The sequence below is a fragment of the Methylobacterium crusticola genome (assembly GCF_003574465.1).
GTDB classification, from domain to species: Bacteria; Pseudomonadota; Alphaproteobacteria; order Rhizobiales; family Beijerinckiaceae; genus Methylobacterium; species Methylobacterium crusticola.
Genome location: NZ_QOWC01000036.1, coordinates 1 through 47,876, shown reverse-complemented (window position 1 = coordinate 47,876; position 47,876 = coordinate 1). Strand labels below are relative to the sequence as shown.

Sequence of the window (47,876 nt, the reverse complement as noted above, 5' to 3'; positions counted from 1 at the left end):
ACAAGAACATCGCCGGCTGACGGCGCGCCCGGTCCGCGGCGGCTCCCTGGGGTTCGCCCCGGGAAGCCGCCGGGGCCGGCCCACGCCCCGCCGCGCCCCCGCGGCGCGCACGTCGCGGCCGGTCCGCCGCCGCGGCCGGTCCGCCGCCGCGCGCGCCGGAGCGGCACCCGATCGCATCGCCGTCGGGTGCCGCTCTCGGGGTTCGTGACCCGCGCCCTCGCGCCGAACCGGCGTCGACGTCGCCCGGCAGCGCTCCGGCCTGCGCGCCGGCGCCTCGCCGCTGCACCCGGCGCGGGGGTGCTGTTCCACACAGCCGCCGGCACCGCGCTGCGGCATTGATTCGGGGAACGACGCGACAGGGTGGGTGCGATGCGGATCCCCGGAAAGTGGTTGGTGCTCGGCGCCGTCTCGGCCGGTCTCGTCGCGACCGCCGGCATCACCGCGTTGACCCCGTCGCACGGCACGGCGCCAGCCGGCCGGGCGCCCGCCCTCGAATCCCCCGGAGCCCTGCTCCCCCCGGGCCCCGCGGCCGCGGAGGCTCCGCCCTGCACCCAGGCAGCGTGGTCGCAGGGTGGCGGGGCCTGCACCAGCGCCGCCACCGCCCCGGTGCGCGTCATCCGCAGCGACGTCCCCTACCAGGCCGGCGTCGAGAACCCGGTGCGCCATCCCGTGCCGGCCGAGGCGGCGGCCAGGCCCGCCAAGCCCGTCCAGACGGCGGAGGCGGCGCGGCCGGTGCCGACCCTGAACCTGGCGGCCGAGGAGCCCCGGCTCGATCCCGCCCCCGCGACCGGGCGCGGCGACGCCGCCCCGAAGCCCAGGAAGGCGCGCCCGCGCGCGGTCGCGCAAGCGCGCTCCTGCGGCGGGTATCCCTGCGGCCCGCGCGGCCGGATCGACCGCCACGCGCAACCCGACCTGCCGCCTTTCCTGGCCGAGCTCGCCACGGCGTTCGGCGTGCGGGTCTACCGGTAGGGCCGCGCCGGTTCCGGTCGGCACGCGAAGGCGGCCCTCGCGCGCCGTCCGATCCCCCGTCGGCGGCCCACCGGCCCCACCGCGTCCCTGACCCCGCCGGAGCCCCCGAAGCATCGCCCGCGACCTCGCCCCCTCGAGGCCGGAGGGCGCTCCCGCCCGCGACCGCCGGGACGACGCGCCGGGGCGCCGCGGCGCGCCCTTCGGCCCGCGGGCGGGCGCGCCCTTCGGCCCGCGGGCCGACGCGCACGGCCGGCGCGATCCGCATGAAAGACGAACTTAGATGACGAAAGATATTTCATCTGTTGCCGACTGGTCACGACGGCACCGAAACGTCTAGGGCAGATTTTAACTATCGTAATGTAAGAACAAAGGGCTTGTGCGAACAGGCGTCATGCTGCCATTCACCGTTCAGAAACACGGCCGTCCGGCGCAAAGCCTGGCGACAGGCCAGGTTCGCAGTGAGTCGCTTGATGCACCCCACCGTTTCACGACGCCCCGCCCAACGCCCCCGCACGGAGAGGGGGCGGCTCACCTCGGCGATGATGACGGGGTTGATCCTCGGCTGCGGCGGGGCCGCCGCGCCATCGGTGGCGCAGGACGCCGCCGAGGTCGCGCTCGAGACCATCGAGGTGGAGGGCGGGAGCCGGCGCGAGAACGCCGCCGGCACGGTCCCGGGCGGGCCGCGCGGCCCGGTTCCCGGCTACGTGGCCTCGCGCAGCGTCGTCGGCACCAAGACCGACACGCCGATCCTCGAGACCGCGCAGTCGATCTCGGTCATCGGCCGCGACCAGATCGCGGACCAGAACGCCCTCACGATCAACCAGGCGCTGCGCTACACGCCGGGCGTCACCACGGAGCAGCGGGGCGGCGCCGGAGCGACCCGCCTCGAGCAGTTCTCGATCCGCGGCTTCACCGCGCCGCTGTTCCTCGACGGCCTGCGCCTGCCCGGCAGCCGCGACGCCTTCCCGTCCGTCGATCCCTACCGGCTGGAGCGCATCGACATCATCAAGGGGCCGGCCTCGGTCCTGTACGGGCAGTCCGGGCCCGGCGGCATCGTCAACCTCGTCTCCAAGGTCCCGCACTTCGTCCGTCACGGCGAGGTCTTCGTCCAGGGCGGCGGCTTCAGCGAGGTGCGCGGCGGCTTCGACGTCGGCGGGCCGATCACCTCCGAGACCACGGTGCCGGGGACCGAGCAGTTCGCCTACCGGGTCATCGGGCTCGGCTGGAACGGCGACGGACCGGCCGTGACCACGCGGGTCGAGCGCGCCTTCATCGCCCCGAGCCTCACCTGGCGCCCCTCCGCCGACACCTCGCTCACCGTGCTCGGCCTCTACCAGCGCGACCCGTTCTCCGGCTTCTACGGCAGCTTTCCGGCCTTCGGCACGGTGTTCCCGCGCAATTTCGGCAACGGCGTCGTCGGGCGGCTGCCGGTCGGCTTCTACGACGGCGACCGCAACTTCGAGCAGTCGGACCGCACCCAGGCCTCCGTCACCTACCTCTTCGACCACCGCTTCGACGACGCCTTCCGCTTCCACTCGGCCGGGCGCTACCTGCGCACGGAGGGCGACTACCGCAGCGTCTACACCTCGTTCAGCTCCACGACGCCGCTGTTTCCGGCGACGACGCTGACGGCCGGGCCGCTGATCAGCCGCTCGCGGATCGCCAACCAGGTCGGCATCGACGCCTACACCATCGACAACTACTTCGAGGCCAAGTTCGATACCGGCATCTTCGCCCACACGGCGCTCCTCGGCGTCGACCACCAGACGATCCAGACCCGGACCCTCGCGTCCCCGTTCCCGGCCGCGCCCAGCCTCAACGCGCTGGCGCCGAACTACGACATGGCCATCCCGGTGCCGGCCTTCACGTCGGACGCCCGCGTCACCGCCGAGCAGACCGGCGTCTACCTCCAGGACCAGGTCAAGTTCGACCGCCTTGTCCTGACGCTCGGCGGGCGCTACGACGTGGCCCGCCAGACCGGTCCGACGCGCACGCTCGCGACCGGCGCCGTCGCCTTCCAGGACGTGCCCGCCGACGCCATGACCTACCGGGCGAGCCTGCTCTACCTCTTCGAGGCCGGCGTCGCGCCCTACGTCTCCTACAGCGAGGCCTTCGAGCCGATCACCAGCGGGCGCATCTACGATCCGGCCTTCGGCACGACGGGGCGCGTCCCGGACCCGATCTCGAGCCGCCAGTACGAGGCCGGCATCAAGTACCAGCCTCCCGGCACCGACATCCTGCTCACCGCGGCGGCCTTCGACATCAAGCGCTCCAACTCGCTGACGCCGGACCCCGAGAGGAGCACCTTCAGCCTCCAGACCGGCGAGGTCGGCGTGCAGGGCGTCGAGTTCGAGGCCAAGGCGAACCTCGCCGAGGGGCTGAACCTCGTCGGCGGCGTCTCGTTCCTCGACATCCGCAACACCCGCGACACGAACACGACCTACAACCAGGTCACCGGCCAGTCCGTGCCGATCGTCGGGCTGCGCCCGGTCCAGGTGCCGGACAGGACCGCCTCGCTGTTCCTCGACTACCGCTTTCAGGACGGCCCGCTGCTCGGCCTCAGCCTCGGCGGCGGCGTGCGCTACCTCGGCGGGTCGTGGGGCGACCCCGCCAACACCTTCCGGGTCCCCGAGAGCGTGCTGGTCGACGCCGTGGCGCGCTACGATTTCAAGTACCTCGACCCCAAGCTCGCGGGGTTCGACCTCCAGATCAACGCGCAGAACCTCCTCGACGAGCGCTACGTGACCGGCTGCTTCTCGTACGCGAGCTGCTTCTACGGCCTGCCGCGCACGGTCTACGCGGCCCTGCGCTACCGCTGGTGAGGGTGCGGGGCATGAGCCATCGGCGGGCCGCGCGGGCGGACATCCTCGGGCGCGCCGCCGTCGCGGGGCGCGTCGTCCTGGCGGCCGGCGGGGGCTACGGGATCGCCGCCCTCGCGACGGCGCTCCTGTCGCTGACGCTGCCGCTTCCCCGGTCGGAGGCGGTCACGGCGGCGACGCTCCTCAGCGTCGCGGTCATGGTCGGGGTGGTGGTGGCGGTCTTCGCGGCGCGCTCGCTCCTGCGGGCCCTCGTGGGCGTCGGGGCGGCCGGCCTCGTCCTCGGCGGCGCCCTCTGGCTCGTCGCGGGCGCGATCCCGCCGGGGCCCGCGGCATGAGGAACGGCCTCCGGCAATCCATGGCCTGGCTGCACACCTGGTCCGGCCTCGTCGTCGGCTGGGTCCTGTTCGCGGTCTTCCTCACCGGCACGGCGAGCTACTACAAGCCCGAGATCTCCCGCTGGATGCAGCCGGAACTGCGGCGCGAGGCCTCCCTCGGCCCGGACGTCCTCGCGCGGGCGGCCGACCTCGCGGTCGCCCACCTGCAGGCGCACGCCGCCGGGGCGCGGACCTGGTTCATCACCCTGCCGCAGCCCGACCGGCCGCTGCTGGAGCTGTTCTGGCGGACGCGGCCCGGCACGCCCCCCGGCCGGGCCGTGCTCGACCCGCGCACCGGGGAGCCGGCGGCGCTGCGCGAGACGAAGGGCGGCGAGTTCCTCTACCGGTTCCACTTCGAATTGAACCTGCCGCCGCTCTGGGGCCGCTGGATCGTCGGGGGCTGCGCGATGATCATGCTGGTGGCGCTGGTGAGCGGCGTCGTCACCCACCGGCGCATCTTCGCGGACTTCTTCACCCTGCGGCGGGACAAGTCGGCCCAGCGCGGCTGGCTCGATGCCCACAACGTCACCGGCGTGCTGGCGCTGCCCTTCCACCTGATGATCACCTACACGGGCGTCGTGACGCTCGCCCTGATGTACATGCCCTGGGGCGTCACGGCGGCCTACCGGGGCGACGCCCAGGCCTACTTCGCCGAGACCGGGCAGATCACGCAGCCGCGCCCGCCCGCCGGCCGGCCCGGCACGCTCGCGCCCGTCGGCCCGATGGTGCGGCAGGCGGCCGCCACCATCCCCGGGCCGCTCGAGCGGCTGACGGTCGCCAACCCGCGGGACGCGAACGCCACGGTGGTGGCGGTGTTCGAGGAGCCGCACGGCCTCTCGCACGAGCACCCGCAGGTCGCCTTCGACGGCGCGACCGGCGCGGTCGTGGAGGTCCGCCAGGGCGGCCTGCGGCCCGCCGCCAAGACCTTCACCACGATGGTGGGGCTGCACGAGGCCCACTTCGCCGGGGCCGCCCTGCGCGTGCTGTTCTTCCTCTGCGGGCTGATGGGCACCGCCATGGTGGCGACCGGCCTCGTGCTCTGGACGGTGGCGCGGCTGCCGAGATCCGGGCAGGCGCCGGGGCCGGGCTGGCGGCTGGTCCACGGCCTGAACGTCGGCACGGTCGCCGGCCTGCCGGCGGCCGTCGCGGCCTACTTCCTGGCGAACAGGCTCCTGCCCCCCGACCTCGCCGGCCGGGCCGAGTGGGAGGTGTGGGCGTTCTTCAGCACCTGGCTCGCCACCACCCTGGCGGCGTTCCTGCCGCCGCCGCGCCAGGCCTGGAGCGGGGCGCTGGTGCTGGCGGCGGCTCTCTACCTCGCCGTGCCGGTGGCCGACGTCCTGACGGCCGCGGCCGCGTGGGACGACCCCGCCTGGTTCCTGGGGTTCGACGCCGCGATCATCGCCCTCGCGGCCTGCCTCGCGATCATCGCCCGCAAGGTCGCCCGCTACGAGGCGCCGCGCCGGGCCCGCCGGGACGCGGCGGGCCGGCCGGCCCCCGGGGCGCCGCCGGCCGCGCCCGAGCCCGCGCTCCACGCCGCCCCGGGGCCGCGCGGGGAGGGGGCGGATGCCCGGCTCGGCCGCGCATGAATGCCGGTGCGCTCCTGCTGAACCTCGGCCTGAGCTTCCTCGGGCTCGGCGCGCTCTGCCTCAGCCTCGCCCGGCATCACGGCGCCGTCCTGCGGTCCAGCCCGCGCCCCGCGCGGGTTCTCGCCCTGCGGGCCGCCGGATGGAGCCTGATCGGCCTCTCGCTCGCGGCGGCGATCCGGCTCGAGGGCGGGAGCTTCGGTCCGGTCCAGTGGCTCGGCTCCCTCGTCGGGGCCGGGCTCGTCCTGATCGCGGCGCTCTCCTACCGGCCGCGCGCGCTGCCCTGGATGCTGCTCCTCGCGGCCGCCGCGTCGCTCGCCGCTCCGGCGCTCGCGATGTCCCGCCCGGCCTTCTGACGCCGACGGCCTCGGGCGCCCCCGGGATGAGCGCTCCGGCCCGCGCCCCGGGGGAGGCCCCCGCCTGCGCCGGTCCGACCCGCGGCGCCTTCCGCTCGCGCGCGCGATGGCGTATGGGCGCGGACACCTCCCGGGCTCGCGCGGACGCATGATACGCCTCGACAAAATCAGCAAGCAGAACGGCAAGCAGATCCTCTTCATCGAGGCGTCCGCCGCCCTCCAGAGAGGGGAGAAGGTCGGGCTCGTGGGGCCGAACGGCGCCGGCAAGACGACGCTGTTCCGGATGATCACCGGCGAGGAGCCGCCCGACGAGGGCCAGGTCGCGGTCGATCGGGGCACGTCCATCGGCTACTTCAGCCAGGACGTGGGCGAGATGTCCGGCCGCAGCGTCGTCGCCGAGGTCATGGACGGCGCCGGGGCCGTGAGCGCGGTGGCGGCCGAGCTGCGGGCGCTGGAGAACGCCCTCGCGGATCCGGAGCAGGCGCACGCGCTCGACGCCCTCGTCGGGCGCTACGGCGAGGTGCAGACCCGCTTCGAGGAACTCGGCGGCTACGCGCTCGAGGGCCGGACGCAGGAGGTCCTGGCCGGCCTCGGCTTCGACCAGGAGATGATGGAGGCGGATGTCGGCGCCCTCTCGGGCGGCTGGAAGATGCGGGTCGCGCTCGCCCGCATCCTCCTGATGAGCCCGGACGCCATGCTGCTCGACGAGCCGAGCAACCACCTCGACCTCGAGAGCCTGATCTGGCTCGAGGCCTTCCTGAAAGGGTACGAGGGCGCGCTGCTGATGACCTCGCACGACCGCGAGTTCATGAACCGGATCGTCGGCAGAATCGTCGAGATCGACGGCGGCACGCTGACGACCTTCTCGGGCGACTACGCCTTCTACGAGCAGCAGCGGGCGCTGAACGAGGCCCAGCAGCAGGCGCAGTTCGAGCGCCAGCAGGCGATGCTCGCCAAGGAGATCAAGTTCATCGAGCGCTTCAAGGCACGTGCCTCGCACGCGGCCCAGGTCCAGAGCCGGGTGAAGAAGCTCGACAAGATCGAGCGCGTGGAGCCGCCGCGGCGGCGCCAGTCGGTGGCCTTCGAGTTCCAGCCGGCGCCCCGCTCCGGCGACGACGTCGTGAGCCTGCGCAACGTGCACAAGCGCTACGGCAGCCGGACCATCTACGGCGGGCTCGACTTCATGGTGCGCCGCAAGGAGCGCTGGTGCGTGATGGGCATCAACGGCGCCGGCAAGTCCACGCTCCTGAAGCTGGTGACGGGCGCGACCCAGCCGGACGACGGCACGGTGGCGCTCGGCGGGAGCGTGAAGCTCGGCTACTTCGCCCAGCACGCCATGGACCTGCTCGACGGCGAGCGGACGATCTTCCAGTCCCTGGAGGACGCCTTCCCGCAGGCCGGGCAGGGCTCGCTGCGCGCCCTGGCGGGCTGCTTCGGCTTCTCCGGCGACGACGTCGAGAAGCGGTGCCGCGTGCTCTCGGGGGGCGAGAAGGCCCGGCTGGTGATGGCGAAGATGCTCTTCGATCCGCCGAACTTCCTCGTCCTGGACGAACCGACGAACCACCTCGACATGGGCACGAAGGAGATGCTGATCCTGGCCCTGTCGCAGTACGAGGGCACGATGCTGTTCGTGTCGCACGACCGGCGCTTCCTCGCCGCCCTGTCGAACCGCGTGCTCGAACTCACCCCCGAGGGCATCCACCAGTACGGCGGCGGCTACACGGAATACGTGGCGCGGACCGGCCAGGAGGCGCCCGGCCTGCGGAGCTGAGCTGAGCGGACGGCCGACGCGGCCGGCCCCCCCCCGGTGCCCCGGGTGTCGCGCCGCCGCGCTCATTGGCCCTCGCGCCGGACCGGGTCGCGGCGGAGCGTCCGGGACCCCGCCGGGGGCCGCTCAGCAGTTGAGCCGTCGACCCTCGCGGCGGCCGAACGTGCGGTAATGCACGAAGCCGGATTCCATCTGGCCGCGGTCGACCGCGCGGCGCACGTCGGGATTGCAGCGCAGGTACTCGCGCTCGTCGAACCCCGCCTCGCGCCCGCGGGACCCGGAGCCGCGCTCCCTGTACCCGGGGTCGCGCTCGCCGTATCCTGGGCCCCGGTCGCCGTAACCGGGCCCGCGCTCGCCGTATCCGGGCCCCCGCTCGCCGTAGCCGGGGCCGCGCTCGCCGTAATCGTAATCCGGGCCACCGCGCGGTTGAGCCGAGGCGGGGGCCGTCGCGCCCGCCAGGCTCAGAGCTACGGCCGCCATCGCACAAAGCGCCTTCATGTCGCGTGGTCTCCTCATCGGCAGCTAAGAACGCCCCGGGAGGGGATTGGTTCGATGGTCCGCGCCGCCCGCGCACGGAACGGGCCGCCCGGCCGCGGCGGGACGCGGCCCGGGACGCCCCTGAAGCCTCGCGGCCGGGGGGCGGGCCTTGGGGCCCCTACGCCTCGTCGTCCAGCTCGCTCAGGGCGTCGGCCAGGCTCTCCGCCGTCTCCAGGGAGAGCCCGGTCTGGAGCCTGCCGTTGACGCGGGCGGGCTCCCCCGTCTCCATGTCGTAGACGGTCCAGCCGCCCTGCTCGCCGCGGACGGCGAATTGCGGATGGGTGGCCTGGAAAACATTGCTCATGGGGTCTCCCGACCGGGTCTCGCGGGGGTCGTCGGCCGGTCCTGGCGCACCAACGTCCCGGGCCGGGCTCCAGGTCCCCGCGAGGGAGCCGATGCGGTGCGGGGAATCGTCCGGCCGGCCCCCGACCCGGCCCGTGGCGCGGGCCTCGGCCGCGCGGACCGCCGTCGCGGCGGCGCGCGTCGGGCCGCTACGATCTGCCGCCAGCCCGCCGCGGCGATCGCGCGTGGCGGCGGACCCCCGCCGTGCTAGAACGGATCACGAACACGTGGCCCCGCCCCGGGCCGGGCGGCTGGACGCGCCGGGCGCAGCCCGGGGGTCGAGGAGGTCGCGACGGGGCGCGCCGGAGCGGTCCCGCGCGATCGAGGAGAACGGAATGGCATTCAAGGTGAAATCGGCCTCGGAGACAAAGGCCGCCGACCTCGCATCCGCGCTCATCCGCATCGCCGATCGGGACAGCGCACCGATCACCATCGGGGTCGAGCCGTTGCGGCGCATGAACCCGCGGCTCACGCCCCTGGCGATCGGTCAGGTGTTCCGCAAGCACCGCGACAGTCTCGACGCCGCCCTGGCGGAGCGCGGCTACGCCCTCATCGACTATGCCGACCAGGGTCCCGGTCGCGGAATGGAGTTCGAGATCGGCCTCGCCTGAGGACGAGCCCGGGTCGTTCCCGACCGCGCGGGTCCGCGTCCGCCGGGGCCGCTTCCCTTTCCCGCTTCCCCTCGGCCCGCAATTTCCGTACAACGGATATTATGCGGATGCCGAGTCCCGTCGCACGAAACAGGCGAGGTCGCCCGGCCACGGGCACGGCCCCGCATTTCGCCGTGCGCCTGCCGCGCGAGGTGATCGCCGCGATGGATCGGCTTGCAACCGCCGAGAGCCGGCCACGCTCGGAGATCGCCAGAGAGGCTCTCACCGAGCACCTGAGGGCGAAGGGGTACCTGACATGAGCGTCGTCGCGCGCAATCGCAGCAGGCTGTGCATGGCCGCCGGCCTGCTGGCGTTGGTGGCTCACGCGGGGGCGGCGGAGGCCGGGTGCACGCGCCGCATCTACAATCGATCGGCGCTGACGCTGGTCGGCAGCCAGGATGGCGGGCCGGCCTTCGTGCTGCCGCCCGGCCGGTCGATGCCGATCCGCCTGACGCGTCCGGGCACGTTCGACCTCGGCGTCTCGTGCGCCCCGCTCGGGCAGTTCGGCTACGAGGGCCGGACGGGCTCGTATGCAGCCCAGGCTCAGCTGTCGTACCAGGCCGTCATCGATCGATGCTACATCAAGGTCGGCGACCAGTTGCTGAGGCCGGAATTCGGGCCCGGGTCGCTGGGGATGCAGAGCACGGCGCCCTTCACGGTCAACAATCCGAGGCAGGGCGACATCGTCCTGGGTCCCTCCGCGGGCCTGTGCGCGCCCCAGGCATTCTGACCCCCTCGGTCCCGCGCCCCGCATCGGGGGCGGGATCCCGACTGCATCCGGCGGCCTCCCGCGCGCCGACGCGCCCCGCCGGCCCCTACCGCGACCCGGGCCGCGTCGCCGGATTCAGCCGCGGCCGGGCGGTCCGTCGGGAATGCGCCGGCTCGATCCGCAGCGAGACGGTGGCCGTCAGGAGCCGCAGGCCGTGCTGGTCGCGAAGGTCGACCGCGATCTCGCGGACCCTCCCCCGCGGGAGCTGATCCTTGGCGATCTCGGCGGCCACCAGCATGGCTTCACGCTCGGCCGCGTCGAGATCGGGGTAGTCCAGCCCCTCCTCATCGGCGGTGAACTGCGTTCCTTCGCGAAGATCAAAGTAGAAGCGAGGCATCGACCTACCCTGTCGGCGCGGCGGATTGTACACACGGTCGTGCATCAGTCCATAAGCAGTCCACCATAACACCCGCGAGCCGGTCCCGTGGCGCCTGGAAGGCATCCGGGTGTCGGGTCGGGCCGACGCGGGCGCGGTGCGCGGCAGGTCTGGCGCGCCACCTTTGTGCAACTTGTATTTGACATTGCCAATCTCGGCCGATCGACTCCTAATGCCCGACAGTCATGAGCCCACCATCATGACTGCGAGGAGGCGAGATCATGCGGTTTGTTGTCATCGGCGCCATCGTCGGCTGCGCCCTCATCGGACCATCACTGCCCGCGCACGCGGCAATGAGCTGCTCGCAAAGAAACGAGCAATGCATGGCCTTCTGTACCAAGCAATTCAAGAGGCAGACGGGCTGCACGAGCAAGTGCGCCGACGCCCTGCCTCAATGCATGTCGAGCGGATGCTGGAACACGCCGATGTCGAACAAGTGCGGCTACACGAAGGGATAGCGCTCGAGGGACGGGAGAAGGCGCGCTCGCCGGCATAGCGGCGGCGAGGCGCCGTGCCGCGACGGCGCGCGGGCCGGACTGCTCGCGCGCAAGGGCCTGGCGCCCGGGACCGACCTGCCCGGTCACGCCTCTGTGCACGGGACGGCCCGCCGCGGCGGGCGCTCCCGCGGGCGGCGGGCCCGGATCCGGGTTCGGGATCGCTCAGAACTGTCCGAGCCGCCCGGTGAGCAGCAGCACGATCAGGATGATGATGAGGATGCCGCCCAGGCCGAAGCCCTGGTTCCGGTAAGCGCCCCCACCGTAGAACATGCCGCCGCCACCGAACAGGAGGATCAGGACGATCAGCAGGATGAGAAGCGACATGGGCGACCTCCGGACGGTCCTGTGACCGCCTGTCGTGTGCACTCCTGACCGAGGAGGCGCGGCTCCGAGCGGGTGTGATCATCCACGGTAATACCGGGCCTGTCACAGGTTTTTTCCAGTCCAACCGCGAGTCGGGCGGCCGTGTTGCCGCCACCTGTTCGGAGGCTGCACTACGCCGCGAACGTTCACGGGAGGGTGCCTGCCGCGGCGGCTGCCGGGCGGGCCAAACGACGTCCTTCCTCAACTTGCTGCGGCGGGCCGGGTTCCAGGAGCGGGGCGGTCCGCACCGCCATCCCGGGTCCGGCGGCCCGCCCCGCGACCGGTTTCGGCCGCGCGGCCGCCGCGACGGCGCCGACCCGCCGGAGCAGGGTCCGCCGGCCTGTCCTCGGGGCTGCCCGGCGGGGCGTTGCAACCGCCTCTGCCGGCGCCCGACGAGGACGAGCAGCGCCGCCGCGGTGAGCGCGAGGACGACGCGATCCCGGGGGCCGCCGGCCCCCGCCGCGCCGCAGCCGGTCCAGCGGCGCGGCGGACCTCCCCGGAAGCGCCGGTCCTGCCTCACGACGGCGGGGAGGGCCGGCTCCGCCGCAGGGCGCCGTGGGCGAACACGATCGAGGACGCGATGGTGGCGAGCGGCTGGCGCTGGTCCATGGCCTGGCGGCGGATCAGCTCGTAGGCCTCCGCCTCGCCGAGGCCCTGCTCGTCCATCAGGATCCGCACCGATTTCTCCAGCTCGCGGCGCACCCGCAGGTTCTCGTTGAGCTTCTCGGCCTTCTGGACGAGCTGCGCCTCGTAGCGCTGGGCGGCCCGCGCGGTCACGAGGGTGCCGAGGATGCCGAAGGGACGGACCGGCTTCACCACGACGCCGCGGGCGTTGACGGTGATGAGCTGGCGCAGCACCGCCGGGTCCTCGTACTCGATGATGCCGACGACCGCGAAGGGCCCGGGCGCCGCCGCGTCGAGGAAGGGCGGGCGGGCGCGGTCGATCAGGTGGAACACGACCTCGGTCCCGCCCGGGATCCGGGCGGGCGGGGGCCAGGCCTGGGAGACCTGGCAGCCGATCCGGCGCAGGTGGCGCACCAGCTCCTCGCCGTCCTGGTCGGCGGGATGCACCGCGAGGACGCGCGTGTCGCGCAGCGAGCGCAGCAGGGGCTGATCGGTCATGGGGTCGCTCCTCGGGCGGGCGCGCGCATCAGGCGTAGCCGTAGCTGATCAGGTAGGGATCGGGCTTGACGAGGCCGGGAGCCTCCTCGACGACGTCGAAGCCGCCGTCGGGACGGGCCCGCCCGATGCGGGGGCGCAGGTAGGTGTGGTTGTTGTCCGGGTCGATGAGGACATCGCCCTGGGGCGCAGCAAGTCCGGTGCCGAGAAGGACCGCCGTCAGGGCCTCGGGCCGCAGGGAGCCTGCCTCCGCCAGGCCGGCGGCGAAGAGGTGCATCTGGAAGTAGGCGGCCTCGGCCGTCATGTTGGTGCGCGACGCCGGCCCGTAGCGCGCCCGGTAGGCCGCCACGAAGGCGGCGTTCTGCGGGGTCGCGACCGATTCGAAGTACGGGCAGGCCGTGACGTGGCCGGCGGCCGAGCCCGGCTGCATCAGGCCGGTCTCGGCCTCGCTGGTGGTGAGGCTCGCGATCACGGGCCGGCCCGGGCCGGGGGCGAGCCGGGCGCAGGCATCGTACAGGTAGGCGGTCGAGGCGCCGACGACGGTCGAGAAGATCACCTCGGCCCCGAGGCGCCGCGCGCGCCGCCCGACGCCCTCGAAGGGCTCCGGGCCGGTGTGGATGTCGAGGTAGGTCTCGTCCAGCACCGTGCCGCCCGCCGCCTCGACGAGCTCGCGCATGACCCGGTTCGATTCCCGCGGGAACACGTAGTCGGACCCGACGAAGACGAAGCGGCGCCCGTGGTGCCGGGTCAGGTAGCGCGCGAGCTGGATCGCGCTCTGGTTCGGGGAGGCGCCCGTGTAGATCACGTTCGGCGAGTACTCGAAGCCCTCGTAGATCGCGGAGTAGAACAGGAGGGCGTTGGCCCGCTCGACGAGCGGCAGCACCGCCTTGCGGCAGCGCGAGGTGCAGCAGCCGAAGACCACCGTGACCCCGGCCTCGCACAGGAGGTGGTCGGCCTCGCGCCGGAAGCCGTCGGGCTCGGAGCCCGGATCCCGGATCACGGGCTGGATCGGGCGGCCGCGCACGCCGCCCGCCCCGTTGATCTCGTCGATGGCGAGCAGCGAGGCCTTGAGCTGCGTCTCCTCCACGTAGCCGGTCACGCCCGTGCGCGAGAACAGCAGCCCGACCGCCCAGGGTTCCGCCATCGCCGTACCTCCCGTCGCATCAGGGCCCGTGGGCCGATCCGGTTCCACGCCGCGCCGCGCGCCCGGCGGCATCGGGCCGGGCGCGCCATGCATCCGGCGGGCCGGCCGTGCGCGCGGGCCCGGCCCCGCCATCCGCCGCGCGGGAAAAAAACTCCCGCCCGGCGGCCATTGCGCGGGGCGCGGCGGCCCTGTAGATTTTTGACTGCTGAATCAGAAATCAAAAAACCGACGTCCGGGAGACCGGGCGCCGCGGGGATGGAAATGGTCCTGAGCGAGGATCTGCGTCGGTTCCGCGACGAGGTGGCGGCGTTCTGCCGGGCCGCGCTGCCGGCCGACATCCGCCGCAAGGTCGCCCTCAACCTCACCCTCGCGCGCGAGGACCACGCGCGCTGGCAGAAGATCCTGCACGCCCGCGGCTGGATGGGCGGGCACTGGCCGGCGGCGCATGGCGGCCGGGACTGGCGGCCGCTGCAGCGCTGGCTGTTCGAGCAGGCCCTGGCGGAGGAGGGGGCGCCCTGGCTGATCCCCATGGGGGTCGCCTACGTGGGGCCCGTCCTCTACACGTTCGGCAGCGAGGCCCAGAAGGCGCGCTTCCTGCCCCCGATCCTCTCGGCCGACCACTTCTGGGCCCAGGGCTACTCGGAGCCGAACGCGGGCTCGGACCTCGCCGGCCTGACGACCCGGGCGGTGCGCCGCGGCGACGCCTACGTGCTGAACGGGCAGAAGACCTGGACCACCTACGCCCACTGGGCGGACTGGATGTTCTGCCTTGCCCGGACCGGCGCGGGCGGGCGGCCCCAGGACGGGGTCTCGTTCCTGCTCGTCGACATGCGGGCGCCCGGCGTGACCGTGCGGCCGATCCCCACCATGGACGGCAAGCACCACGTCAACGAGGTGTTCTTCGACGACGTCCGCGTGCCCGCCGAGAACCTCGTCGGCGAGGAGGGCCGGGCCTGGGCCTACGCCAAGTTCCTCCTCGTGCAGGAGCGCCTGATCTCGGCCGAGACCGGCAGGGCGCGCCACCTCCTGGCGCGGCTGCGCGAGGCGGCCGGGGCGGTCATGGAGGGCGGGGCGCCCCTCGCCCGGCACGACGCCTTCGCGCGCCGCCTCGCCGAGGTCGAGATCGACATCCGGGCGCTCGAGGCGGTCTGCCTGCGCCTGCTTGGGCGCACGGCCGGCGCGGTGCCGACCGGGGTCGAGGCCAATCTCCTGAAGATCCGCGGCACCGAGATCGCGCAGGCGATCACCGAGCTGATGGTGCGGGCGATGGCGCGCCGCGGCCTGCCCTTCGATCCGGCCGCCTTCGCGCCCGAGGGGACCGCCGACGCGGTCGGGATGGCGGGCGAGTTCCTGCACCTGCGGGCCGCGACGATCTACGGCGGCTCGAACGAGATCCAGCGCGGGATCATCGCCAAGCAGGGGCTCGGGCTGTGACGGCGGATCCCGGCCTGCGCGACGCGCTCGTGGAGGGCGCCGCCCGGTGGCTGGCGGGCGCCTACGGCGAGGAGCGCCGCCGGCGCACGCTGGCGAACGGCGCCTTCGACGCCGCGGCCTGGGGCGAGATGGCGGAGTTCGGCTGGTTCGGCCTCGCGGTGCCGGAGCGGCACGGCGGGCTCGGCCTCTCCCTCGGCGACCTCGCCGCCCTCGTGCGGACGGTCGGGGCCGCGAACCTGCCCGAGCCGGTCGCCGCGGTGGCGGGCGTCGCCGCGCCGCTCCTCGCGCAGGCGGCGGGGCGGAGCGGCGCCGCCGCCGCCCTCCTCGCCGACGTCGTGGCGGGCAGCCGGATCGTCACGCTCGCGCACGCCGAGCCCGACCAGGGCTACTCCCGCGACGCCGTCCGGACGCGGCTCGTCCGGGAGGCGACCGGCTGGCGCCTCGAGGGCGCCAAGGCCGCGGTCGAGGGCGGCGCCCGGCCGGACGCCTACCTGGTCACCGCCCGCGCCGAGGACCGCGCCGCCCTCGTCCTCGTCGACGCCGCGGCGCCGGGCCTCGCCGTCTCGGCCTACCGGGCGCTCGACGGGCGCGCCCTCGCCGACCTCGCCTTCGAGGCGGTCCGGCTGCCGCCCTGGGCCTTCCTTCCCGTCGCCGGGACGGCCGTCGAGGACGCCCTCGACCGGGGCGCCGTGCTGGCCATGGCGGACGCCGTCGGCGCCATGGCGGTGCTCCTGGAGGACACGCTCGCGCACCTGCGCACGCGCACGCAGTTCGGCCGGCCCCTCGGGTCGTTCCAGGCGCTCCAGCACCGGGCCGTCGACATGGCGATCGCCCTCGAGGAGGCCCGGGCCGTGGTCGAGGCCGCCGCGGAGGCGCAGGCCTGCGACCCCCTCGAGCGCCGCCGCGCCGTCGCGACCGCCAAGGTCGTGGGCGCCCGCGCGGCCCGGCGCATCGCCCGGGAGGCCGTGCAGATGCACGGCGGCATCGGCATCACCGAGGAGTCGCGGGTCAGCCACCTGTTCCGGCGGCTGGTCGTGGCCGAGAGCCTCTACGGCGACGACGATTTCTACCTCGATCGCTTCCGCGCCGCGGGGGAGTTCGCCGGCTCCCCGGCGGCGGAGCCAGCGAGCGCCCCCGCCGGGCGGTGACCCGCGGCCCGCCCGGGACGGCGGGCCCGCGAGGGGCCGGCGGCAGCGCCGCCGACCGAGACAAGAACAGACCGGGAGGACATCATGATCTCGCGCCGCACCCTGCTCGCCGGAGGCGCCGGCACGGCCCTCGCGCTCTCGGCCCGCCCCCGCATCGTCGTCGGCCAGACCAACGAGCCGATCCGGCTCGGGGTGATCACGCCGCTGAGCGGACTGCAGGAGTTCATCGGCTCCTTCGTGCGCAACGGCGCCGAGGTCGCGGCCCAGATGATCAACAAGGCGGGCGGCGTCGACGGCCGCCCGATCGTCCTCGAGGTCCGGGACGAGAAGGCGAACCCGGCCGCCGCCACCACGGTGGCGCGCGAGCTCCTGGGCAACGGCATCACCCTGCAGCTCGGCACGATCTCCTCGACGGTCGCCCTCGCGTACGGGCCGCTGATGCAGGCGGAGAACGGCATCAACCTGACCTGCGGGGCCGGGACCGAGAAGATCAACCACGAGAACTACAACCCGCACGTCTTCCGCATCGGCGACGGCACCTACCGCATGCGGGCGCAGGCCCGCCTGATGGCGGAGCGCTTCCCCGCCGTGACGAGCTGGACCGGCATCATCCCGGACCACGAGTACGGCCGCACCGTGTGGGCGGTCTTCGTGGACGGGCTCCTCGAGTTCTACCCCGCCGTCGCCGGCAAGCCGCCGACCATCATCGACCCGATCATCGTGCCGTACGGCAGCGGCGACTACCGCAACTTCATCACCCAGGCCGTGCGCACCCCCGCCCGGGGCATCGTCAACGCCACCTACGGGGGCGACGCCGCGACCTTCTTCCAGCAGGCCCGGCCCTACGGCCTGTTCCGGGAGCGCGTCCTGATGGATGCGGCGAACGAGTTCATCGTCGCCAACGCCCTGAAGGACCAGGTGCCCAAGCACTGGACCGGCAGCCACTGGTACTACGCCGGCAACTCCTCGGCGCTGAGCCGGGCCTTCGCGGAGGCCTACGCGGCGAGGACCGGCGAGGCGATGCCGATGGGCTGGGCCGGGGAGGCGCAGGCGGCGGTCTCGGCCTACGCGGCCGCCATCGCCAAGGCGCGCTCGACCGAGACCCCGGCGGTGATCGCCGCCCTCAAGGACCTGACCTGGGACACCGTCACGGGGCCGCGCACGATGCGCCGCGAGGACAACCAGGCGGTCAAGGACCTGGAGATGATCCAGCTCGAGCCCGATCCGGGCGCGGCCCGCGGCTTCAAGGTCTCGGACTACGTCCGGGTCGAGGGGGCCGGCGTGATCGAGCCGCCGACGCCCGGGCGCAAGATGAGCCTGCGCGCCCCCGCCTGACCGGCCCGGCGACGAGGGCGCGCGCCCCGCAACCCCGCTCCCCCGGAGGTCTCATGCTCGCCGACTGGCCCTCACTCCTCTTCAACGCGCTCGGCTGGGGCATGGCGACCTTCCTGGTGGCCGCCGGCCTCACGCTGATCTTCGGCATCCTGCACGTGCTGAACTTCTCGCACGGCGGCGTCTTCATGCTCGGCGCCTACGTGGCCTTCACGCTGACGCGCTGGAGCGGCACCGGCGGCCTCGCCTCGTTCCTCGGGGCGAGCCTGCTCGCGGCCCTCGCCACGGGGGTGGTCGGGCTCGCGGTCGACCGGGCGGTGTTCCGGCGCCTCGCGGCGGTCGACGGCGCCTACGTGCTCGTCGCCACCTACGCGCTCCTCCTCGTCTGCAACGGGGTCGCCAAGCTGGTCTGGGGGCTCAACGTGTTCAGCGCGGCGCCCCCCGAGAGCCTCATGACGGTGACGGTCGCGGGCGACGTCGTGATGCCGCACTACGCGCTCTTCGTCATCGGGGCCGGGCTCAGCGTCTATCTCGGCCTCGAATGGCTGCTCAACCGCACGGCGGCGGGACGGATGATCCAGGCGATCGCGGCGGATCCCTGGATGGCGCGCCTCCTCGGCATCGATGTCGGGCTCGTCTACACGGGCACCGTGGTCCTCGGCTTCGCGCTCGCCGGGCTCGCGGGCGGGCTCCTCGTCGCGAACCAGAGCCTGTCGCCCGACCTCGCGGGCATCTTCATCATCCAGGCCTTCGGGGTGGTGATCGTCGGCGGCATGGGGTCGATCCGGGGCGCCTTCCTGGCCTCGCTCCTGCTCGGCCTCGTCGACAGCTTCGGCAGCGCGCTCCTGCCGAGCATGCCCGGCATCCTCTTCTTCGTGGCCCTCGCCCTCGTGCTCCTCGTCCGGCCGCAGGGCCTCCTCGGCTCGGGGCGGCTCGCATGACCCGGCCCGTCCCCGCCTTCGCGCTCACGCTCGCGGCCCTCGTGGCGCTCGCCCTCGCGCTGCCCTTCCTCGTCAACCGCGGCCTCGTCTTCCTGGCGGGCCTCGTCGCCATCAACGCGGTGCTGGGCCTGTCCTTCAACCTCCTGTTCTCGACGGCCGGGCTCCTCAGCTTCGGGCAGGCCGCCTTCTCGGCGGCGGGCGCCTACGCGGCGGCCCTCCTGCTGCTGCGCCTGCCCGAGGTGCCCTTCCTGGCGGCGCTCGCCGCCTCCGCCCTCGCGGGCGCCGGTCTCGCCGTCGCGATCGGCCTCGTCGCCCTGCGCCGGACGGAGGGCGTCTACTTCGCCGTGCTCACCCTCGCGTTCAGCGAGCTCGTCCACGTCGTGCTCGCCAAGACGAGCCTGTTTGGCCGCAACGACGGCCTCACCGGCATCCCGCGGCCGCGGCTCTCCTACGGGCTCGGGTCGGTCGACCTCGCGGTGGGGGACCGCTACTACGTCCTGGTGATCCTGGTGACGGCCGCGACCGCGGCGGCGCTCTGGTGGGTCACGCGCTCGCGCCTCGGGCGCGCCTTCCGGGCGATCCGCCTCGACGCGATGCGGGCGGCCTACCTCGGCATCGACGTCCGCCGGCGCCGGCTCCAGGCCTTCGCGATCGCGGGGGCGGCCACCGGCCTCGCGGGGGCGCTCGCGGCGCCGCTCACCTCCATCGTCAGCCCCGACCTCGCCCACTGGGGCGAGTCGACGAAGCCGATCCTGTTCACGCTCCTCGGCGGCGCCGGGGTGTTCTGGGGGCCGGCGGTCGGCGCGGTCGTGTACGCCGCCGTCGAGTACGCCACCCGCAGCCTCGCGGGGGCCTCCGACCTGATCACCGGCGCGCTGCTCCTCGCCGTGGTGCTGGCCGTCCCGGGCGGCATCCTGGGCTCCGCCCTGCGCCTCGCGCGCCGGGGCCGGGCCCGGCCGGCCCCCCGCGCCGCCCCGGCGCCCGCCCCCGCCGGAGGCGCGCCGTGACGCCGCCGACCCTCTCGGTCCGGGGCCTGTTCGCGGGCTACGGCCCGGTCATGATCCTGAAGGACGTCGCCCTCACGGTGGCGCCCGGCGAGCGCCACGTCGTCATCGGCCCGAACGGGGCCGGGAAGACCACCCTGTTCCGCGCGCTCTGCGGCGAGGTGCCGGCGAGGGCGGGCCGCATCGTGTTCGAGGGACGCGACGTCACCGGGCTCCCGGGCTTCCGCCGGGTGCGGGCCGGCATCGGCCGCTCGTTCCAGGTCGCCCGCATCTTCGGCGAGATGACGCCCGCCGAGAACGTCGTGGTGGCGCTCGAGGCGGGCGCCGCCGCGCAGGGGCGGGCGCGCCCGAGCCTCCGGGTCGCGCCCGAGCCCGCGCTCGTCGCGCAGGCCGAGGCGATGCTGGCCGATCTCGGGCTCGCCGGGCGCGACGCGGCGCCGGCCGCGATCCTCAGCCACGGCGACAGGAAGCGGCTCGAACTCGCCATGATGCTGTCCCTGCGCCCGCGCCTGCTCCTCCTCGACGAGCCGACCGCCGGCATGGCGTCGGGCGACCGCCGCGCGGCCGTGCGCCTCATCGACCGCATCGTGCGCGAGACCGGGGCGACGCTCCTCCTCACGGAGCACGACATGGAGGTGGTGTTCGGCCTCGGGACCCGGATCAGCGTGCTCCATTACGGCGAGGTGGTGGCCTCGGGCGCGCCAGAGGCCGTGCGGGCGGATCCCTTCGTGCGCGAGATCTACCTCGGCCGCGGGGGCCGCCATGCTTGAGGTCGGCCCGCTCGACGCCTTCTACGGCGACAGCCACGTCCTGCACGGCGTCCGCCTCTCGGTCGGCCCCGGCGAGGGCGTGGCGCTCCTCGGGCGCAACGGCGCCGGCAAGTCGACGCTCCTGAAGGCCCTCCTCGGGGCCGGTCCCCGCGCCACGGGCCCGGTCGCCTTCGAGGGCCGGCCGATCGAGGGCCTGCCGACCCACCGGCGGGCGCGCCTCGGTCTCTCCCTCGTGCCGGAGGACCGCCGCATCTACGGCCACGTCACGGTGGCGGAGAACCTGGCGCTCGCCCGCCACGCCTGCCCGCCGGGGGTCGCGCCGCGCACGCCCGCCGAGGTCGCGGCGCTGTTCCCGCTCCTCGCCCCGCTCCTGTCGCGCGGCGGCGCCCGCCTCTCGGGCGGGCAGCAGCAGATGGTGGCGGTCGGGCGCGGGCTGGTGCCGCGGCCGAAGCTCCTCCTGCTCGACGAGCCCGCCGAGGGCCTGGCACCCCTGATCGTCGAGGACCTGGCGCGGGAGATCGCCCGGGTCCGGCGGGCGGAGGCCCTCTCGCTCCTGGTGACGGAGCAGAACGTCGACTTCGCCCGCGCCTGCACCGACCGCCTCTACCTCATCGATTCCGGCGTCATCGTCTTCTCGGGCGACTGGGCGGCCTACGACGCGAGGCCGGAGCTCGAGACCGACTACCTGGCGCTGTGATCCGCCTCCCGCGACCCGGCGCCGCGCGCGCCGCCCGATTCCCGAGGTACCGGCCATGATCAGGGACATCAGCGGGTGGACGATCCGGCTCGATCCCGAGGAGGTCGCGGCCCGTCGCGCCGGCGGCGTCTGGCGGGGCCGCACCATCGCGGACGACGCGCGGGCCCTCGCCGAGGCCGCCCCCGGCCGCACCTGCGTGCGCGCGGGCGACGAGGCCCTGACGTACGGCGAGGCGCTCGCCCGGGCCGAGCGCCTCGCGGCCGGGCTCTGGCGCCTCGGCCTCAGGCCCGGCGACGTCGTCAGCTTCCAGCTCCCGAACTGGCTCGAGGCGGTCGTCGTCGACCTCGCGGCGGCGCTCCTCGGCCTCGTGGTCAACCCGATCGTGCCGATCTACCGGCACGCCGAGGTCGCGCAGATCCTGGCCGATTGCCGGGCGCGGGCGGTCCTGGTGCCGGAGACCGACCGGGGCTTCGCCTACGGCGCGATGATGCGCGACCTCGCCGCCGGGCTGCCGGACCTCGCGCACGTGGTCGTGCTGCGGGGCACGGGCGGCCTCGCCGGCACCGTCGCGTACGAGGACCTCGCCGCCGAGGACGGGCCCGTGCCCTGGCCGGCCCAGCGCCCCGAGGCGGTGAAGCTCGTCATGTACACCTCCGGCACGACCGGGCGGCCCAAGGGCGTGCTCCACACCCACGAGACCATGCCGCGCTCGCTCCGGTGCTGCGTCGAGCACTGGGGCATCGCGCCCGGGGACGTCGTGCTGATGCCCTCGCCGGTGACGCACATCACCGGGTACGGCTGGGGCCTGGAGATGCCGTTCTACCACGGCCTCGAGGCCGTCCTGATGGAGCGCTGGCAGGCGGACGAGGCGGTGGCCCTGATCGACCGCCACGGCGCGAGCGTCACCGTCGGCGCGACGCCGTTCCTCGCCGAGCTGGTCGAGGCGGGCGAGCGCGCCGGCTCGCGGCTCGCCTCCCTCAAGGTGTTCGCGTGCGGGGGCGCCGCGGTGTCGCCGGGGCTGGTCCGGCGCGCCAACGGCCTCTTCGCCCGGGGCCGGGCCTGCCGGGTCTACGGGTCGACCGAGGCCCCGATGGTGACGCTCGGCTTCGTCGGCCCGGGCAGCGCCGACCTCGCCGCCGACACGGACGGGAGGATCGTCGACTACGCGGTCGCCGTCGTCGACGAGGCGGGCGCCCCGGCGGCGCCGGGCCGCGAGGGCGAGATCCTGGTGAGCGGCGCGTCGCTGTTCGTCGGCTACGCGGACGCCGCCGAGACCCGGGCCGCGTTCACGGCGGACGGCCGCTTCCGCATGGGCGACATCGGCTACCTGACGGGGGAGGGCGCCGTGGTGATCACCGGGCGCAAGAAGGACCTGATCATCCGGGGCGGCGAGAACATCTCCGCCAAGGAGATCGAGGACGCGCTCCACCGGCACCCGGCCGTCCGCGAGGCCGCCGTGGTGGCGATGCCCCATCCCCGCCTCGTCGAGACGGTCTGCGCCTACGTGATCCCGCGGGAGGGCGCCGTCCCGGCGCTCCCGGCGCTGGCCGAGCACCTCGCCCGGCTGGGGCTCGCCCGGCAGAAGGTCCCCGAGCACCTCGAGATCGTCGGGGCGTTTCCGCGCACCGCCTCGGGCAAGATCAGGAAGGACGTCCTGCGCGCGCAGATCGCCGCGCGCCTCGCGGAGCGGTCCGGCGATGCTTGAGGACGGCGCGGCCGACCGGGGGGACGAGGGCGCGCCGCCGGCGCCGCGGCGCAAGCGGCCGAGCTCCCCGCGCCAGATCGAGAAGAACTCGGAGACCCGCCGGCGGATCGTCGAGGCGGCCGGCAAGGTGGTGGGCCGGCACGGCTACGCCGGCGCCTCGATCGCCCGCATCACCGCGGAGGCCGGCGTCGCGCACGGGGCCTTCTACCTGCATTTCGCCAACCGCCAGGCCCTCGTCGACGTGCTCCTGCCCGAGATCGGCGCCGGGATGCTGCGGGCCATCAGCGCGGCGGTGCGCGACTGCCCGTCGCTCGAGGAGATCGAGCGCCGCGGCCTGACCGCCAACTTCGAGTACCTCGCCCGCCACCCCGAACTCGACCGGGTGATGAACGAGGCCGAGCTCTACGCGCCCGATTCGTTCGACCGCTACGTCGGCATGATCCAGGAGCGCTACCGCCGCTCCCTGATGCGCAGCCGCGACCGGGGCGACCTGCGGCCCTTCAGCGACGCCGAGATCGCCACCGTGGCGGCCCTGCTCACCGGCGCGCGCTCCTACCTGCTGCGGCTCTACGCCCGCGAGGGAGCGTCCGGCATGAAGCCGCTCGGGCGCGAGCAGATCGAGATCTACCTCGACGTGTTCCTGAACGGCATCGCGGCGCGGCGGGCCTGACCGGGCACGAGGATGGGAAGCGGGAGGACGGGATGGACGGTTTCGTCGTGACGATGATGGTGGGCGGCGTGCTCGCGGCGGGCCTCGCGGCCGGTCCGGCGGCCGCGGCGCCGGCGCCCGAGGACGCGTTCCTGGGCACCTGGAAGCTCCGCTCGGTCTCGTCGTGGATCGACGGCCGGGAGGTGAACCCGGCCGCCTACGGGGCCCGCCCGACCGGGTTCATCCACTACCTGCCGGGCCGCCGGATGGCGGCGGTGATCGCCTACGGCGGCCGCAGGCCGATGGAGAGCGACCGCCTGAAGGCGACGCTCGAGGCCCGGGCCGAGGCCTACGCGAGCTTCGTCTCCTACGCCGGGACCTACCGGGTCGAGGGCGACCGGGTGATCCACCAGGTCGAGGTCTCGGCCTACCAGAACGACGTCGGCTCGACCCAGGTCCGGTTCTTCCGCCGGGAGGGCGACACGCTGTTCCTGGAGAGCGTCCCGCTGATGCGGGACGGCAAGCCCCAGGTGTACAAGCTGATCTGGGACCGCGTGCCGGAACGGGAGGGCCGCTGAGGCCGGGGCGCCGCCGGGGCCGGCGCCGGGCGATTCGTCAGCGGAAGCCGACGACGCGGCGGTCGCGCTTGCGGTCCGCCGCCGGCTGGTAGGCGATGCGGGCGTGGTGCGTGCAGTAGGGCAGGCCCGTGATCGACCGGTCGCCGCAATAGCGGAATTCCGGCGAGGACGGATCGCCCATGGGCCAGCGGCACATGTACTCGCGCAGCTCCATGATGGTCACGCGCTCGCTTCCGGGCAGGGCGATCTCCGCCGCCGCCGCGACCTTCGCCTGGACGAGCGCCAGGGCCGGGGGCGCCGGCGCCAGCATGGTGGGGGTCTCCACGGCGGCCGGGGCGGGTGCCTCGGCCTCCGGCCGCGGCCGGCGCCCGGCCGGCGCCCCGCCGTCGGCGCCGTTCGCCTTCAGGACGCGGCCGGCCAGCCCGAGGCGATGCACCTTGCCGATGACCGCGTTCCGGGACACGCCGCCGATCTCGGCCGCGATCTGGCTCGCGCTCCGGCCATCGCTCCAGAGCCGCTTGAGGAGTTCGACGCGTTCCTTCGTCCAGCTCGGGCCCGCATCCACCATCGCCGCCTCCGATTTCCCCCACACATCACCCTTGCGAATCGGCACGCGAACGCGAGCGGTCTGCCGTCCGACCGCGCGTACAGTTGAGCCGATCCTGCCTGGTGATCGCCGCCACGGCCAAGCGCTGGCGACGGAGGTGAACCTACAAGACGCGCTAACATCCGCGCAAGAGTCCGGCGTCCCGGGGCGCGCCTTTTCCCCGCGGGGGCGGCCGGTCCGGGACCGGCCCGGCCGCCGGCGGCGCCGGCCCGGCGGCCCCGGGAGTGGGTCCCGGGAAATCCAGAAAAACCCCATTTCGCCAGAGTCTTAGCCGATACGTTCGCGGCCCGCCGCGGCCGGCCCGGGAGCGGTCGGCGCGCCGGGGCGCCGCGGGAACGGAGTTTTCCGAAAAAGCAACCATTAGTTGTATTTCGCGTCGGCTGGCGAGCGTGTCGTCCGTGCCACGCCCGGCCCGGTCCCGGGCCCGCTCGGGACCCGCCCGGGGCCCGCTCCGGACCGGCCGCGGGCCCGCACCGGGCCCGCTCCAAGCCGCCCCGGGAGCCGATTCCGCGGCGCCCGGGCCGGTTCCGCCCGCCCCCGGGCCGCCGGGGCCGGGGCCGCGCCACGTTGCCGGTCCCCGGCGCCGGTCCTATCTTGTCCCGACGGCAGCCTCGAGGGCCGCCCCTGGAGAGCTCATGCGACGACTCCTCGCGTGTATCCTGCCGATGGTGGCGGCGACGCCGACCGGGCTTTCCGCCGAGCCGGGCGGGGTCCACCTCTCGCCCCACCGGGCGGTGTACGACCTGACGCTCTCCGGGAGCGGCGGCACCCGGGCGGTGGAGAGCGCCCGCGGCCGCATCGTGTTCGATTTCACCGGCGACGCCTGCAAGGGATGGGCGCTGCAGTACCGGCAGGTGACCGTGCTGGAGAGCTCCGAGAGCGGGACCCGCACGTCGGACCTGCGCAACACGACCTTCGAGAGCGGCGACGGCCGCAGCTTCCAGTTCCGGACCCAGTCCGACCTGAACGGCAAGGCGACGGCCCCGGTCGACGGCGATGCCGAGCGCGGCGATGCCGGGCTCGACGTGAGCCTGAAGCAGCCCAGGCGCGGGCGGGTGAGCGTGCCGGGCGAGGTGCTGTTCCCGGCCGCCCACATGCGGCGCCTGATCGAGGCGGCGCGCGTCGGCCAGACGACTGTGGCCGTGAAGGTTTTCGACGGGTCGGACGACGGCCGCAAGGTCTACGACACCCTGGCGGTGATCGGGCCACGCCGCGCCGGGCCGGCCCGGGAGGGGGCGGCCCCGGCCGCGGACCCGCCGCTGCGCGAGGGCGTGATGGCGGCCATGCCTCACTGGCCCGTGACGCTGAGCTACTTCTCGACGGGCGAGGGGGAGCGGACCCCGATCTACGTGCTGGCCTTCGACCTCTACGAGAACGGCGTCAGCGGCGCGCTCCGCCTCGATTACGGCGACTTCTCGCTCAAGGGCGACCTCTCCCGCATCGACCTCCAGCCGGAGAGCAAGGATTGCCGGCCCTGAGGCCGGCGCCCGGCGGCACCGGCCGCGCTGCACGGCGGCGGCCCCGGAGCGCGCGCCCGGACCGGCCTCGTGCCGCCGCTCCGTGCCGGCGAGGTCGCTGAACGCCTCGTCGATGAAGATGGGCTCGACCAGGGGAGTCAGCGCCTGCATCATCGCCCGCACCTGCCGGCCGACCCGGGCGTACGTCTCCATGTCGGGCCGCAGCACCACCGCGCCCGGGCAGGCCCGGAGCGCCTGGAACATCGGCCGCGCCGCCTGCGCCCCAAAGGTCCGGGCGATGCCGCAGGCCGTCGACGCGACCCCGCGCCGGCCGCCGCCGACGATGAGCGGACGGCCGCGCAGGGCCGGGCCGTCCCGCGTCCCGACGGCCGCGTAGAAGGCGTCGCCATCGACGTGCGCGATGCGCGGCGGTCGCGCTCCGGGTGCCCGAGGAGCCGCGGGCCTGCGCGGCGCAGCGAACGCGGCAGGGCGGCGGCGGGGGAGCCGCCGCACCGGCGCTCACGCACCGAACTCGCCCGGGTCGGGCGGCCCGAGGCGGCGCCAGGCCAGGGTGATCCGCTCGGGCGGCACGTCGAGGGCGGCCGCGCAGGCGACGAGCAGCTCCTCGTCCGCGACGACGTGGTCGAGGAGGCCGGCGACGAGGTCCGGGCTCTCGGCCGCCTGCCGCAATGCCGCCGGGGACAGGCCGGAGCTCTCCATGAAGCGCATCAGCCGCCCCGGGTCACCGGTGACGAAACCGAAGACGTCGCCGGCCAGCGCCTCTGCGGCGGCCTGGCTCAGCACGCCGCCCCGGGGGCTGCCCCCCTTCGTGGACCCATCGAATTTGCGTTTCATCAACATGTGTCGCTTAACAGTGTTGGGGTTCCGGGCGCCGTCGGCATGGGACGCGGCCCGTTGGAGCCTCGGGGACAGTGAGCCATGAAGAAGACCGTGCTCATCGTCGAGGACAACGAGCTCAACATGAAGCTCTTCAACGACCTGTTGGAGGCTCACGGCTACGCGACCCTCAAGACGGCCAACGGGATCGAGGCGATCGAGCTCGCCCGGCGGCACCACCCCGACCTGATCCTGATGGACATCCAGCTCCCCGAGGTCTCGGGGCTCGAGGTGACCAAATGGCTCAAGGAGGACGACGAGCTCAAGGCGATCCCGGTCATCGCCATCACGGCCTTCGCGATGAAGGGGGACGAGGAGCGGATTCGCGAGGGCGGGTGCGAGGCCTACCTGTCGAAGCCGATCTCGGTCGCGAAGTTCCTGGCGACGGTCCGCACCTACGCCGGCGACGAGCCCCAGAGCTGAGAAAGGCCTGACCTGCCATGTCGGCTCGCGTCCTCATCGTCGATGATCTCTTCCCGAACCTGAAGCTGCTAGAAACCAAGCTGACCGTCGAGTACTTCGACGTCGTGTCGGCGATGAACGGGCCCGACGCCCTCGCGATCTGCGAGAAGGGTCTGTGCGACATCGTGCTCCTCGACGTGATGATGCCAGGGATGGACGGGTTCGAGGTCTGCCGGCGGATCAAGTCGACGCCGACCACGGCCCACCTGCCGGTGGTGATGGTGACGGCCCTCGACCAGCCGAGCGACCGCCTGCGCGGGCTCGATGCCGGCGCCGACGACTTCCTGACGAAGCCCATCGACGATACCGCCCTTCTCGCCCGGGTGCGCAGCCTCGTGCGCCTGAAGGCCATCACGGACGAGCTGCGCAGCCGCGCCATGTCGTCGCGCGTGGGCGATCCCCTGGCGGCGGCGGCGGCCGAGACCGGCCAGAACGCGAACCTGCTGATCGTCGAGGACCGCCGCTCCGCCGCCGACCGGCTGGCGGCGGCCCTCGGGCAGTACCACTGCGTCGAGGTCGAGAACGATCCCCACAAGGCCCTGGTGAAGGCCACGGACGGCGCCTACGACCTCGTGCTGGTCAGCCTCGACCTCGCCGGGTTCGACGGCCTGCGCCTGTGCAGCCAGCTCCGCTCCCTCGACCGCACCCGCACGCTGCCCGTGGTGATGATCGCCGACCCGGGCGACCGCGCCCGGATCATGCGCGGCCTGGACCTCGGCGTGCACGACTACCTGGTCCGCCCCATCGACCGCAACGAGCTGGTGGCGCGGGTGCGCACCCAGGTCCGCCGCCGCCGCTTCGCCCACTCCCTGCGCGAATCGGTCCAGGCCTCGATGGAGCTCGCGGTGACGGACGGGCTCACGGGCCTGCACAATCGCCGCTACCTTGACAGCCACCTCGCCGGCCTGTTCTCCGAGCCGTCCCTGCGCGGGCGCCCGGTCGCGGTGCTGCTCCTCGACATCGACCGCTTCAAGTCCATCAACGACCGCTTCGGGCACGAGGCCGGCGACGAGGTCCTGCGGGACTTCGCCGCCCGCATCCGGGCCCAGACCCGCGGCGTCGACGTCGTGGCCCGCTTCGGCGGCGAGGAGATCGTGATCGTGGTGCCCGACACCCGGCTCGACGGCGCCCGGCAGGTCGCCGAGCGCATCCGCGAGCGGATCGAGGTGGTGCCGTTCCCGATCCACCGCGGCACCTCCACCATCGACGTCACGGTGTCGATCGGCGTGGCCGAGCGCCTGCCCGGCGACGAGACGCCGGGCGACCTCCTCAAGCGCGCCGACACGGCCCTCTACCGGGCCAAGAAGGAGGGGCGCAACCGCGTGGTGGCGGCGGCGGCCTGACCGCGCCGGCCTTCTGCGGCGCAGGGTCGCACGGATTGCCCGCGCACCCGGTCCGTCCGCGCCCGGGCAGCGTCCCGGGAGCGCCAGGGCGTTGATATCTGCGGAATCTTCCGGTCAAGCTCGAAGAGCTTGACAATATAGTGGGGTAGCGGCCCCGCTTAACGTTCGCGAATGCATCGGGTCCACGATTGCTGCATGCTGGCTCAACTGCAGCGCGCACGCTCTGCCGCGCATCGACAAGGATGCCCAGCATGGAACACCAGCCGCTCCGTCAACTCCGCGACATCGCCGACGTCGGGCAGGTTCCGGCCCTGCTCGAAGGACGCCGGGCCCGCCTCGAGCGCTGGGCCGAGATCCTCGAGCGCGAGCCGGGCCGCGCCTTCGTCACCCTGGAGGAGATCGAGTTCGTGCCGCGCCGGATGCGGGCGGCGATCCGGGCCGACAACTCGCCCCTCGCCTTCGCGTACGCGGACCCGCTCCTGCGGGCGAGCGGCCTGCAGGGCGACACCTTCGGGGATGCCCGGAGCTTCTTCGAGCTTAGCACCGGCGAGGCGCACCACCTGCTCTGCTCCTGCGTGAACGGCCGCCACGTCAAGGCCGGGCCAACGGCCCGGCGCCTGCGCCGCCTCGCGGCCCGCCGGCCGGGCCTCTGGCTGGCCTACGGCTGCGCCGCCGGAATCGTCGGCCTCCCGGGCCTGATGTACCTGCTCGCCTGACGGTCCGCCGCGTCCGCGACGCGCACGCCCGCTCACACGAGAAAGGCCGCCCGGGCGGGCGGCCTTTCTAAAATCCGGAGCGGCCGGTCCCGGCGCCGGGGCCCGCTTACTTGATCTTGGATTCCTTGAACTCGACGTGCTTGCGCGCGACCGGGTCGTACTTCTTGAACGACAGCTTGTCGGTCTTGGTGCGGGAGTTCTTCTTGGTGACGTAGAAGTAGCCGGTATCGGCGGTCGACACGAGCTTGATCTTGACGGTGACGGCCTTGGCCATGGCGCGACCTCTTTCGATGCTTGAAGACTGCGCCCGGAGGACCGAAACGCAAAAGGGCCGGGAGGACCCGGCCGAAACGCGGCGCCTTCCTGCCCGATCGCCCCCCGGGCGTCAAGCCCGCCCGGGGACGGGCCGGGCCCGGACCAGGCGCCCGCCCACCACCACGAGGTAGCCGAGGAACAGGGCGGCGAGCGACCAGGCGAAGCCGTGCGGCGAGGCGAGGTCCATGCCGCCGCCGACGACCGGGGGCCCGAGCACGAGCCCGATGTTGTAGAGCACCAGGAAGGCCGCGTTGGCGCCCGCCAGGGCCGCGCCCTCGAAGCGGGCGCCCAGATGCGCGAGCCCCACGGTGTAGAGCGTGCCGGCGACGCCGCCCCAGGCGAGCAGGATGGCCCCGAGCAGGACGGGGTCGTCGGCGCCGAGGGGCAGCGCCAGGGCTCCGAGCGCCCCGAGCGCCGCGGCGGCGAGCAGCACGGCGCGCTTGTCGACCCGGTCGGCGAGGAGGCCGACGGGGATCTGGAACAGCACGTTGCCGAGGGCCGCGACGCTGACGAGGGCGGCGGCCTGCTCGGGGCCGAGGCCGAGGCGCAGGCCGTAGATCGGCAGGATGGCGAAGCCCCCGGTCTCGACCGCCCCGTACACCAGGGCGGCGAGCGTCGCCGAGGGCGCCACCCGCAGGTAGCGCAGGAAGCCGTGGCCGCCCCCGGCCGGGACCTCGGGGGAGAGGCCGCGGGCGAGGACGAGGGGCAGGGCGCCGAGGCAGAACAGGGCGGCCCCGGCCCCGTAGGGCGCCCAGCCCCGCGTACCGAGCAGCCCGAGCAGCCCCGGCCCGATGGCGAAGCCGAGGGCCAGCACGGTGGCGTAGATCCCCATCACGAGGCCGCGGCGCGCGGGCGGGGCCGCCTGGGTGATCCAGAACTCGGAGAGCACGAACAGCACCCCGAGCGCCGCCGAGAACACGAAGCGCAGGGGAAACCACCAGGCGAAGCCGTGGAGCGCCTTGAAGGCGAGGAACGTGACCGCGCCGACCGCGATGGCGCCCAGCAGCAGGGGCATCACCCCGAGCCGCGCGGCCACCCGGGGCACGAACGGCACCACCACGATGCTGGCGACGCCCGCCATGGCGGTGTTGAGACCGATCATGGTGTTGGAGAGCCCCATCCGCTCCATCTCCAGCGAGAGGAGCGGGATCGACAGGCTCAGCCCGATCCCGACCACCGCCACGCAGGCGATGGCGGCCGCGATCGCTGCGGAGCGGGTGCTGTCGAAGGCGGTGGGGTCGCGTGTCATCGTTGGTCCTGGCGGCCCAGCGGGCCGCGTCCTGGCGGCCCGGAGAGCCGCGTCCTGGCGAGCGGGCGGCAAAGAGCGGAAGGCGCGGCGCGGGCGCACGGGGGTGCGAGGCCTCGGCCGTGCGGCCGCGCCCGGGAGCCGACCGCAGGCGCGGGCGCCGGGCCGGCGCCGGCCCTACAGCTCCTCGCGCGTCTGCCGGCCCCGCACCTCGCGGAAGAACGGCACCGGCAGCATCGGGCTGAAGCCGGCGGCGAGGCGGTTCTCCAGCTCGTCGAGGACGATGGCGGTGATCCGGGGCAGGTCGAGGGCGCGGGCGTCCTTGAGGCTGACCCAGGCGAGCTCGGTCAGCTCCGCGTCGGGACCGACGATGCCGGTGGTCTCGGCCGCGACCGCCGCCCGCGTGACCGCGAAGAAGCGGGTGTCGAAGCGCTTGGGGCGCTGCGGCGGGGTGATGGCGCGGGCGATGAACTGGACCGCCTCCAGGTCCGGCATCACGCCGGCCTCCCGGAACGCGGCCCAGGGGCCGTCCGGCGTGGTCTCGGGCGGGCCGTACGCCGTGGTGCCGATCATCAGGCCCGTCTCCTCGTAGGTCTCGCGGATCGACGCGAGGGCGAGGGCGCGGCCGAGGTGGTGGGGCGGGCGGGTGACACGGGTGCTGAGCGCCGCCTCGGCGCGGTCGTTGAGGGCGCCGGCCACCGGCATGTGCCGGTCCGCGAGCTCGATCCGCCCGCCCGGGAAGACGAACAGGCCCGGCATGAACTTGTGGCCCTGGTGGCGCCGGCCCATGAGCACCTTCGGGACGCGTCCGGCGTGGTCGAGGATGATCAGGGTCGCGGCGTTGCGCGGCCGCAGGGCGGCTTTGCGCCGGTCAGGCGCGGTGGAGGCCGGCGCCGTCGCCCGGGCCGCCTCGTGCCCGTCCGCCCTCCGGGTCGTCTCGGCCGTTGCCCTCGCCATCCTGCACCTCCGCGCCCGGGGCCGCCGCGGCCCGCCCGCGGCGTATCGCGGCGAAGCCATGCATGCCAAGCGCGTATTGCAGGCCGACCACCGCTCCCTTGGCGGGCTGGAGCAGCAGGAGGGACATCGCCAGGGCGACCGCCGGCCAGAACGTCATCTGGAACCAGAGCGGCACGTCGTCGAGCCGCATCTCCGTCTCCAGGACCGCGAGGCCGACGACGTGGCCGACCACGAAGATCACCAGGTAGGGCGGCAGGTCGTCGGCGCGGTGGTGATGGAGCTCGGTGCCGCAGGCCTCGCAGGCGTGCCGCACCTTCAGGAAGCGCCCGAACACCCGGCCCTCGCCGCAATGCGGGCAGCGGTTCCGGAAGCCCCGCGCCACGGCGCCGACCCAGGACGGGCCCGGGTCCTCGGGGGCGGCGGGGCCCGCGCCGCGGATCTCGATCACCGGCGCCTCCCCCGGCGCTTGGTCAGGCTGTCGCGGGTCTCAGGGACCGGGCGGCCCCGGCGCGGCCCGCGTGCGGCCGCGGCGCCGGGGGCGCGGGAGCGGCCCTCGGAGAGGAGCTCGAAGCGCAGCGCGCCCGCCACCGGTGCGGCCTCGGCGAGCCTGACGTCGACCCGGTCGCCGAGGCGGAAGCTCTCGCCGCTGCGCTGGCCCACGAGGGCGTGGCGCGCCTCGTCGTAGCGGTAGAAGTCGGCGCCGAGGGTCGAGACCGGCACGAAGCCGTCGGCGCCGGTGTCGTCGAGCCTGATGAACAGGCCCGAGCGCGTCGCGCCCGAGATCTGGCCCGCGAAGGTGGCGCCGACCCGGTCGGCGAGGTGGTGGGCGATGAGGCGGTCGATGGTCTCGCGCTCCGCCGCCATGGCGCGCCGCTCTGCGGCCGAGATCTGCTGGCCGACCTCCGCGAGGGTGCCCCGGTCGGTGCCGGCCGGCAGGCCGTCGGGCCCGAGCCCCAGGGCCCGGATCAGGGCGCGGTGGACGATCAGGTCGGCGTAGCGGCGGATCGGCGAGGTGAAGTGGGCGTAGCGGCGCAGGGCGAGGCCGAAATGGCCGAGGTTGTCGGGGGCGTAGGAGGCCTGGGCCTGCGAGCGCAGCACGACCTCGTTGAGGAAGAGCTGGTGCTCGCCGCCCACCACCAGGCCGAGGATGCGGTTGAACAGGCCCGGGCTGAGGCTCGACTCCTTCGGCAGCTTGATGCCGATCGAGGCCAGCACCTCGCCGAGCGCCCGCATCTTCTCGAGGGAGGGCTCGTCGTGGACGCGGTAGATCAGCGGCTGGCGCGCCGCCTCCAGGGCCTCGGCCGCCGCGACGTTCGCCTGGATCATGAACTCCTCGATCAGCCGGTGCGCGTCGAGGCGCTCGGGCACGACCACCCGGTCGACGCCGCCGTCCGGGCCCAGGATCACCCGGCGCTCGGGCAGGTCGAGGGCGAGGGGGCCGCGGGCGTCCCGGGCCCGGGCGAGCGCCCGGTAGGCGGCCCAGAGGGGGCGCAGCACCGGCTCCGTGAGCGGCGCCGTCACGTCGTCCGGCCGGCCGTCGATCGCGCTCTGGGCCTGCGCGTAGGCGAGTCTCGCGGCCGAGCGCATGGTGACCCGGTGGAAGCTGTGCCGGATCTTGCGCCCGTCGGGGCCGATCACGAGGCGGACCGCGAGCGCCGGCCGCTCCTCGTGCGGGCGCAGGGAGCAGAGGTCGTTCGAGATCCGCTCGGGCAGCATGGGCACGACCCGGTCCGGGAAGTAGACCGAGTTGCCGCGCACCAGCGCCTCGCGGTCGAGGGCGCTGCCCGGGCGCACGTAGGCCGCGACGTCGGCGATCGCGACCGTGACCACGAAGCCGCCCGGGTTGGCGGGGTCGGGGTCGGGCACCGCCATCACGGCGTCGTCGTGGTCCTTGGCGTCCGGGGGATCGATGGTGAGGAGGGGCAGGTCGCGCCAATCCTCGCGCCCGTCGCGGCCGGCCGGCCGCGCGGCCTCCGCCTCCGCCAGGACTTCGCGCGGGAAGACGTGCGGGATGCCGTGGGCGTGCAGGGCGATGAGGCTGACGGCCTTCTCGGAGCCCAGGGTGCCGAGGCGCTCCTTGACCCGCCCCTGCGTCAGGCCGAAGCGGTCCTCGCGCGCGAGGGCGACCGTCACGAGGTCGCCATCCCGGGCGTCGCCCTCCTGGCCGGGCGGGACCGCGATCTCGCGCCCCTGCGCCTTCTTGTCCACCGGGACGATGCGGCCGCCGCCCCCGGCGAGGGCGCGGTAGACGCCGAGGGTCTCGGCCTTCCGGCGGCCGATCACCTTGATGACGCGCCCGACGTAGCGGCCGGGCGCGTCCGGGTCCGGCTCCACCTTCAGGAGGGCGCGGTCGCCGAGGCCCGGGGCCGGGCCGTTCGTCCGCCGCTCGCGCGGCGTCAGCACGGTGATGGCCGGGACGGGGCCCGCCTCCGCGTCCCACTGGGCCGGGCGGGCGGTGAGCTCGCCGTCGCGGTCGCGCCCGTCGATGTCGGCCACGAGGACGGGCGGCAGGCGCCCGGCCCGGCGCAGGCCGGCGCGGTCCTTCTCGACCGTGCCGTCCTCCTGGAGGTCCTTGAGCAGGCGCTTCAGCTCGATCTTGTCGGAGCCCTTGATGCCGAAGGCCTGGGCGATCTCGCGCTTGCCGACCTTGACGGTCGATCCCTCGATGAAGGCCAGCACGGCCTCGCGGCTGGGGAGGGCGCCGTGCGCCGGGGTGGGGTGGTTGCGTTTGGCCAAAAGGACGACTCGGGGAGGGGGGTGCGCAGCGAGCCCCGGCGCCGGTCGGGCGGGGCTCCGCACCCCGATATGGGATGCGGCGCCCCCCGGAGCAACGCCGGGGCCGGACCGGCTCCCCGGCCCGCGCGCGCGCGAAAAAGGGGCCGGATCGCTCCGGCCCCATCCGGCCCATGCAGAAGGGGCCGGATCGCTCCGGCCCCGTCCGGCCCATGCAGAAGGGGCCGGATCGCTCCGGCCCCTCGTCGGCATCGGTCCGATGGTGTGGACCCGCCCCGATCCGGTCTCCGGGAGCGGGGCGGGTCCGCGGATCAGAGCGAGTAGTAGTGCACGAACTCGATCGGGTGCGGCGTCATCTCGTAGCGCATCACCTCGGTCATCTTCAGCTCGATGAACGAGTCGATGAAGTCGTCGTTGAACACGCCGCCGGCCTTGAGGAACTCCCGGTCCGCATCGAGGCTGCTGAGCGCTTCGCGCAGCGAGCCGCAGACCGTCGGGATCTCCTTCAGCTCCGCCGGGGGCAGGTCGTAGAGGTCCTTGTCCATCGCCGCGCCGGGATCGATCTTGTTGGTGATCCCGTCGAGGCCCGCCATCAGCATGGCCGCGAAGGCGAGGTAGGGATTCGCCATCGGGTCGGGGAAGCGGACCTCGACGCGCTTGGCCTTCGGCGAGGTCGTCCACGGGATGCGGCACGAGGCCGAGCGGTTGCGGGCCGAGTAGGCCAGCAGCACCGGCGCCTCGTAACCCGGCACCAGGCGCTTGTAGGAATTGGTCGACGGGTTGGTGAAGGCGTTGAGCGCCTTGGCGTGCTTGATGATGCCGCCGATGTAGTACAGGCACTCCTGGGACAGGTCGGCGTACTTGTTGCCGGCGAAAACCGGCTTGCCGTCCTTCCAGATCGACTGGTGTACGTGCATGCCCGAGCCGTTGTCGCCGTAGACCGGCTTCGGCATGAAGGTGGCCGTCTTGCCGTAGCTCTGGGCGACGTTGTGGATGCAGTACTTGTAGATCTGCATCTGGTCGGCCATCAGCGTCAGCGTGTCGAACTTCATGCCGAGTTCGTGCTGCGCGCTCGCCACCTCGTGGTGGTGCTTCTCGACCTTGACGCCCATGGATTGCATGGCCGCCAGCATCTCGCCGCGCATGTCCTGGGCCGAGTCCTGCGGCGGGACCGGGAAGTAGCCACCCTTGATCTGGACGCGGTGGCCGAGGTTGCCGCCCTCGTACTCGGTCTGGCCGTTGATCGGCAGTTCCACCGAGTCGAGCTTGAAGCCGGTGTTGTACGGATCGGCCGAGAACCGGACGTCGTCGAACACGAAGAACTCGGCCTCGGGGCCGACGAAGATGGTGTCGCCGACGCCGCTCGCCTTCACGAAGGCCTCGGCCTTCTTGGCGATGCCGCGCGGGTCGCGGCCGTAGGGCTCGCCCGTGGCGGGCTCGAGCACGTCGCAGACGATGGACATCGTGGAGGCGGAGAAGAACGGGTCCATGCAGGCCGTCGCCGGATCCGGCATCAGCAGCATGTCCGACTCGTTGATCGCCTTCCAGCCGGCGATCGAGGAGCCGTCGAACATCGTGCCTTCGGCGAAGATGTCCTCGTCGACCAGCGACACGTCGAAGGTGACGTGCTGCCACTTGCCCCGCGGATCGGTGAAGCGGAAATCAACGTACTTGACGTCGTTGTCCTTGATTTCCTTGAGGACTTCCGTCGCGGTCTTAGCCATTCTCGATGGATCCCTTCCTAGCGCGGCCGTCAGGCCGTCAAAAAGCCGCGGTCCCTGCGACGGGCCGCGGTGTTCGTTTTGAAAGCCTCGCAGGTCTCGTGCGGACCCAGATCAGATCGCGTCCGAGCCGGTCTCGCCCGTGCGGATGCGGATCGCTTCCTCGATCGAGGAGACAAAAATCTTCCCGTCGCCGATCCGGCCGGTCTGGGCCGACTTGCGGATCGCGTCCACGGCGCCGTCGACGAGATTGTCGGGCAGCACGATCTCGAGCTTCACCTTGGGCAGGAAGTCCACCACGTACTCGGCCCCGCGGTAGAGCTCGGTGTGGCCCTTCTGCCGGCCGAAGCCCTTGGCCTCGATCACCGTGATGCCCTGGAGGCCGACCTCCTGCAGGGCCTCCTTCACCTCGTCGAGCTTGAAGGGCTTGATGATCGCTTCGATCTTCTTCATGCCGGGCGGGCCTGGTCTGCAACGGTTCCGGCGGCATTCCTAGCATCGTGCCGCGCCGACCGCCACGGGGATTTCCCGGCCAGCGGACTGGATATGCTTATGAATTAGGCAATTGCTGCGCGTTTGTTGCGCATGTGCCGCTCTCAATCCAGGACTCGCGACCGCGATGAGCGGCGAACGAGCACGGCCACCGGGGTTCGCACGATGAACGAGACAGAGCTGCTCACGACCGGGCAGATGCGCCGGGCCGACGCCGCCGCGATCGCCGCCGGCACGGACGGCCTGACCCTGATGCGGCGTGCGGGCGAGGCCGTGGCGGCCCGGGCCCGCGCGCGCCTGGCGGAGGGGAGGTCCGCGGCGGAGGGCGCGCGCGTGCTGGTCCTGTGCGGGCCGGGCAACAACGGCGGCGACGGCTTCGTGGCCGCGCGCGCGCTCGCGGCGGCGGGCCTTTCCGTCGAGGTGGCGCTCCTCGGGGCCCGCGACCGCCTGCGGGGCGATGCGGCCGCCGCCGCGGCGGCCTGGACCGGCCCCGTCGCCGACGCCGCCTCGGCCGACCCCGCCGGCTTCGCCCTCGTGATCGACGCCCTCCTGGGCGCGGGCCTCGCCCGGCCGGTCGAGGGCGCGGCGGCGGCCCTGATCGGGCGCCTCAACGCCTCCGGCGTGCCGGTGCTCGCGGTCGACGTGCCGTCGGGCCTCGACGGCGACGACGGCGCGGTGCGGGGCGTCGCCGTGCGGGCCGCCGAGACCGTGACCTTCGTGCGGCGCAAGGTCGGGCACCGGCTCCTGCCCGGCCGCGGCCTGTGCGGCCCGGTCACGGTGGCGGATATCGGCATCCCGGACGCGATCGTGGCGGCGCTCGGCGTCGCCACCCACGACAACGGCCCGGCGCTCTGGCGCGGCCGGTTCCCGCGCCTCACCGACGAGAGCCACAAGTACACCCGCGGCCACGCCGTGGTGCTGTCGGGCCCCGCCACCCGCACCGGCGCGGCGCGGCTCGCCGCCCGCGGCGCCCTGCGGATCGGCGCCGGCCTCGTCACGGTGTTCTCCCCGACGCCCGCCCTGGCCGAGAACGCCGCCCACCTGACCGCCGTCATGCTCCGGCCCTGCGACGACGCGGACGACCTCGACGACCTCCTGGTGGACGAGCGCCTCAACGCCATCGTGGCCGGGCCCGGCCTCGGCACCGGGCAGCCGACCCGCGACCTCGTGCGGGTCGCCGCCGAGGCCGGGCGCGGGCTCGTCCTCGACGCCGACGCCCTCACGAGCTTCTCGGGCCGGGCCGGCGACCTCGCCGGCGCCCTGAGGGCGGGGCGGCCCGGCGCCGTGCTGACGCCCCACGCGGGCGAGTTCGCGCGCCTGCTCGGGGACGTCGCGGCGGTCCCGGAGGCCGGATCGAAGCTCGAGCGGGCGCGGGCGGCGGCGGCCTTCCTGGGGGCGGTCGTCGTCCTCAAGGGGGCCGACACCGTGATCGCCGCGCCCGACGGCCGGGCGGCCATCAACCACAACGGCACCCCCTGGCTCGGCACCGCCGGCAGCGGCGACGTGCTCTGCGGCGTCGTCGGCGGCCTGCTCGCCCAGGGCATGCCGCCCTTCGAGGCCGCCGCCGCCGCGGTCTGGCTCCACGCCGAGGCCGGCCGCCGTCACGGGCCCGGGCTGATCTCCGAGGACCTGCCGGAGGCGCTGCCGCGGGTGCTCGGGGACTGCCTCGCCGGCGGCCCGTGACGGTCCGCGGGCGGCCCGTGACGGGCCAAGGGCGGCCCCTGGAGCGCGGCCCCCGACGCCCGGCGGGCCCGTCAGGTCACCTCGAACCAGCCCCAGAGCCCGGTGTCGAAGCGCTCGAGCGCGGTGGCGCTGACGAGCCAGCGGCCGGGATTGTCGGCCAGGAACGCGATGCGGGCGGTGCGGCCCTCGAGGAGCTGGAAGGTGTCGAGCCAGTAGGGCTCCCAGCCGTCGTCGAGGGGATGGAGCAGGCGGAAGACGTGCCCGTGCAGGTGCAGGGATTGCGGGAAGGCGGTGCCGTTCATGAGCGCCAGCACCACCGCGGTGCCGCGCTTGACCGTGAACAGGGGCGGGTTGCCGGGGCTGCCGGCCGCGCCGTTGAGGGTCCAGATCCGGGTGGGATCGCCCGTGAAGGTCGGGGCGGCGTCCGGCTTCGCCTTGTCGAAGACGGCCCCGCCGGCGATCGCGACGTCGCGCCGGAAGGCGTTCTGGAGCTTGATCTCGGGCGGCAGCAGCGCGTTCTCGCCGATGGGCGCCACCGGGGGCCGCGCCGCCACGGGTCCGCCCCCTGGCACGATCCGCGCGAGGGGCATGCCCGGGCCGATCAGCGCCACGACGGCGCCCGCCGGGGCGCCCGCCTCCGGCACGTCGAGGAGCAGGTCGTAGCGCGTGCCCGGCGGGAACGGCAGGGTGGCGCGCAGGGGCTCGAAGGTGTCGGTCGGCTGGCCGTCGACGGCCGCCACCCAGGCCTTGAGGCCGTCGAAGCGGATGCGCGTCGCCCGCGCGTTGCAGGCGTTGGCGAGCCTCAGGCGCAGGCGGGTGCCCGGGGCGGCTTCGACGGTCTCCGGGGCCGGGCGGCCGTTGACCGAGAGCGTGTTGCCGAGCCGGCCGGAGCTCGCCGCGAAGGCGACCTGCCCGAAGGCCGCGAGGGTCCCGTCGGGCTCGAGCCGCCAGTCCTGGAGCAGGAGGGGCACCTCCCGGTCCACCACCGGGGCCTTGCGCTCCTCGACGACGAGCATCCCGCACAGGCCCCGCCCGGCGGGCTCGCTCGCGCCGCCGACCACCAGGGGCCGGATCAGCGAGGTGCCGGCATCCGGGGGCGTGAACTCGTACAGGAAGCTCGCGCCCGGGGCGACGGGGGCCTGGGTCACGCCGCCGACCCCGTCCATGGCGTTGCGGTTGCGCACGCCGTGCCAGTGGAGCGAGAGCGGCCGCTCGGTCCGGTTCTCCAGCCGCAGCCGCACGGGCTCGCCGAGGCGGACCCGCAGCACCGGCGGGCTCGCCGTGCCGTCGAAGGCCCAGACCGGCGTCTCCGGCGCCGGCTCGGGCCGCAGGCGCGCCGCCGCGGGCCCGGCCGTGAGGCCGCGGGGCTCGGGCTGGGCCGGGGCAGGGGGCGCCTGCCCGGGGGCGGGCCTTGCCGGCTCGGCCGTCTGGGCCCCGGCGCCGCGCGGCACGAGGAGCGACAGGGCGGCACCGCCCGCGAGGAGCGCGCGGCGCGAAGGCGGCAGGGTCGACGTCATGGCACCTCGCGAGGCCGGGATCTCTGCGTCCGCGCCCGCGGACGGAGGCGGATCCGCCCGCGGACCGGCCGCGGCGCCTTGTAGCCGGGGCGGCGCCCGCGGGCGAGCGGCCGGGCAAAATTCTTGCTGCGCGGGCAATCGACCATGTTATAGAGCCGCGCCCGAGCGCATCGGCGCCCGGGCTGTGCGCGTTCGCGGGCGTGGCGGAATTGGTAGACGCGCTGGATTTAGGTTCCAGTGACGATGAGTCGTGGGGGTTCGAGCCCCTCCGCCCGCACCAGCTCCGCCAGGCCGCACGACGGATTGGGTTCAAGCAGCTTTCGAGCCGGCCCGCTCCCCTGACGGCTCCCGTCGCACGGCGTCCCGACCGGGACGCCGCCCGGGACCGCAGCCGGGCCGGGCCCCACGGTCGAGACGATAGGCGGAATGACGACGATGCAGGTGATCGAGACAAAGTCCGAGGGGCTGAAGCGCGAGTTCCAGGTGGTCCTCCCCGCGACCGAACTCGAGAGCCGGCTCGCCACGGAGCTCGCCGGGATCAAGGACAAGGTGCAGCTCAAGGGGTTCCGGCCCGGCAAGGTGCCGGTCGCCCACCTGCGCAAGGTCTACGGCCGCTCGGTGATGGCCGACGTCGTCCAGAACGCCGTCAACGAGGCCAACCAGAAGATCGTCGAGGAGAACAAGCTCAAGCTCGCCCTCGAGCCCCGGGTCGAGATGCCCGAGGACAAGGCCGAGATCGAGAAGGCGCTCGACGCCAAGGCCGACCTCGCCTTCAAGGTCGCCCTCGAGGTGATGCCGAACTTCGACCTCGTCGATATCTCGGACCTGAGCCTGACGAAGCTCGTCGTCACCCCCTCGGACGAGGAGGTGGGCGAGACCATCACCCGCATGGCGACCGCCAACCGCGCCTTCACCGACCGGCCCGAGGGCACGGCGGCCGAGAGCGGCGACCGGCTGCGCATCAACTTCACGGGGCGCATCGGCGGCGAGCCCTTCGAGGGCGGCACCGGCGAGGACATCAACCTCGACCTCGGCTCGGGCAGCTTCATCCCGGGCTTCGAGGAGCAGCTCGTCGGCGCCCGGGCGGGCGACGAGCGCCGCGTCACGGTGACGTTCCCGGACTCCTACGGGGCCGAGCACCTCGCCGGCAAGGAGGCCGAGTTCGACGTCGTCGTGAAGGCCGTGCAGAGCCCCGGCGAGCTCGTGGTCGACGACGAGCTCGCCAAGACCTTCGGGATGGAATCGCTCGACGCTCTCAAGGACGCCGTGCGCTCCACCATGGGCCGAGAGTTCGAGGCGGCCTCGCGCCAGAAGCTCAAGAAGGGCCTCCTCGACGCCCTCGACGCCCGCTACTCCTTCGATCTGCCCCCGAGCCTCGTCCACCAGGAGTTCGCCGCCGTGTGGGCCCAGGTCGAGGAGGACCTCAAGCGCCGCGGCAAGACCTTCGCGGACGAGGGCACCACCGAGGAGGAGGCCACCGCCGAGTACCGCCGCATCGCCGAGCGCCGCGTGCGCCTCGGCCTGGTGCTTGCGCAGGCCGGGGAGAGCGCCGATATCAAGGTCTCGGACGACGAGGTGAATCAGGCCCTGATCGCCCGGGTCCGGCAGTTCCCGGGCCAGGAGCAGCAGGTCTGGGACTTCTACCGCAAGACCCCCCAGGCGCTGGCCGAGCTCCGGGCGCCGCTGTTCGAGGAGAAGGTGGTTGACCACGTCCTCGGGCAGGTCAAACTGGTCGAGGAGCCCGTCTCCCGGGAGACGCTGTTCGCCGACGAGGATGAGGACGAGGCGGGGACGAAGGCCCCCGCCGAGGCCGCGCCGGCGGGTGAGACCGCCGAGGCTTGATCCCGCTCCGTGGCCCTTGACGGGCGGCGGGTCGGGGCCGCGAGGTATCCGTCGATTCGCCGTCACCCCGGCCGCAGCGGCGCGGCCGGGTCCCGTGCAGCCAAGGGCCACTTGAGATGAGAGATCCCGTCGAGTTCTACAACAGCGCGCTCGTGCCCATGGTGGTCGAGCAGTCGAGCCGCGGCGAGCGCGCCTTCGATATCTACTCGCGCCTGCTGCGCGAGCGCATCATCTTCCTGACCGGCCCGGTCGAGGACTACTCCGCCTCGCTCATCGTGGCGCAGCTGCTGTTCCTCGAGGCCGAGAATCCGAAGAAGGAAATCTCCTTCTACATCAACTCGCCGGGCGGCGTGGTCACCTCCGGCCTGTCGATCTACGACACGATGCAGTTCATCCGCTGCCCGGTCGCGACGCTCTGCGTCGGCCAGGCCGCCTCGATGGGCTCGCTGCTGCTCGCCGCCGGCGAGGCCGGGCACCGCTTCGCCCTGCCCAACGCCCGGATCATGGTCCACCAGCCCTCCGGCGGCTTCCAGGGCCAGGCCACCGACATCCTGATCCACGCCCGCGAGATCGAGGCCCTGAAGCGGCGCCTGAACGAGATCTACGTGAAGCACACCGGGCGCGACTACGACGCCATCGAGCAGGGCCTGGAGCGCGACAACTTCATGACCGCGGACGCGGCCAAGGAGTGGGGCCTGATCGACGAGGTGCTCCAGAAGCGCGCGGAGGCGCCCACCCTCTGAGCGGCGCGGACGCGGCGGGCGATGCGCCGGCCCCGAGGCAGTCGGGGCCGGACAGCCCGCCATGCGGCCATTTGGCGGGAGAGTGTCGCATCCGTGGGATTGATCCTAGGATGGCTGCGTGTTTGCATCGTGATTCTGCGCCGGGGGCCCGGCGCGCGAAGGGCGGTGACTGTTTCTTTAGCCGGGCACCACTATCTAAAAGCGATACGGCTTCGCCCCCGGGGCGGGGCCGGTCGGGGACTTGGAGACCCATATGAGCAAGGCTGGCGGCAACGACTCGAAGAGCACGCTGTACTGCTCGTTCTGCGGCAAGAGCCAGCACGAGGTCCGCAAGCTGATCGCGGGCCCGACCGTCTTCATCTGCGATGAGTGCGTCGAGCTGTGCATGGACATCATTCGCGAGGAGTCGAAATCCTCGCTGGTGAAGTCGCGGGACGGCGTACCGACCCCGAAGGAGATTCGTCGGGTCCTGGACGACTACGTCATCGGGCAGGACTTCGCCAAGAAGGTCCTGTCGGTGGCGGTGCACAACCACTACAAGCGCCTGGCGCATGCGACCAAGCACAACGACGTCGAGCTGGCGAAGTCCAACATCCTGCTGATCGGCCCGACCGGGTCCGGCAAGACGCTGCTGGCCCAGACCCTGGCCCGCATCCTCGACGTCCCGTTCACGATGGCGGATGCCACCACGCTGACCGAGGCCGGCTACGTCGGCGAGGACGTGGAGAACATCATCCTCAAGCTGCTCCAGGCCTCCGACTACAACGTCGAGCGGGCGCAGCGCGGCATCGTCTACATCGACGAGATCGACAAGATCTCGCGCAAGTCCGACAACCCGTCGATCACCCGCGACGTCTCGGGCGAGGGCGTGCAGCAGGCCCTCCTCAAGATCATGGAGGGCACGGTCGCGAGCGTGCCGCCGCAGGGCGGGCGCAAGCACCCGCAGCAGGAGTTCCTGCAGGTCGACACGACCAACATCCTGTTCATCTGCGGCGGCGCCTTCGCGGGCCTGGAGCGGATCATCTCGGCCCGCGGCAAGGGCACGTCGATCGGCTTCGGGGCGAGCGTGCAGGCGCCCGACGACCGGCGCACGGGCGAGATCTTCCGCCACGTCGAGCCCGAGGACCTGCTGAAGTTCGGCCTCATCCCGGAATTCGTCGGCCGCCTGCCCGTGCTGGCGACCCTCGAGGACCTCGACGAGATCGCCCTGAAGCGCATCCTCCAGGAGCCCAAGAACGCCCTCGTCAAGCAGTACCAGCGCCTGTTCGAGATGGAGAACGTCGACCTGACGTTCCAGGAGGAGGCGCTCACCCTGGTCGCCCGCAAGGCCATCGAGCGCAAGACCGGCGCGCGCGGCCTGCGCTCGATCCTCGAGAGCATCCTGCTCGAGACGATGTACGACCTGCCGGGCCTCGAATCCGTCGAGCAGGTGGTCATCGGGCCCGAGGTCGTCGACGGCAAGGCGCGGCCCCTCTACATCCACGGGGACCGCAACAAGGATGCTCCCGCGAGCGTCAGCGCCTGATTGCCGCCCGGAGGCCGCCGCGAAAACGGCGACCTCCGGCGCGACGCTCGTCCCTCGTCGCCCGCGCGACGCCCCCGTCGCAGCGGGGCGCGCCGCCCGCGGGGCGGCGGCGAGGAGACGCGACGACATGGGCAGGCCCCCGCGCGGCATCCCCGCGACGATCTGCTCAGGATGCGGCCGGGGTGGCACGGCGCTTGAAAGCGACGGTTTCCGGAGCCACTTGAGACACAACGCGGCGGCCGCACGCTCACCTGAACGAGGTGCGGTGCCGCGACCCGGCCGCTCCCATTCGTTCTCCGACCCCCGCGGCCCGGTCGGCCCCCTCGTCCCTCCTGCTTCTCCGCGCAAGGGGAGGGACCTGGGTGTCACCAGCAAGGAAGTCATCAGATGACCCAGCCGAAATCGCGCCAGCCCGTCGTGCCCGGCTCCGCCGGAAACTACGCGGTCCTGCCCCTGCGCGACATCGTGGTCTTCCCGCACATGATCGTGCCGCTCTTCGTTGGGCGCGAGAAGTCGATCCGGGCCCTCGAGGAGGCCGTGCGCGCCGACCGCCACATCCTGCTCGCGACCCAGATCAACGCCACCGACGACGATCCGGCCACCGACGCGATCTACACCATCGGCACGCTGGCGAGCGTGCTCCAGCTCCTCAAGCTCCCGGACGGCACCGTGAAGGTGCTGGTCGAGGGCGGCGGCCGCGCCAAGATCCAGCAATTCACCCGCTCGGACGAGTACTACGCCGCCGACGCGGAGGCCCTGCCGAACGACCTTGGCGACCGCATCGAGGCCGAGGCCCTGGCGCGCTCGGTCGTGTCCGAGTTCGAGAACTACGTCAAGCTGAACAAGAAGATCTCGCCCGAGGTGGTCTCGGCGGTGATCCAGATCGACGAGCCCTCCAAGCTCGCCGACACGGTCGCGTCGCACCTTGCGGTCAAGATCTCCGACAAGCAGGCGATCCTCGAGATCCCGACGGTCGCCCAGCGCCTGGAGCGCGTGCTCTCGCTCATGGAGAGCGAGATCTCCGTCCTGCAGGTCGAGAAGCGCATCCGCACCCGCGTCAAGCGGCAGATGGAGAAGACCCAGCGCGAGTACTACCTGAATGAGCAGATGAAGGCCATTCAGAAGGAACTCGGCGACGAGGACGGCCGCGACGAACTGGCCGAGCTCGAGGACAAGATCGAGAAGACCAAGCTGACCAAGGAGGCGCGCGACAAGGCGCTGGCCGAGCTGAAGAAGCTGCGCCAGATGTCGCCGATGTCGGCCGAGGCCACGGTGGTGCGCAACTACCTCGACTGGATGCTCGGCATCCCGTGGGGCAAGCGCTCGAAGATCAAGAAGGACCTGCCGGGCGCGCAGGCCATGCTCGACTCCGACCATTTCGGTCTCGACAAGGTGAAGGAGCGGATCGTCGAGTACCTGGCGGTGCAGCAGCGCGCCAACAAGCTCACGGGCCCGATCCTCTGCCTCGTCGGCCCCCCCGGCGTCGGCAAGACCTCCCTCGGCAAGTCGATCGCCAAGGCCACGGGCCGCGAGTTCGTGCGCATGTCCCTCGGCGGCGTGCGCGACGAGGCCGAGATCCGCGGTCACCGGCGGACCTACATCGGCTCGATGCCCGGCAAGATCGTGCAGTCGATGCGCAAGGCCAAGACCTCGAACCCGCTCATCCTGCTCGACGAGATCGACAAGATGGGCATGGACTTCCGCGGCGATCCCTCCGCGGCGCTCCTCGAGGTGCTCGATCCCGAGCAGAACGCGACCTTCAACGACCACTACCTGGAGGTGGATTACGACCTCTCGCACGTGATGTTCGTGACGACGGCCAACACCCTCAACATCCCTCCGGCCCTGCTCGACCGGATGGAGGTGATCCGCATCGCCGGCTACACCGAGGAGGAGAAGGTCGAGATCGCCCGCAAGCACCTGATGCCGAGCGCGCTCAAGAAGCACGGCCTCGACGGGCGCGAGTGGTCGATCGCGGACGACGGCCTGATGCTGCTGATCCGCCGCTACACCCGCGAGGCGGGCGTGCGGAACCTGGAGCGCGAGATCTCGAACCTGATCCGCAAGGCGGTGAAGGAGATCCTGATCTCGAAGGTGAAGAGCGTGGCCGTCACGGCCGACAACCTCGACACCTTCCTGGGCCCGCCGAAGTTCCGCTACGGCGAGGTCGAGGCGGACGATCAGGTCGGCGTGGTCACGGGCCTGGCCTGGACCGAGGTCGGGGGCGAGCTGCTCACGATCGAGGGCGTCATGATGCCCGGCAAGGGCAAGATGACGGTCACCGGCAACCTTCGCGACGTGATGAAGGAGTCGATCTCCGCGGCGGCGTCCTACGTCCGGTCGCGGGCGGTGGATTTCGGCGTCGAGCCGCCGATGTTCGAGCGCCGGGACATCCACGTCCACGTTCCGGAGGGGGCGACCCCGAAGGACGGGCCCTCGGCGGGCATCGCCATGGCGAGCGCGATCGTCTCGGTCGTCACCGGCATCCCGGTGCGCCGCGACATCGCCATGACGGGCGAGGTGACCCTGCGCGGTCGCGTCCTGCCGATTGGCGGCCTCAAGGAGAAGCTCCTGGCGGCCCTGCGGGGCGGCATCAAGGTCGTGCTGATCCCTGAGGAGAACGCCAAGGACCTGGTCGACATTCCGGCCAGCGTGAAGAACGGGATGGAGATCATCCCGGTCTCGCGGATGGATCAGGTCCTCGAGCGCGCCCTCGTGCGGATGCCCGTGGCGATCGATTGGGACGAGACCCTGCCGACGACCGCGGCCCCGGCGCGGACGGACGACGAGGCCTCGGGGCTCGTGGCGCACTAGCCCCTCTGACCGCTCCCTGCCGGCCCTCGCGAGGGCCGGCGGGACCCGGGCTGCCGCGACGCACAACGAGAGAGGCCCCCGGGTTCCCATGCCCGGGGGCCTCTCTCGTTGCGGGCAGGGTCCGGGATCTCAGGCGCTGCGGCGCCGGCCGAGCCCGCTGCTCTTGGCGAGTTCGGAGCGCTGGGCCGCGTAGTTCGCCGCCACCATCGGGTAGTCGTGCGGCAGGCCCCATTTCTGGCGGTACTGCTCGGGGGTCAGCCCGCGGGTGGCGAGGTGGCGCTTGAGCGACTTGTACTGCCGGCCGTCCTCGAGGCTGATCAGGTAGTCCGGCGTCACCGTGCGCTTGATCGGCATCAGCGGCGTCGGCTTCTCCTGCTCGCCGGCCTCGTTCCCGAGGCCGAGGCGCGCCAGGGACGTGTGCACGGCGCTGATCAGGGCCGGCAGATCGGTCATCGGCACGGAGTTGTTCGAGACGTACGCCGACACGATGTCGGCTGCCCGCTCGATCAAGTCTGTTTCTTGCTCTTGGTCCAACATCTGGTCTCTCCGGTTCACAGAGTGGCAGCCCCATGCGATCCCGCGCCCGGCGCGTCAATAATCGTTTGCCCGAATGCGACAGTTTTACACGAGGGGCACGACCCTTTTCGCACCCGTTACGATGCGGCCTGCGCCCCGGCCCGGCGAGGTCGTCCCATGCGTCTTGGTAATACAGGCCTTGCGCGCCCGTCCAGGGTGCGGCATCGGGCGCCGTCGGTGCGGCCGGGCCGTGCGCGACGCGCCGTCTCCGGTCGCAGCGCCCGTTTGCCCCGTGCCGGATGCCGGCTGACGCCCCGATGAGGCCGAGCGGGGACGGGCCTTCACCCGTCCGTCACGGAATCGTCG

The 47,876-nt window shown here is 73.2% G+C and carries 44 protein-coding genes, 1 tRNA gene and 1 pseudogene; 28 read left to right on the top strand and 18 right to left on the bottom strand.

All coding sequences use genetic code 11. From position 1 onward, the window contains the following. Window positions 1–369: 369 nt before the first annotated feature. The 6 genes from DT057_RS16280 to DT057_RS16255 all read left to right on the top strand — a co-directional run bounded on the left by DT057_RS16280 (window position 370) and on the right by DT057_RS16255 (window position 7,872). A complete protein-coding gene (locus tag DT057_RS16280) occupies window positions 370–969 on the top strand; it encodes a hypothetical protein (protein WP_128563151.1) in 600 nt (199 codons plus the stop codon). A gap of 542 nt (window positions 970–1,511) precedes the next feature. After that, entirely contained in the window at window positions 1,512–3,791 is a 2,280-nt protein-coding gene (locus tag DT057_RS16275; RefSeq protein ID WP_238313910.1) for a TonB-dependent siderophore receptor, read from the top strand. An 11-nt stretch (window positions 3,792–3,802) separates the two neighbouring features. Beyond that, a complete protein-coding gene (locus DT057_RS16270) occupies window positions 3,803–4,123 on the top strand; it encodes an iron transporter (protein WP_128563149.1) in 321 nt (106 codons plus the stop codon). Beyond that, complete coding sequence (locus DT057_RS16265) at window positions 4,120–5,748, top strand: PepSY-associated TM helix domain-containing protein (RefSeq protein ID WP_128563148.1); 1,629 nt, start codon at window positions 4,120–4,122, stop codon at window positions 5,746–5,748. Before DT057_RS16270 ends, DT057_RS16265 begins: the two co-directional genes overlap by 4 nt. Further along, window positions 5,745–6,101, top strand: coding sequence for a DUF3325 domain-containing protein (locus DT057_RS16260; protein ID WP_128563147.1), 357 nt, complete (start codon window positions 5,745–5,747; stop codon window positions 6,099–6,101). The genes DT057_RS16265 and DT057_RS16260 overlap by 4 nt, the downstream gene beginning before the upstream one ends. A gap of 148 nt (window positions 6,102–6,249) precedes the next feature. After that, window positions 6,250–7,872 (top strand): ABC-F family ATP-binding cassette domain-containing protein, encoded by a 1,623-nt coding sequence (locus tag DT057_RS16255; protein ID WP_128563146.1) that lies wholly within the window; start codon window positions 6,250–6,252, stop codon window positions 7,870–7,872. Between the two features lie 123 nt (window positions 7,873–7,995). Here the strand turns inward: DT057_RS16255 and DT057_RS16250 are convergent, their stop codons facing one another. Next, window positions 7,996–8,367 (bottom strand): hypothetical protein, encoded by a 372-nt coding sequence (locus tag DT057_RS16250; RefSeq protein WP_128563145.1) that lies wholly within the window; start codon window positions 8,365–8,367, stop codon window positions 7,996–7,998. A 157-nt stretch (window positions 8,368–8,524) separates the two neighbouring features. Next, a complete protein-coding gene (locus tag DT057_RS16245) occupies window positions 8,525–8,710 on the bottom strand; it encodes a hypothetical protein (RefSeq protein WP_128563144.1) in 186 nt (61 codons plus the stop codon). A gap of 373 nt (window positions 8,711–9,083) precedes the next feature. On the opposite strand from DT057_RS16245, the gene DT057_RS16240 reads away from it, so the two are divergent. Together DT057_RS16240 and DT057_RS16230 are read left to right on the top strand one after the other, a co-directional pair. Then, the gene (locus DT057_RS16240; protein ID WP_128563143.1) at window positions 9,084–9,359 is read left to right on the top strand and encodes an adenylosuccinate synthase; all 276 of its coding nucleotides are present in this window, start codon (window positions 9,084–9,086) and stop codon (window positions 9,357–9,359) included. A gap of 295 nt (window positions 9,360–9,654) precedes the next feature. Continuing rightward, on the top strand, window positions 9,655–10,128 hold the full coding sequence (locus DT057_RS16230) for a hypothetical protein (RefSeq protein ID WP_238313912.1): 474 nt from the start codon (window positions 9,655–9,657) through the stop codon (window positions 10,126–10,128). Between the two features lie 85 nt (window positions 10,129–10,213). On the opposite strand, the gene DT057_RS16225 is transcribed toward DT057_RS16230, so the two are convergent. The 4 genes from DT057_RS16225 to DT057_RS16210 form a co-directional block, all read right to left on the bottom strand. After that, the gene (locus DT057_RS16225; protein ID WP_128563141.1) at window positions 10,214–10,504 is read right to left on the bottom strand and encodes a DUF6894 family protein; all 291 of its coding nucleotides are present in this window, start codon (window positions 10,502–10,504) and stop codon (window positions 10,214–10,216) included. Window positions 10,505–11,202: 698 nt separating this feature from the next. Continuing rightward, on the bottom strand, window positions 11,203–11,364 hold the full coding sequence (locus tag DT057_RS16220; RefSeq protein WP_128563140.1) for a DUF3309 domain-containing protein: 162 nt from the start codon (window positions 11,362–11,364) through the stop codon (window positions 11,203–11,205). A 555-nt stretch (window positions 11,365–11,919) separates the two neighbouring features. After that, window positions 11,920–12,525, bottom strand: a complete 606-nt coding sequence (locus DT057_RS16215) for an ANTAR domain-containing response regulator (RefSeq protein WP_128563139.1) — start codon at window positions 12,523–12,525, stop codon at window positions 11,920–11,922. A gap of 28 nt (window positions 12,526–12,553) precedes the next feature. Further along, a complete protein-coding gene (locus tag DT057_RS16210) occupies window positions 12,554–13,666 on the bottom strand; it encodes a transporter substrate-binding domain-containing protein (protein WP_128563138.1) in 1,113 nt (370 codons plus the stop codon). A 255-nt stretch (window positions 13,667–13,921) separates the two neighbouring features. Here DT057_RS16210 and DT057_RS16205 point away from each other — a divergent pair, with 255 nt between their 5' ends. The 10 genes from DT057_RS16205 to DT057_RS16160 all read left to right on the top strand — a co-directional run bounded on the left by DT057_RS16205 (window position 13,922) and on the right by DT057_RS16160 (window position 23,924). Further along, window positions 13,922–15,100 carry an acyl-CoA dehydrogenase family protein gene (locus DT057_RS16205; RefSeq protein WP_128563137.1) on the top strand — a complete coding sequence of 393 codons (1,179 nt, stop codon included), beginning with the start codon at window positions 13,922–13,924 and terminating at the stop codon, window positions 15,098–15,100. Next, complete coding sequence (locus DT057_RS16200) at window positions 15,097–16,248, top strand: acyl-CoA dehydrogenase family protein (RefSeq protein ID WP_128563136.1); 1,152 nt, start codon at window positions 15,097–15,099, stop codon at window positions 16,246–16,248. The genes DT057_RS16205 and DT057_RS16200 overlap by 4 nt, the downstream gene beginning before the upstream one ends. A gap of 84 nt (window positions 16,249–16,332) precedes the next feature. Next, window positions 16,333–17,583, top strand: coding sequence for an ABC transporter substrate-binding protein (locus tag DT057_RS16195; RefSeq protein WP_128563135.1), 1,251 nt, complete (start codon window positions 16,333–16,335; stop codon window positions 17,581–17,583). Window positions 17,584–17,636: 53 nt separating this feature from the next. After that, the gene (locus tag DT057_RS16190; protein WP_128563134.1) at window positions 17,637–18,521 is read left to right on the top strand and encodes a branched-chain amino acid ABC transporter permease; all 885 of its coding nucleotides are present in this window, start codon (window positions 17,637–17,639) and stop codon (window positions 18,519–18,521) included. Beyond that, the gene (locus DT057_RS16185; RefSeq protein ID WP_128563133.1) at window positions 18,518–19,528 is read left to right on the top strand and encodes a branched-chain amino acid ABC transporter permease; all 1,011 of its coding nucleotides are present in this window, start codon (window positions 18,518–18,520) and stop codon (window positions 19,526–19,528) included. Before DT057_RS16190 ends, DT057_RS16185 begins: the two co-directional genes overlap by 4 nt. Continuing rightward, window positions 19,525–20,295, top strand: a complete 771-nt coding sequence (locus DT057_RS16180) for an ABC transporter ATP-binding protein (protein ID WP_238313913.1) — start codon at window positions 19,525–19,527, stop codon at window positions 20,293–20,295. The genes DT057_RS16185 and DT057_RS16180 overlap by 4 nt, the downstream gene beginning before the upstream one ends. Further along, window positions 20,288–20,992 (top strand): ABC transporter ATP-binding protein, encoded by a 705-nt coding sequence (locus DT057_RS16175; protein WP_128563132.1) that lies wholly within the window; start codon window positions 20,288–20,290, stop codon window positions 20,990–20,992. Before DT057_RS16180 ends, DT057_RS16175 begins: the two co-directional genes overlap by 8 nt. Before the next feature lie 55 nt (window positions 20,993–21,047). Then, window positions 21,048–22,697: an AMP-binding protein gene (locus DT057_RS16170; RefSeq protein ID WP_128563131.1), complete on the top strand. Its 1,650-nt coding sequence runs from the start codon at window positions 21,048–21,050 to the stop codon at window positions 22,695–22,697. Beyond that, a complete protein-coding gene (locus DT057_RS16165; protein ID WP_128563130.1) occupies window positions 22,690–23,367 on the top strand; it encodes a TetR/AcrR family transcriptional regulator in 678 nt (225 codons plus the stop codon). The genes DT057_RS16170 and DT057_RS16165 overlap by 8 nt, the downstream gene beginning before the upstream one ends. Window positions 23,368–23,399: 32 nt before the next feature. Continuing rightward, the gene (locus DT057_RS16160) at window positions 23,400–23,924 is read left to right on the top strand and encodes a lipocalin-like domain-containing protein (RefSeq protein WP_128563129.1); all 525 of its coding nucleotides are present in this window, start codon (window positions 23,400–23,402) and stop codon (window positions 23,922–23,924) included. A gap of 37 nt (window positions 23,925–23,961) precedes the next feature. Here DT057_RS16160 and DT057_RS16155 read toward each other — a convergent pair whose 3' ends face one another. Continuing rightward, window positions 23,962–24,492, bottom strand: coding sequence for a GcrA family cell cycle regulator (locus DT057_RS16155; protein WP_128563128.1), 531 nt, complete (start codon window positions 24,490–24,492; stop codon window positions 23,962–23,964). Window positions 24,493–25,166: 674 nt separating this feature from the next. Here DT057_RS16155 and DT057_RS16150 point away from each other — a divergent pair. Further along, the gene (locus tag DT057_RS16150) at window positions 25,167–26,009 is read left to right on the top strand and encodes a cell envelope integrity EipB family protein (RefSeq protein WP_128563127.1); all 843 of its coding nucleotides are present in this window, start codon (window positions 25,167–25,169) and stop codon (window positions 26,007–26,009) included. Between the two features lie 57 nt (window positions 26,010–26,066). Here DT057_RS16150 and DT057_RS16145 read toward each other — a convergent pair. Both DT057_RS16145 and DT057_RS16140 read right to left on the bottom strand, forming a co-directional pair. Next, window positions 26,067–26,464, bottom strand: a pseudogene (locus DT057_RS16145) (Y-family DNA polymerase); the annotation flags it as partial. A gap of 43 nt (window positions 26,465–26,507) precedes the next feature. Further along, entirely contained in the window at window positions 26,508–26,843 is a 336-nt protein-coding gene (locus tag DT057_RS16140; protein ID WP_128563126.1) for a DUF3572 domain-containing protein, read from the bottom strand. 84 nt (window positions 26,844–26,927) lie between these two features. Here DT057_RS16140 and DT057_RS16135 point away from each other — a divergent pair, with 84 nt between their 5' ends. The 3 genes from DT057_RS16135 to DT057_RS16125 all read left to right on the top strand — a co-directional run bounded on the left by DT057_RS16135 (window position 26,928) and on the right by DT057_RS16125 (window position 29,406). Continuing rightward, complete coding sequence (locus DT057_RS16135; protein WP_128563125.1) at window positions 26,928–27,308, top strand: response regulator; 381 nt, start codon at window positions 26,928–26,930, stop codon at window positions 27,306–27,308. A gap of 17 nt (window positions 27,309–27,325) precedes the next feature. After that, a complete protein-coding gene (locus DT057_RS16130; protein WP_128563124.1) occupies window positions 27,326–28,690 on the top strand; it encodes a PleD family two-component system response regulator in 1,365 nt (454 codons plus the stop codon). A 251-nt stretch (window positions 28,691–28,941) separates the two neighbouring features. Then, the gene (locus DT057_RS16125) at window positions 28,942–29,406 is read left to right on the top strand and encodes a hypothetical protein (RefSeq protein ID WP_128563123.1); all 465 of its coding nucleotides are present in this window, start codon (window positions 28,942–28,944) and stop codon (window positions 29,404–29,406) included. 106 nt (window positions 29,407–29,512) lie between these two features. On the opposite strand, the gene rpmG is transcribed toward DT057_RS16125, so the two are convergent. From rpmG to DT057_RS16090, 7 genes are all read right to left on the bottom strand, one after another. Further along, window positions 29,513–29,680, bottom strand: coding sequence for a 50S ribosomal protein L33 (gene rpmG, locus DT057_RS16120; RefSeq protein ID WP_128563122.1), 168 nt, complete (start codon window positions 29,678–29,680; stop codon window positions 29,513–29,515). Window positions 29,681–29,791: 111 nt separating this feature from the next. Further along, on the bottom strand, window positions 29,792–30,970 hold the full coding sequence (locus tag DT057_RS16115) for an MFS transporter (RefSeq protein ID WP_128563121.1): 1,179 nt from the start codon (window positions 30,968–30,970) through the stop codon (window positions 29,792–29,794). 174 nt (window positions 30,971–31,144) lie between these two features. Beyond that, the gene (locus tag DT057_RS16110) at window positions 31,145–31,924 is read right to left on the bottom strand and encodes an NUDIX hydrolase (protein WP_162501421.1); all 780 of its coding nucleotides are present in this window, start codon (window positions 31,922–31,924) and stop codon (window positions 31,145–31,147) included. Beyond that, window positions 31,839–32,372 (bottom strand): DUF983 domain-containing protein, encoded by a 534-nt coding sequence (locus tag DT057_RS16105; RefSeq protein WP_407068128.1) that lies wholly within the window; start codon window positions 32,370–32,372, stop codon window positions 31,839–31,841. Before DT057_RS16105 ends, DT057_RS16110 begins: the two co-directional genes overlap by 86 nt. After that, the gene (rnr, locus tag DT057_RS16100) at window positions 32,369–34,660 is read right to left on the bottom strand and encodes a ribonuclease R (protein ID WP_128563120.1); all 2,292 of its coding nucleotides are present in this window, start codon (window positions 34,658–34,660) and stop codon (window positions 32,369–32,371) included. Before rnr ends, DT057_RS16105 begins: the two co-directional genes overlap by 4 nt. Window positions 34,661–34,968: 308 nt before the next feature. Continuing rightward, entirely contained in the window at window positions 34,969–36,381 is a 1,413-nt protein-coding gene (glnA, locus tag DT057_RS16095) for a type I glutamate--ammonia ligase (RefSeq protein WP_128563119.1), read from the bottom strand. Between the two features lie 111 nt (window positions 36,382–36,492). Beyond that, on the bottom strand, window positions 36,493–36,831 hold the full coding sequence (locus DT057_RS16090) for a P-II family nitrogen regulator (protein WP_128563118.1): 339 nt from the start codon (window positions 36,829–36,831) through the stop codon (window positions 36,493–36,495). A gap of 204 nt (window positions 36,832–37,035) precedes the next feature. On the opposite strand from DT057_RS16090, the gene DT057_RS16085 reads away from it, so the two are divergent. Further along, window positions 37,036–38,553, top strand: a complete 1,518-nt coding sequence (locus tag DT057_RS16085; protein ID WP_128563117.1) for an NAD(P)H-hydrate dehydratase — start codon at window positions 37,036–37,038, stop codon at window positions 38,551–38,553. 71 nt (window positions 38,554–38,624) lie between these two features. Here the strand turns inward: DT057_RS16085 and DT057_RS16080 are convergent, their stop codons facing one another. Continuing rightward, window positions 38,625–40,070: a multicopper oxidase family protein gene (locus DT057_RS16080; protein ID WP_128563116.1), complete on the bottom strand. Its 1,446-nt coding sequence runs from the start codon at window positions 40,068–40,070 to the stop codon at window positions 38,625–38,627. Between the two features lie 194 nt (window positions 40,071–40,264). Here DT057_RS16080 and DT057_RS16075 point away from each other — a divergent pair. The 5 genes from DT057_RS16075 to lon all read left to right on the top strand — a co-directional run bounded on the left by DT057_RS16075 (window position 40,265) and on the right by lon (window position 46,994). Next, window positions 40,265–40,350: transfer RNA gene (locus tag DT057_RS16075), tRNA-Leu, on the top strand. A gap of 155 nt (window positions 40,351–40,505) precedes the next feature. Then, window positions 40,506–41,912 (top strand): trigger factor, encoded by a 1,407-nt coding sequence (gene tig / locus DT057_RS16070; protein WP_128563152.1) that lies wholly within the window; start codon window positions 40,506–40,508, stop codon window positions 41,910–41,912. Between the two features lie 116 nt (window positions 41,913–42,028). Next, a complete protein-coding gene (locus DT057_RS16065; protein WP_128563115.1) occupies window positions 42,029–42,655 on the top strand; it encodes an ATP-dependent Clp protease proteolytic subunit in 627 nt (208 codons plus the stop codon). Between the two features lie 253 nt (window positions 42,656–42,908). After that, a complete protein-coding gene (clpX, locus tag DT057_RS16060; protein ID WP_128563114.1) occupies window positions 42,909–44,180 on the top strand; it encodes an ATP-dependent Clp protease ATP-binding subunit ClpX in 1,272 nt (423 codons plus the stop codon). 387 nt (window positions 44,181–44,567) lie between these two features. Next, the gene (lon, locus tag DT057_RS16055) at window positions 44,568–46,994 is read left to right on the top strand and encodes an endopeptidase La (protein WP_128563113.1); all 2,427 of its coding nucleotides are present in this window, start codon (window positions 44,568–44,570) and stop codon (window positions 46,992–46,994) included. A gap of 129 nt (window positions 46,995–47,123) precedes the next feature. On the opposite strand, the gene DT057_RS16050 is transcribed toward lon, so the two are convergent. After that, window positions 47,124–47,531: a Ros/MucR family transcriptional regulator gene (locus tag DT057_RS16050; protein ID WP_128563112.1), complete on the bottom strand. Its 408-nt coding sequence runs from the start codon at window positions 47,529–47,531 to the stop codon at window positions 47,124–47,126. Window positions 47,532–47,876 lie beyond the last annotated feature (345 nt).

Coding starts and splice junctions, on each gene's coding strand:
- DT057_RS16155 (WP_128563128.1), bottom strand. CDS start 24,492: ATGGTGGATGCGGGCCCGAGCTGGACGAAGGAACGCGTCGAACTCCTC.
- DT057_RS16140 (WP_128563126.1), bottom strand. CDS start 26,843: ATGAAACGCAAATTCGATGGGTCCACGAAGGGGGGCAGCCCCCGGGGC.
- DT057_RS16085 (WP_128563117.1), top strand. CDS start 37,036: ATGAACGAGACAGAGCTGCTCACGACCGGGCAGATGCGCCGGGCCGAC.
- DT057_RS16210 (WP_128563138.1), bottom strand. CDS start 13,666: ATGGCGGAACCCTGGGCGGTCGGGCTGCTGTTCTCGCGCACGGGCGTG.
- rpmG (WP_128563122.1), bottom strand. CDS start 29,680: ATGGCCAAGGCCGTCACCGTCAAGATCAAGCTCGTGTCGACCGCCGAT.
- DT057_RS16245 (WP_128563144.1), bottom strand. CDS start 8,710: ATGAGCAATGTTTTCCAGGCCACCCATCCGCAATTCGCCGTCCGCGGC.
- DT057_RS16080 (WP_128563116.1), bottom strand. CDS start 40,070: ATGACGTCGACCCTGCCGCCTTCGCGCCGCGCGCTCCTCGCGGGCGGT.
- DT057_RS16050 (WP_128563112.1), bottom strand. CDS start 47,531: ATGTTGGACCAAGAGCAAGAAACAGACTTGATCGAGCGGGCAGCCGAC.
- DT057_RS16065 (WP_128563115.1), top strand. CDS start 42,029: ATGAGAGATCCCGTCGAGTTCTACAACAGCGCGCTCGTGCCCATGGTG.
- DT057_RS16170 (WP_128563131.1), top strand. CDS start 21,048: ATGATCAGGGACATCAGCGGGTGGACGATCCGGCTCGATCCCGAGGAG.
- DT057_RS16280 (WP_128563151.1), top strand. CDS start 370: ATGCGGATCCCCGGAAAGTGGTTGGTGCTCGGCGCCGTCTCGGCCGGT.
- DT057_RS16215 (WP_128563139.1), bottom strand. CDS start 12,525: ATGACCGATCAGCCCCTGCTGCGCTCGCTGCGCGACACGCGCGTCCTC.
- DT057_RS16165 (WP_128563130.1), top strand. CDS start 22,690: ATGCTTGAGGACGGCGCGGCCGACCGGGGGGACGAGGGCGCGCCGCCG.
- DT057_RS16230 (WP_238313912.1), top strand. CDS start 9,655: ATGAGCGTCGTCGCGCGCAATCGCAGCAGGCTGTGCATGGCCGCCGGC.
- DT057_RS16135 (WP_128563125.1), top strand. CDS start 26,928: ATGAAGAAGACCGTGCTCATCGTCGAGGACAACGAGCTCAACATGAAG.
- DT057_RS16175 (WP_128563132.1), top strand. CDS start 20,288: ATGCTTGAGGTCGGCCCGCTCGACGCCTTCTACGGCGACAGCCACGTC.
- clpX (WP_128563114.1), top strand. CDS start 42,909: ATGAGCAAGGCTGGCGGCAACGACTCGAAGAGCACGCTGTACTGCTCG.
- DT057_RS16225 (WP_128563141.1), bottom strand. CDS start 10,504: ATGCCTCGCTTCTACTTTGATCTTCGCGAAGGAACGCAGTTCACCGCC.
- DT057_RS16130 (WP_128563124.1), top strand. CDS start 27,326: ATGTCGGCTCGCGTCCTCATCGTCGATGATCTCTTCCCGAACCTGAAG.
- DT057_RS16185 (WP_128563133.1), top strand. CDS start 18,518: ATGACCCGGCCCGTCCCCGCCTTCGCGCTCACGCTCGCGGCCCTCGTG.
- DT057_RS16205 (WP_128563137.1), top strand. CDS start 13,922: ATGGAAATGGTCCTGAGCGAGGATCTGCGTCGGTTCCGCGACGAGGTG.
- DT057_RS16255 (WP_128563146.1), top strand. CDS start 6,250: ATGATACGCCTCGACAAAATCAGCAAGCAGAACGGCAAGCAGATCCTC.
- lon (WP_128563113.1), top strand. CDS start 44,568: ATGACCCAGCCGAAATCGCGCCAGCCCGTCGTGCCCGGCTCCGCCGGA.
- DT057_RS16265 (WP_128563148.1), top strand. CDS start 4,120: ATGAGGAACGGCCTCCGGCAATCCATGGCCTGGCTGCACACCTGGTCC.
- DT057_RS16160 (WP_128563129.1), top strand. CDS start 23,400: ATGGACGGTTTCGTCGTGACGATGATGGTGGGCGGCGTGCTCGCGGCG.
- DT057_RS16270 (WP_128563149.1), top strand. CDS start 3,803: ATGAGCCATCGGCGGGCCGCGCGGGCGGACATCCTCGGGCGCGCCGCC.
- DT057_RS16115 (WP_128563121.1), bottom strand. CDS start 30,970: ATGACACGCGACCCCACCGCCTTCGACAGCACCCGCTCCGCAGCGATC.
- DT057_RS16150 (WP_128563127.1), top strand. CDS start 25,167: ATGCGACGACTCCTCGCGTGTATCCTGCCGATGGTGGCGGCGACGCCG.
- DT057_RS16220 (WP_128563140.1), bottom strand. CDS start 11,364: ATGTCGCTTCTCATCCTGCTGATCGTCCTGATCCTCCTGTTCGGTGGC.
- DT057_RS16090 (WP_128563118.1), bottom strand. CDS start 36,831: ATGAAGAAGATCGAAGCGATCATCAAGCCCTTCAAGCTCGACGAGGTG.
- DT057_RS16260 (WP_128563147.1), top strand. CDS start 5,745: ATGAATGCCGGTGCGCTCCTGCTGAACCTCGGCCTGAGCTTCCTCGGG.
- glnA (WP_128563119.1), bottom strand. CDS start 36,381: ATGGCTAAGACCGCGACGGAAGTCCTCAAGGAAATCAAGGACAACGAC.
- DT057_RS16195 (WP_128563135.1), top strand. CDS start 16,333: ATGATCTCGCGCCGCACCCTGCTCGCCGGAGGCGCCGGCACGGCCCTC.
- DT057_RS16250 (WP_128563145.1), bottom strand. CDS start 8,367: ATGAAGGCGCTTTGTGCGATGGCGGCCGTAGCTCTGAGCCTGGCGGGC.
- DT057_RS16275 (WP_238313910.1), top strand. CDS start 1,512: ATGACGGGGTTGATCCTCGGCTGCGGCGGGGCCGCCGCGCCATCGGTG.
- tig (WP_128563152.1), top strand. CDS start 40,506: ATGCAGGTGATCGAGACAAAGTCCGAGGGGCTGAAGCGCGAGTTCCAG.
- DT057_RS16240 (WP_128563143.1), top strand. CDS start 9,084: ATGGCATTCAAGGTGAAATCGGCCTCGGAGACAAAGGCCGCCGACCTC.
- DT057_RS16110 (WP_162501421.1), bottom strand. CDS start 31,924: ATGGCGAGGGCAACGGCCGAGACGACCCGGAGGGCGGACGGGCACGAG.
- DT057_RS16125 (WP_128563123.1), top strand. CDS start 28,942: ATGGAACACCAGCCGCTCCGTCAACTCCGCGACATCGCCGACGTCGGG.
- DT057_RS16190 (WP_128563134.1), top strand. CDS start 17,637: ATGCTCGCCGACTGGCCCTCACTCCTCTTCAACGCGCTCGGCTGGGGC.